The organism is Actinoplanes sp. NPDC051859, assembly GCF_044452725.1.
GTDB lineage: Bacteria > Actinomycetota > Actinomycetes > Mycobacteriales > Micromonosporaceae > Actinoplanes.
In genome coordinates this window covers 226800-282125 of the sequence record NZ_JBITBX010000008.1, presented here as the reverse complement: position 1 = coordinate 282125, position 55326 = coordinate 226800, and the positions used below count along the sequence as shown (strand labels likewise).

Annotated in this window: 54 protein-coding genes (2 of these 54 running past the window's edge); 24 read left to right on the top strand and 30 right to left on the bottom strand. The window is 69.2% G+C overall.

Annotated elements, in window-relative coordinates; all coding sequences use genetic code 11:
* On the bottom strand, positions 1-1092 hold the 5' portion of the coding sequence (locus ACIA1L_RS22070; protein WP_396074740.1) for a FadD3 family acyl-CoA ligase. The gene continues 465 nt to the left of window position 1, outside the view; the window shows 1092 of its 1557 coding nt (coding positions 1-1092); the start codon lies at positions 1090-1092; the stop codon falls past the left edge of the window.
* Between the two features lie 112 nt (positions 1093-1204).
* On the opposite strand from ACIA1L_RS22070, the gene ACIA1L_RS22065 reads away from it, so the two are divergent.
* Both ACIA1L_RS22065 and ACIA1L_RS22060 read left to right on the top strand, forming a co-directional pair.
* The gene (locus tag ACIA1L_RS22065; protein ID WP_396074797.1) at positions 1205-2362 is read left to right on the top strand and encodes an acyl-CoA dehydrogenase family protein; all 1158 of its coding nucleotides are present in this window, start codon (positions 1205-1207) and stop codon (positions 2360-2362) included.
* A complete protein-coding gene (locus ACIA1L_RS22060; RefSeq protein WP_396074739.1) occupies positions 2359-3165 on the top strand; it encodes an SDR family oxidoreductase in 807 nt (268 codons plus the stop codon). Before ACIA1L_RS22065 ends, ACIA1L_RS22060 begins: the two co-directional genes overlap by 4 nt.
* 113 nt (positions 3166-3278) lie before the next feature.
* Here the strand turns inward: ACIA1L_RS22060 and ACIA1L_RS22055 are convergent, their stop codons facing one another.
* The 4 genes from ACIA1L_RS22055 to ACIA1L_RS22040 all read right to left on the bottom strand — a co-directional run bounded on the left by ACIA1L_RS22055 (position 3279) and on the right by ACIA1L_RS22040 (position 5989).
* Positions 3279-3536 carry a hypothetical protein gene (locus ACIA1L_RS22055; protein ID WP_396074738.1) on the bottom strand — a complete coding sequence of 86 codons (258 nt, stop codon included), beginning with the start codon at positions 3534-3536 and terminating at the stop codon, positions 3279-3281.
* On the bottom strand, positions 3533-3943 hold the full coding sequence (locus ACIA1L_RS22050; RefSeq protein ID WP_396074737.1) for a hypothetical protein: 411 nt from the start codon (positions 3941-3943) through the stop codon (positions 3533-3535). The genes ACIA1L_RS22055 and ACIA1L_RS22050 overlap by 4 nt, the downstream gene beginning before the upstream one ends.
* A 359-nt stretch (positions 3944-4302) precedes the next feature.
* On the bottom strand, positions 4303-4677 hold the full coding sequence (locus ACIA1L_RS22045; RefSeq protein ID WP_396074736.1) for a hypothetical protein: 375 nt from the start codon (positions 4675-4677) through the stop codon (positions 4303-4305).
* Between the two features lie 178 nt (positions 4678-4855).
* Entirely contained in the window at positions 4856-5989 is a 1134-nt protein-coding gene (locus ACIA1L_RS22040) for a steroid 3-ketoacyl-CoA thiolase (protein WP_396074735.1), read from the bottom strand.
* Positions 5990-6109: 120 nt separating this feature from the next.
* Here ACIA1L_RS22040 and ACIA1L_RS22035 point away from each other — a divergent pair, with 120 nt between their 5' ends.
* Positions 6110-7342, top strand: coding sequence for a cytochrome P450 (locus ACIA1L_RS22035; protein ID WP_396074734.1), 1233 nt, complete (start codon positions 6110-6112; stop codon positions 7340-7342).
* On the opposite strand, the gene ACIA1L_RS22030 is transcribed toward ACIA1L_RS22035, so the two are convergent.
* Genes ACIA1L_RS22030 through ACIA1L_RS22020 form a run of 3 tightly spaced genes read right to left on the bottom strand, consistent with a single transcriptional unit; the run spans position 7333 to position 10504 of the window.
* Entirely contained in the window at positions 7333-8496 is a 1164-nt protein-coding gene (locus ACIA1L_RS22030; RefSeq protein ID WP_396074733.1) for a thiolase domain-containing protein, read from the bottom strand. The genes ACIA1L_RS22035 and ACIA1L_RS22030 overlap by 10 nt on opposite strands.
* Complete coding sequence (locus ACIA1L_RS22025; RefSeq protein ID WP_396074732.1) at positions 8493-9548, bottom strand: thiolase domain-containing protein; 1056 nt, start codon at positions 9546-9548, stop codon at positions 8493-8495. Before ACIA1L_RS22025 ends, ACIA1L_RS22030 begins: the two co-directional genes overlap by 4 nt.
* Positions 9545-10504, bottom strand: a complete 960-nt coding sequence (locus ACIA1L_RS22020; protein ID WP_396074731.1) for a Zn-ribbon domain-containing OB-fold protein — start codon at positions 10502-10504, stop codon at positions 9545-9547. Before ACIA1L_RS22020 ends, ACIA1L_RS22025 begins: the two co-directional genes overlap by 4 nt.
* Before the next feature lie 89 nt (positions 10505-10593).
* Between ACIA1L_RS22020 and ACIA1L_RS22015 the strand changes: the two genes are divergently transcribed.
* Genes ACIA1L_RS22015 through ACIA1L_RS22005 form a run of 3 tightly spaced genes read left to right on the top strand, consistent with a single transcriptional unit; the run spans position 10594 to position 14502 of the window.
* Positions 10594-12141 carry an acyl-CoA synthetase gene (locus tag ACIA1L_RS22015; protein WP_396074730.1) on the top strand — a complete coding sequence of 516 codons (1548 nt, stop codon included), beginning with the start codon at positions 10594-10596 and terminating at the stop codon, positions 12139-12141.
* A 58-nt stretch (positions 12142-12199) separates the two neighbouring features.
* A complete protein-coding gene (locus ACIA1L_RS22010; RefSeq protein ID WP_396074729.1) occupies positions 12200-12535 on the top strand; it encodes a PadR family transcriptional regulator in 336 nt (111 codons plus the stop codon).
* On the top strand, positions 12523-14502 hold the full coding sequence (locus ACIA1L_RS22005; protein ID WP_396074728.1) for a hypothetical protein: 1980 nt from the start codon (positions 12523-12525) through the stop codon (positions 14500-14502). The genes ACIA1L_RS22010 and ACIA1L_RS22005 overlap by 13 nt, the downstream gene beginning before the upstream one ends.
* A 16-nt stretch (positions 14503-14518) precedes the next feature.
* Here ACIA1L_RS22005 and ACIA1L_RS22000 read toward each other — a convergent pair whose 3' ends face one another.
* Entirely contained in the window at positions 14519-15310 is a 792-nt protein-coding gene (locus ACIA1L_RS22000) for a crotonase/enoyl-CoA hydratase family protein (protein ID WP_396074727.1), read from the bottom strand.
* A 70-nt stretch (positions 15311-15380) separates the two neighbouring features.
* Between ACIA1L_RS22000 and ACIA1L_RS21995 the strand changes: the two genes are divergently transcribed.
* From ACIA1L_RS21995 to ACIA1L_RS21985, 3 genes are read left to right on the top strand one after another with little or no spacing between them, the layout of a single operon-like run.
* Positions 15381-17000 carry an acyl-CoA synthetase gene (locus ACIA1L_RS21995; RefSeq protein ID WP_396074726.1) on the top strand — a complete coding sequence of 540 codons (1620 nt, stop codon included), beginning with the start codon at positions 15381-15383 and terminating at the stop codon, positions 16998-17000.
* The gene (locus ACIA1L_RS21990; RefSeq protein ID WP_396074725.1) at positions 16990-18081 is read left to right on the top strand and encodes an NAD(P)H-dependent flavin oxidoreductase; all 1092 of its coding nucleotides are present in this window, start codon (positions 16990-16992) and stop codon (positions 18079-18081) included. The genes ACIA1L_RS21995 and ACIA1L_RS21990 overlap by 11 nt, the downstream gene beginning before the upstream one ends.
* 17 nt (positions 18082-18098) lie before the next feature.
* The gene (locus ACIA1L_RS21985) at positions 18099-18512 is read left to right on the top strand and encodes a nuclear transport factor 2 family protein (RefSeq protein ID WP_396074724.1); all 414 of its coding nucleotides are present in this window, start codon (positions 18099-18101) and stop codon (positions 18510-18512) included.
* Positions 18513-18558: 46 nt separating this feature from the next.
* On the opposite strand, the gene ACIA1L_RS21980 is transcribed toward ACIA1L_RS21985, so the two are convergent.
* From ACIA1L_RS21980 to ACIA1L_RS21970, 3 genes are all read right to left on the bottom strand, one after another.
* Positions 18559-19191 (bottom strand): dihydrofolate reductase family protein, encoded by a 633-nt coding sequence (locus ACIA1L_RS21980; protein WP_396074723.1) that lies wholly within the window; start codon positions 19189-19191, stop codon positions 18559-18561.
* Positions 19192-19320: 129 nt separating this feature from the next.
* Positions 19321-21141: a hypothetical protein gene (locus ACIA1L_RS21975; RefSeq protein ID WP_396074722.1), complete on the bottom strand. Its 1821-nt coding sequence runs from the start codon at positions 21139-21141 to the stop codon at positions 19321-19323.
* Between the two features lie 56 nt (positions 21142-21197).
* Positions 21198-22295 (bottom strand): alcohol dehydrogenase catalytic domain-containing protein, encoded by a 1098-nt coding sequence (locus ACIA1L_RS21970; RefSeq protein WP_396074721.1) that lies wholly within the window; start codon positions 22293-22295, stop codon positions 21198-21200.
* 88 nt (positions 22296-22383) lie between these two features.
* Here ACIA1L_RS21970 and ACIA1L_RS21965 point away from each other — a divergent pair, with 88 nt between their 5' ends.
* The 3 genes from ACIA1L_RS21965 to ACIA1L_RS21955 are packed head-to-tail and all read left to right on the top strand — an operon-like array spanning position 22384 to position 25479.
* Positions 22384-23541 carry a hypothetical protein gene (locus ACIA1L_RS21965; protein ID WP_396074720.1) on the top strand — a complete coding sequence of 386 codons (1158 nt, stop codon included), beginning with the start codon at positions 22384-22386 and terminating at the stop codon, positions 23539-23541.
* A gap of 7 nt (positions 23542-23548) precedes the next feature.
* Positions 23549-24322 (top strand): SDR family oxidoreductase, encoded by a 774-nt coding sequence (locus ACIA1L_RS21960; protein WP_396074719.1) that lies wholly within the window; start codon positions 23549-23551, stop codon positions 24320-24322.
* 17 nt (positions 24323-24339) lie between these two features.
* Positions 24340-25479 carry a sulfotransferase family protein gene (locus ACIA1L_RS21955; RefSeq protein WP_396074718.1) on the top strand — a complete coding sequence of 380 codons (1140 nt, stop codon included), beginning with the start codon at positions 24340-24342 and terminating at the stop codon, positions 25477-25479.
* Between the two features lie 250 nt (positions 25480-25729).
* Here the strand turns inward: ACIA1L_RS21955 and ACIA1L_RS21950 are convergent, their stop codons facing one another.
* The 3 genes from ACIA1L_RS21950 to ACIA1L_RS21940 are packed head-to-tail and all read right to left on the bottom strand — an operon-like array spanning position 25730 to position 28811.
* Positions 25730-26602: a TIGR03619 family F420-dependent LLM class oxidoreductase gene (locus ACIA1L_RS21950; RefSeq protein ID WP_396074717.1), complete on the bottom strand. Its 873-nt coding sequence runs from the start codon at positions 26600-26602 to the stop codon at positions 25730-25732.
* Positions 26599-27624, bottom strand: a complete 1026-nt coding sequence (locus ACIA1L_RS21945) for an acyl-CoA dehydrogenase family protein (RefSeq protein WP_396074716.1) — start codon at positions 27622-27624, stop codon at positions 26599-26601. The genes ACIA1L_RS21950 and ACIA1L_RS21945 overlap by 4 nt, the downstream gene beginning before the upstream one ends.
* 11 nt (positions 27625-27635) lie before the next feature.
* Positions 27636-28811 (bottom strand): acyl-CoA dehydrogenase family protein, encoded by a 1176-nt coding sequence (locus tag ACIA1L_RS21940; protein ID WP_396074715.1) that lies wholly within the window; start codon positions 28809-28811, stop codon positions 27636-27638.
* Positions 28812-28877: 66 nt separating this feature from the next.
* Here ACIA1L_RS21940 and ACIA1L_RS21935 point away from each other — a divergent pair, with 66 nt between their 5' ends.
* On the top strand, positions 28878-30008 hold the full coding sequence (locus ACIA1L_RS21935) for an acetyl-CoA C-acetyltransferase (RefSeq protein ID WP_396074714.1): 1131 nt from the start codon (positions 28878-28880) through the stop codon (positions 30006-30008).
* Here ACIA1L_RS21935 and ACIA1L_RS21930 read toward each other — a convergent pair.
* The 4 genes from ACIA1L_RS21930 to ACIA1L_RS21915 are packed head-to-tail and all read right to left on the bottom strand — an operon-like array spanning position 29992 to position 33354.
* Positions 29992-31041, bottom strand: coding sequence for an NAD(P)H-dependent flavin oxidoreductase (locus ACIA1L_RS21930; protein WP_396074713.1), 1050 nt, complete (start codon positions 31039-31041; stop codon positions 29992-29994). The two genes, ACIA1L_RS21935 and ACIA1L_RS21930, sit on opposite strands and share 17 nt — an antisense overlap.
* Entirely contained in the window at positions 31038-31772 is a 735-nt protein-coding gene (locus ACIA1L_RS21925; protein WP_396074712.1) for a CoA-transferase subunit beta, read from the bottom strand. The genes ACIA1L_RS21930 and ACIA1L_RS21925 overlap by 4 nt, the downstream gene beginning before the upstream one ends.
* Positions 31765-32613 carry a CoA transferase subunit A gene (locus tag ACIA1L_RS21920; RefSeq protein ID WP_396074711.1) on the bottom strand — a complete coding sequence of 283 codons (849 nt, stop codon included), beginning with the start codon at positions 32611-32613 and terminating at the stop codon, positions 31765-31767. Before ACIA1L_RS21920 ends, ACIA1L_RS21925 begins: the two co-directional genes overlap by 8 nt.
* Positions 32614-32616: 3 nt before the next feature.
* Positions 32617-33354, bottom strand: coding sequence for an enoyl-CoA hydratase family protein (locus ACIA1L_RS21915; protein WP_396074710.1), 738 nt, complete (start codon positions 33352-33354; stop codon positions 32617-32619).
* Positions 33355-33400: 46 nt separating this feature from the next.
* Between ACIA1L_RS21915 and ACIA1L_RS21910 the strand changes: the two genes are divergently transcribed.
* The gene (locus ACIA1L_RS21910) at positions 33401-34159 is read left to right on the top strand and encodes an SDR family oxidoreductase (RefSeq protein WP_396074709.1); all 759 of its coding nucleotides are present in this window, start codon (positions 33401-33403) and stop codon (positions 34157-34159) included.
* A gap of 34 nt (positions 34160-34193) precedes the next feature.
* Positions 34194-35702 (top strand): aldehyde dehydrogenase family protein, encoded by a 1509-nt coding sequence (locus tag ACIA1L_RS21905; RefSeq protein WP_396074708.1) that lies wholly within the window; start codon positions 34194-34196, stop codon positions 35700-35702.
* Here the strand turns inward: ACIA1L_RS21905 and ACIA1L_RS21900 are convergent.
* The 4 genes from ACIA1L_RS21900 to ACIA1L_RS21885 all read right to left on the bottom strand — a co-directional run bounded on the left by ACIA1L_RS21900 (position 35695) and on the right by ACIA1L_RS21885 (position 38735).
* Complete coding sequence (locus tag ACIA1L_RS21900; RefSeq protein WP_396074707.1) at positions 35695-36150, bottom strand: pyridoxamine 5'-phosphate oxidase family protein; 456 nt, start codon at positions 36148-36150, stop codon at positions 35695-35697. The two genes, ACIA1L_RS21905 and ACIA1L_RS21900, sit on opposite strands and share 8 nt — an antisense overlap.
* Positions 36147-37061 carry an SDR family NAD(P)-dependent oxidoreductase gene (locus ACIA1L_RS21895; RefSeq protein ID WP_396074706.1) on the bottom strand — a complete coding sequence of 305 codons (915 nt, stop codon included), beginning with the start codon at positions 37059-37061 and terminating at the stop codon, positions 36147-36149. Before ACIA1L_RS21895 ends, ACIA1L_RS21900 begins: the two co-directional genes overlap by 4 nt.
* 33 nt (positions 37062-37094) lie before the next feature.
* Positions 37095-37856 carry a glucose 1-dehydrogenase gene (locus ACIA1L_RS21890; RefSeq protein WP_396074705.1) on the bottom strand — a complete coding sequence of 254 codons (762 nt, stop codon included), beginning with the start codon at positions 37854-37856 and terminating at the stop codon, positions 37095-37097.
* A gap of 270 nt (positions 37857-38126) precedes the next feature.
* A complete protein-coding gene (locus ACIA1L_RS21885; RefSeq protein ID WP_396074704.1) occupies positions 38127-38735 on the bottom strand; it encodes a TetR/AcrR family transcriptional regulator in 609 nt (202 codons plus the stop codon).
* A 103-nt stretch (positions 38736-38838) separates the two neighbouring features.
* Here ACIA1L_RS21885 and ACIA1L_RS21880 point away from each other — a divergent pair, with 103 nt between their 5' ends.
* The 3 genes from ACIA1L_RS21880 to ACIA1L_RS21870 are packed head-to-tail and all read left to right on the top strand — an operon-like array spanning position 38839 to position 41463.
* The gene (locus ACIA1L_RS21880) at positions 38839-39930 is read left to right on the top strand and encodes a zinc-binding dehydrogenase (RefSeq protein ID WP_396074703.1); all 1092 of its coding nucleotides are present in this window, start codon (positions 38839-38841) and stop codon (positions 39928-39930) included.
* A 2-nt stretch (positions 39931-39932) separates the two neighbouring features.
* The gene (locus ACIA1L_RS21875) at positions 39933-41009 is read left to right on the top strand and encodes an LLM class F420-dependent oxidoreductase (protein WP_396074702.1); all 1077 of its coding nucleotides are present in this window, start codon (positions 39933-39935) and stop codon (positions 41007-41009) included.
* A gap of 49 nt (positions 41010-41058) precedes the next feature.
* Entirely contained in the window at positions 41059-41463 is a 405-nt protein-coding gene (locus tag ACIA1L_RS21870; protein ID WP_396074701.1) for a DUF6855 family protein, read from the top strand.
* A 4-nt stretch (positions 41464-41467) separates the two neighbouring features.
* Here ACIA1L_RS21870 and ACIA1L_RS21865 read toward each other — a convergent pair whose 3' ends face one another.
* The gene (locus tag ACIA1L_RS21865) at positions 41468-42274 is read right to left on the bottom strand and encodes an NADAR family protein (RefSeq protein WP_396074700.1); all 807 of its coding nucleotides are present in this window, start codon (positions 42272-42274) and stop codon (positions 41468-41470) included.
* A 487-nt stretch (positions 42275-42761) separates the two neighbouring features.
* Between ACIA1L_RS21865 and ACIA1L_RS21860 the strand changes: the two genes are divergently transcribed.
* Positions 42762-44000: a hypothetical protein gene (locus tag ACIA1L_RS21860; protein ID WP_396074699.1), complete on the top strand. Its 1239-nt coding sequence runs from the start codon at positions 42762-42764 to the stop codon at positions 43998-44000.
* Here the strand turns inward: ACIA1L_RS21860 and ACIA1L_RS21855 are convergent.
* On the bottom strand, positions 43997-44893 hold the full coding sequence (locus tag ACIA1L_RS21855) for a phosphotransferase family protein (protein WP_396074698.1): 897 nt from the start codon (positions 44891-44893) through the stop codon (positions 43997-43999). The two genes, ACIA1L_RS21860 and ACIA1L_RS21855, sit on opposite strands and share 4 nt — an antisense overlap.
* A gap of 213 nt (positions 44894-45106) precedes the next feature.
* Between ACIA1L_RS21855 and ACIA1L_RS21850 the strand changes: the two genes are divergently transcribed.
* Complete coding sequence (locus ACIA1L_RS21850; protein WP_396074697.1) at positions 45107-46621, top strand: hypothetical protein; 1515 nt, start codon at positions 45107-45109, stop codon at positions 46619-46621.
* A 21-nt stretch (positions 46622-46642) separates the two neighbouring features.
* On the opposite strand, the gene fliQ is transcribed toward ACIA1L_RS21850, so the two are convergent.
* The gene (gene fliQ / locus ACIA1L_RS21845) at positions 46643-46915 is read right to left on the bottom strand and encodes a flagellar biosynthesis protein FliQ (protein WP_396074696.1); all 273 of its coding nucleotides are present in this window, start codon (positions 46913-46915) and stop codon (positions 46643-46645) included.
* Between the two features lie 222 nt (positions 46916-47137).
* On the opposite strand from fliQ, the gene ACIA1L_RS21840 reads away from it, so the two are divergent.
* Positions 47138-47644 (top strand): hypothetical protein, encoded by a 507-nt coding sequence (locus ACIA1L_RS21840; protein WP_396074695.1) that lies wholly within the window; start codon positions 47138-47140, stop codon positions 47642-47644.
* 21 nt (positions 47645-47665) lie between these two features.
* On the opposite strand, the gene ACIA1L_RS21835 is transcribed toward ACIA1L_RS21840, so the two are convergent.
* The 4 genes from ACIA1L_RS21835 to ACIA1L_RS21820 are packed head-to-tail and all read right to left on the bottom strand — an operon-like array spanning position 47666 to position 53519.
* On the bottom strand, positions 47666-48262 hold the full coding sequence (locus ACIA1L_RS21835; RefSeq protein ID WP_396074694.1) for a TetR/AcrR family transcriptional regulator: 597 nt from the start codon (positions 48260-48262) through the stop codon (positions 47666-47668).
* On the bottom strand, positions 48255-50216 hold the full coding sequence (locus tag ACIA1L_RS21830; RefSeq protein ID WP_396074693.1) for an acetyl/propionyl/methylcrotonyl-CoA carboxylase subunit alpha: 1962 nt from the start codon (positions 50214-50216) through the stop codon (positions 48255-48257). The genes ACIA1L_RS21835 and ACIA1L_RS21830 overlap by 8 nt, the downstream gene beginning before the upstream one ends.
* A 7-nt stretch (positions 50217-50223) precedes the next feature.
* A complete protein-coding gene (locus tag ACIA1L_RS21825) occupies positions 50224-51822 on the bottom strand; it encodes an acyl-CoA carboxylase subunit beta (RefSeq protein ID WP_396074692.1) in 1599 nt (532 codons plus the stop codon).
* The gene (locus ACIA1L_RS21820) at positions 51819-53519 is read right to left on the bottom strand and encodes an acyclic terpene utilization AtuA family protein (RefSeq protein ID WP_396074691.1); all 1701 of its coding nucleotides are present in this window, start codon (positions 53517-53519) and stop codon (positions 51819-51821) included. The genes ACIA1L_RS21825 and ACIA1L_RS21820 overlap by 4 nt, the downstream gene beginning before the upstream one ends.
* Positions 53520-53597: 78 nt before the next feature.
* On the opposite strand from ACIA1L_RS21820, the gene ACIA1L_RS21815 reads away from it, so the two are divergent.
* The 3 genes from ACIA1L_RS21815 to ACIA1L_RS21805 all read left to right on the top strand — a co-directional run.
* Complete coding sequence (locus ACIA1L_RS21815) at positions 53598-54743, top strand: acyl-CoA dehydrogenase family protein (protein WP_396074690.1); 1146 nt, start codon at positions 53598-53600, stop codon at positions 54741-54743.
* Positions 54744-54768: 25 nt separating this feature from the next.
* On the top strand, positions 54769-55170 hold the full coding sequence (locus ACIA1L_RS21810; protein WP_396074689.1) for a hypothetical protein: 402 nt from the start codon (positions 54769-54771) through the stop codon (positions 55168-55170).
* 127 nt (positions 55171-55297) lie between these two features.
* Positions 55298-55326: the 5' portion of a hypothetical protein gene (locus ACIA1L_RS21805; RefSeq protein WP_396074688.1), read on the top strand. It continues 3238 nt past the right edge of the window; the window shows 29 of its 3267 coding nt (coding positions 1-29); it begins with the start codon at positions 55298-55300; the stop codon falls past the right edge of the window.

Genomic DNA, 55326 nt, shown 5'->3' with positions numbered 1-55326 from the left:
GGGCTCACTGATCGCCACCTCGATGCCGGGCACGGCTCGTCCGCACGTCAACGCCACCGTCTGCACGTCATCGCCGGGCCGGCACATCGTGGCAACGACCGCCTCGGTCAGCCCGTACGCGGTCAGCACCGTGGTGATCCCCAGCTCCGTGCGCATGCGCTCGATGAGCACGGGTGGCACGGTGGCCGCCCCGGTCACGGCGAGCCGGAGCGTGGCCAGGTCGCGCCGGGACCGGTCCGGGTCGTCGAGCAGGCTGATGTAGAGGGTCGGCGGTCCCGGCAGCACGGTGATGCGTTCGGCGGCGATCAGTGCTGCTGCCCGGCTGGGGTCGAAGACCGCCATCGGGACCACCGTGGCCCCGCTGAGCAGACAGGCGAGGAGTCCCGCTTTGAGGCCGAAGCTGTGGAAGAACGGGTTGACGACCAGGTAGCGGTCGTCGGCGCCGAGCCCACCGGTCTGCGCCCAGGTGGCTGCGACGCCCAGCGACTGCCGGTGTGCGCTCATCGCGCCCTTGCTGCGTCCGGTGGTGCCCGAGGTGAACAGGATGTCGCTGACTTCGTCCGGGCTGACGGCTGCGGCCCGGGCATCGGCCCGCTCCGCGGGCACCTCGCGGGCGGCGTGCAGGAAGTCTGTCCACTCCAGCACGTTCGGTTCGGGCGGCGCCGAAACGCCGGTGGGGATGCGGACGACAAGGCGGGGGAGCGCCAGTCCGGCGCGGCCCGCGGCTTCCTGCAGGGCGGCCAGCCGGTCCACGCCGAGGAACGGGCCGGTGACGACCAGGCCGGCGGCGCCGCTGCGGTCCAGCACGTCCAACGCCTCGACGCCGGTGTAGCGGGTGTTCACCGGTACGAGGGTGGCCCCGGCATAGCTTGCGCCCAATGCTGCCAGCACCCAGTGCTGGGTGTTGGGTGCCCACACGGCTAGCCGGTCGCCGGGCCGCAGGCCCTCGGCGATGAACGCGCGGGCGACGAGGCGGACCTGGTCGAGCAGCTCGACGAAGCTCAGTCGGGTCATCCCCGGCTCCACGAGGGCCGGCGCTGCCCCGAACGTCCGGGCCACCTGCACCAGGGCCGCCGGAATGGTCGACTCCACGGTGCCCTCCCCGATCTCCTGGCGGGACTCACTGGATAGCAACCAAGCTGGATAGCAAACCAAGCAAGTGCTTGGTAGGGTGACCCTACCCGTGACCCCGGAGGTGGCGCCAGTGGACGGTGACGAGGAGTTCCGGCGCGAGGTTCGGGCCTGGCTCACGGCCAATGTGACGGACGAGCTCCGCGGCGTCGGCGGCGCCGGCCGGGAGAACGAGGCCTATCCGCAGCGCCTCGAGTTCACGCGGCGGCTCGCCGCCGCCGGTTGGACCACGCTGGCCTGGCCGGAGGAGCACGGCGGCCGCGGCGCGTCGCTGGAGCGCCAAATCATCTTCCACGAGGAGTACGCCCGCTCCGGCGCTCCGTCGCGCGTGGACCACATCGGCACCACGATGGTCGGCCCCACCCTGATGGCACTCGGCACGAGTGCGCAGCGGGACCGGTTCCTGCCCGGCATCGCCGCCGTCGACGAGCTGTGGTGTCAGGGCTACTCCGAGCCTGGCGCGGGTTCCGACCTGGCCGGCGTCACCACTCGCGCGTCTCTCGACGGCGACCAGTGGCGGATCACCGGCCAGAAGGTGTGGACGTCACTCGCGCAGGTCGCCGACTGGTGCTTCGTCCTGGCCCGCACCGTGCCGGTCGCCGAGAACGGCGCCCGGCACGCCGGGCTCTCCTACCTGCTGGTGCCGATGCGCGGGCCGGGCGTCACGGTACGCCCGATCCAGCAGATCACCGGCGACAGCGAATTCAACGAGGTCTTCTTCGACGACGCCCGCACCGACCGCGACCTGGTGGTCGGCGAGCCCGGCCAGGGCTGGAAGGTGGCGATGGCTACGCTGGGCTTCGAGCGGGGCGCGGCCACGGTCGGCCAACAGATCGGCTTCCAGCAGGACCTTGACGACCTCATCCAGCTCTCCCGGCGCACCGGCGCGGCCGACGACCCGGTGCTGCGCGAGAAACTCACCCGCTCCTGGATCGACTTGAACGTGCTGCGCGCACACACCCTGCGTGCCCTCAGCGAACCAGCCACTATCGGCACTGCTTCGGTCATCAAGCTGCTCTGGTCCCGGTGGCGGCAAGGACTCGGCGAGCTCGCCATGGCAACGCTCGGCCCCGCCGGAACAGCCGCCGAACCCGGTGACCCGGAAGTCGAGCGCTGGTGGCGGCTCTTCCTCTTCAGCCGCGCCGACACCATCTACGGCGGCTCCAACGAGATCCAGCGCGGCATCGTGGCAGAACGGGTGCTCGGACTGCCCCGGCAGAATCGCCGATGAACCCGGCGGACGCCGCCGCGACGAAGCCTGCGGCAACCCCGCCCGCCGGGCATAAGCTGCTGGCCGGCAAGGTCGCCGTCATCACCGCTGCCGCCGGCACGGGGATCGGCGCGGCGGTGGCCCACCGATGCTTGGCCGAGGGCGCCACGGTGGTGCTGAGCGACAGCCACGAACGCCGGCTCGGCGAGGCCCGCGAGGAGCTGGACACTACCTACCCGAACCGGGTGTGGGCGGTGCCCTGCGACGTCACTGACGAGTCCGCCGTGCAATCGTTGATCACCGCAGCGGTGGAGCACTGCGGACGTATCGACGTCATGGTGAACAACGCGGGGCTCGGTGGCGCCCGGCCAGTGCCCGACATGACCGACGAGGAATGGCAGCGCATCGTCGACGTCACACTCACCGGCACGTTTCGCTGCACTCGCGCGGCTCTGCGCCAAATGATCGCCCAGGGTGGCGGCGGGACAGTGGTGAACAACGCCTCGGTGCTGGGCTGGCGGGCACAGGCCGGGCAGGCGCACTACGCCGCCGCGAAAGCCGGGGTGATGGCGTTCACCCGGTGCGCGGCGCTGGACGTGGCCTCGTACGGAATCCGGGTCAATGCCGTGGCACCCAGCCTCGCCGCCCACCCCTTCCTGACCAAGGTGATGCCGGAAGCGGAACTGGCCGGCCTCGCCCAGCGCGAGGCGTTCGGCCGGGCCGCGCAGCCCTGGGAGGTCGCCACCGTGGTGGCGTTCCTCGCCAGCGATTACGCCTCCTACCTCACCGGCGAGGTCATCTCCGTCAGCAGCCAACACCCCTGAGCGCCTTGTCGCTCCACCTCGAGATCGGCGGTGCCTCGATGCCAGCCAGGGTCGGTTGAGCGCGACTGGCGTGCCCACGTGGCAGCTGTCGATTGCAGGTAAACGCGCAATCGTCAGCTGGTCGCCCATGTCTCGAGGAGGAGTTTCCCGGCCGCAGCAGGAAGACTCGGATTACTCGCTAGTTCCCATCGGGTCTGCGGATCCGGATGGGATGCGAGCTCGATCAGGAGGTCCGCTGGCGTAGCCGGATTGCCCGCGACAGCAGCCGCCGTGTGCGGATGCCTGAGGCAGATGGTCAGCGCCGCGGGCGGTGCCGCTTCGTGCACCGCGACGTCGAGGAGGGCGTCCGCCGAGCAGATCGGATCCGTCATGCAGCGACGGAGCAGCACTCATCGTCGGCCAGGATCTGTGCGACATCGCGGCGTTCTGACGCGTGCTCACCCAGCGCCAGGCGCACTTCGGTGTCAGGCCAGGAAGCGAGCCGCGCCAGCAGGTCCACCGGTGCGTCGATGCGATCGATGGCGGCGAGGAGCGCCCATGGATCATCGTTCGGAATCCGTTCCACGGCGAGGTTGCCCGATTCGATCAGGGCGACCAGGATGTCCCGGTTCCCGCTTCCGGCAATCCTGTCGAACTGTGCGGGGCTGAGGCGCTGTTCCCGCGCCACTACCCGAGACAACTCGGGATCGGACGTCGCCACAAGAGCATCGATGTGCTCGGGAAGGAGCGCAGGGTTGCCAGCTAAGGCGAGCAGGATCGGCGAGGCGGACAGCGGCACTCCTGATTACTCGTGTGAACGTCGAATTTGCAGCATGGCGTATTCGCGGCGTAGGCCATGCACGCATGAGGAGGGTGAACCAGGCTATCACCGGGGCCGCCGAACGCACTTCCTCGCCATCCGGATGGACATCGCCTGGCGTACTGGTGCTGCGGTCGGGCGTCCCCACGCTCAACGACTTTCCGACGACGGTGGGTCCAGCTGGAGGCGGCACGCTGAGTAGGCCTATGCGCTGTTGGAGGGCAACCCCCGAAAAATGTCGTGAGCGATCATGCGGAGTAAAGCGAGCTGGTAAAGATTGGCCCGGGGTGACGTCGACCGGTTCCGTCGTCGTGCGAGTCAGAGCATGTCATCGTGGTCTACACCCACTGGGAACCCGGAGGCCAGGTGATGGTTTCGAGGTCGGGATGGTCGCGCAGCGCTGCCATGAGGGTTGGAGAGCCACTGACCTTGGAGGCCCACAGGTCCCAGTCGGTCCATACGAACCATGACCGGTCGGCGGGCCAAATATTGCTCGGGCTGGCCTGGAATGCCTTCGAGCCGACGAGTTCCTGAATGGCGGCGAGCGGACCTCGGAACAAAGTCGGACGGTCGTATTCGTTCGCTGGCACTGAACCGTAGAAGGCAAAGCATGACGTGTCCGGTCCGACGCCGGACGCACGCGCCAACGCGTCGACCAACGCCGACAGGCTTGCCTCGTCAAGAGACCCCTCCGTCGGCGGGGTGATGTTCACCGGCCAGCTTGCTGTCGGGAACCAGCGGTTACACGGAGGCACCTCCGGACCAACATTTCTCATCTTCCGCGTCGTCCACGGCCTGCATCCGTACCATCAGAGGATTATGACGCCGTCTCCGTTCGTCAGCCGGCCACGGCCTCGAGGTTGGTCAGGGCGGTGCGCTCATTGAGCGCGGTCACAGCCGCTCGATGATGCTTGCTGTCGCCATCGCGCCGCCTGCGCACATCGTGATCAGGGCGGTGCCGGTTCCGGAGCGTTCCAGTTCGTGCAGGGCGGTGACGAGCAGTCGGGAGCCGGTGCTGCCGACCGGGTGGCCGAGGGCGATCGCTCCGCCGTTGACGTTCACCCGGTCCTCGTCGACGCGGTGGACGCCCATCCAGGACAGTGCGACGCTGGCGAAGGCTTCGTTCACCTCGAAGCGGTCGACGTCGTCGATCTTCATGCCGCTGCGGGCCAGCACGCGTTCGGTGGCCGCGATCGGCCCGTCTAGGTGGTAGTACGGTTCGGCGCCGACCAGTGCCTGGGCGACGAACCGGGCGCGCGGAGTGAGCCCCAGGCTGCGGGCCCGGTCGACATCCATCAGCAGGAGGGCGGCGGCGCCGTCGGAGATCTGCGAGGAGGTGCCCGCGGTGTGCCGCCCGTGGTCAAGGACCGGCTTGAGTCCGGAGAGCCCGTCGAAAGTGGTGTCGCGTAACCCTTGGTCGCGCTCGACGGTTCCCCCGCCGGGGACGGCAACGGGCACTACCTCGCGGTCGTAACGACCCTCCCGCCAGGCGCGAGCTGCGTTGGCCTGCGACCGTACGCCGAAGTGGTCCAGGTCTGCGCGGGTGAGCCCGCGTCGCGTCGCGATGCGTTCCGCGGCCTCGTATTGGTTGGGCAGGTCGATGGACCACGAGTCGGGGCGTGGCATGCCCGCGTCGGTGCCGAGGTTGGACCGCAGCGGCACGCGGCTCATCGACTCGACCCCGCAGGCCACGCCGACCTCGATGGCGTCCGCGGCGATCAGGCCGGCGATGAGGTGCGCGGCCTGTTGCGCCGAGCCGCATTGCGCGTCGACGGTGAGGCAACCCGCGCCGTACGGCAGCCCGGCGTGCAGCCAGGCGGTGCGGGTGATGTTGTTGGACTGCTCACCGCCCTGGGTGACGCAACCTCCGGCGACCTGTTCGACCAGGCCGGGATCCACGCCGGTCCGGTCCAGCACGGCTCGCTGGGCTGCACCGAGCAGTTCGGCGGCGTGCAGGCCGGACAGCCAGCCTCCGCGGCGTCCGATTGGCGTTCGGACGGCACCGACGATCACCGGAACACCCACGGCGTTCTCCCCACTGCTCCGCAAAGTTAGAACGTGTTCTAACATAGCAGTCGCGGAGGTATACCACGGGAGACCTCGACGTGTTTCAATCTGGTGAAACCTGTTGCTGGAGGAGGAGCCGTGGCCGAGCCTCGCATCCCCGAGGGTTTCGACTTCACCGATCCACAGATCTACGTCGGCGGCATACCGCATGCGGAGTTCGCGGAGATGCGGCGGACCGCGCCGGTCTGGTGGATTCCGCAGGAGCGGGGGAGTGCCGGCTTCGACGACGACGGCTACTGGGCCGTCACCCGGCACGCGGACGTCATGGCCGTCTCCCGCGACAGCGACACCTATTCAAGCTGGGAGAACACCGCCATCGTCCGGTTCCAGCCGGACCTGCCCCGCGAACGCATCGACATGCAGCGCCTCGTTTTGCTCAACATGGATCCACCTCAACACACCAAGCAGCGAGCCGTCGTCGCCCGCGGATTCACCCCCCGCGCGATCAACAACCTGCGGACCGCGCTAGCCACCCGCGCCGAGCGGATCGTCCGGGAGGCCGGCGGTGCCGACTCCGGTGACTTCGTCGACCAGGTCGCCTGCGAGCTGCCGTTGCAGGCCATCGCCGAGTTGCTGGGCGTGCCCCAGGAAGACCGGCGTAACGTTTTCGACTGGTCGAACGCGATGATCGGCTACGACGACCCGGAATACAGCGGCGGCGCCGACGCGATGGAGCCGGCGATGGAACTCCTCGCGTACTCGATGAAGATGGCCGAGGAACGGCAGACCTGCCCCCGCGACGACATCGTCACCACCCTGGTGAAGGCGCAGATCGACGGCGAGCATCTGTCGACAGACGAGTTCGGCTTCTTCGTGCTGCTGTTGGCAGTGGCGGGCAACGAGACGACCCGCAACGCGATCTCGCACGGCATCCTGGCCATGCTCGAGCACCCCGACCAGTGGGAGCTGTTCAAGGCCGAGCGTCCGCGCACCGCAGTGGACGAGATCGTCCGGTGGGGCACGCCGGTCAACGTCTTCCAGCGCACCGCGCTGCGCGACGTCGAGCTCGGCGGCCAGCAGATCAAAGCCGGCCAGCGGCTGGCCCTGTTCTACGGCTCGGCAAACTTCGATGAGGAGATCTTCACCGATCCGCAGCGGTTCGACATCATGCGCAGCCCGAACCCGCACCTTGGATTCGGCGGCAGCGGCGCGCACTTCTGCCTGGGCGCCAACCTGGCCCGGCTGGAGATCGACCTCATCTTCAACGCGATCGCCGACCACATGCCGGACATCAGCCTCGCCGGCCCGCCGCAACGGCTGCGCTCCGGCTGGCTCAACAGCATCAAGCACCTGCCGGTCCGCTACCGCTGACCGTCCGGTTCGGTCGCCACCAGCCACATCGAGAAGAACTGCGAGCCCCCACCGTACGCGTGTCCGAGGGCGGTGCGCGCCCCAGCAACCTGGTGCGCGCCCGCCCGGCCCATCACCTGCATGGCTGCCTCGGCGAAACGCAGCAGCCCGGACGCGCCGATCGGGTTGGAGCACAGCACGCCCCCGGACGGGTTGACCGGCAGCCGGCCACCGATCCGCGTCTCACCCGCCTCGGTCAGCTTCCAGCCCTGCCCGCTCTCGGCGAAGCCCAGGTTCTCCAACCACATCGGCTCGAACCAGCTGAAGGGCACATACAGTTCGGCGACATCCACCTCGTTCAGCGGATCGGTGATGCCTGCCGCCGCCCACAATGCCTGCGCTGCCTCGGCTCCTGCCCGCGGATTGACGTGGTCCTTGCCCGCAAAGAACGTGGGCTCGGTGCGCATCGAGGTGGCCCGGATCCACGCCACCGGACGCTGGCTCGCCTCCGCCGCCGCCTGATCGCCGAGCACGATCGCACAGGCACCATCCGAGGAGGGGCAGGTCTCGTCGTACCGCACCGGGTCCCAGAGCATCGTGGAGGACCGCACCGATTCCAGGGTGATGTCCGGTTGCCGCAGATGCGCGTACGGATTCAACGCCCCGTTGCGCCGATCCTTGACCGCGACCAGCGCCCCGACGTGCTCCGGAGCCGAAGCCCGCCGGATGTACGCCCGGATGTGCGGCGCGAAGTAGCCACCCGCCCCGGCCCCGATCGGCGCGCTGAACGGCGGCTGGATCGACAGCGCCCACATGGCGTTCGATTCGGACTGCTTTTCGAACGCCACGGCGAGCACCCGGCGGTGCACGCCCGCTCGGATCAGGCTGGTCGCCACGTTAGCGGTCGCACCGCCCACCGACCCGGCCGTGTGCACCCGCAGCAGCGGCCGCCCGGCTGCCCCGAGCGCATCGGCGAGGAACAGCTCCGGCATCATCACGCCTTCGAACAGGTCCGGGGCCTTGCCCAGCACCACCGCGTCGATCTGCGACCAGTCGGTGCTCGCATCCGCCAGCGCGCGGTCGATCGCCTCCCGACACAAACCCGCCATCGACACGTCAGTGCGCCGGGTGCGGTGGTGGGTCTGCCCGGTACCCAGTACGGCCGCCCGTCTCATCGTTCCGCCTCCAGCACGCAGACCAAGTTTTGTTGCAGCGCCGGGCCGCTCGTGGCGTGCGCGACCGCCCGTCCCGCCGCACCGGACATCACCTGAGTGGCCGCCGACCCGATCCGGGTCAGCCCTGCTGAGAACATCGCGTTGCCGCACAGCGCGCCGCCGGACGGGTTGACCCGCACCTGATCGCTGAGCCGTAACGCGTGCCGCAGCAGCAGTTCCTGATGGGTGAACGGCGCATGGAGCTCGGCCACGTCCACGTCGCCGTCCAGGCCGGCGGCCTCGGCCGCTGCCGACGCTGACGGCACCGAGGTCAGGTCCCGTTCGCCGAGCCCTTGCGTGTCGATCCGGTGCGCGACGCCGGTGATCCAGGCGGGTCGCTCCCGCAGCTGCCGCGCGTGATCACCCGCCGCGAGGACCAGAGCGGCTGCGCCGTCGGACACCGGCGGGCAATCGTGCAACCGCAACGGATCCGCCACGTACGGCTCGGCCAGCAGCCGATCGACGGTGGTGTGTCCGCGCACCTGAGCGAAGGGGTTGGTGTCCGCGTCGGCCCGGCTGCGCACCGCGACCTCGGCCATCTCCCGCTCACCGAACATTCCGGCATCGAGGGCCAGGCGGGCCTGCAGCGCGGCCACGCTCACCGCGTCGGGCCACAGCGGCGCCACCGCGTACGGGTCGAGTTGCAGCGCAAGCACGCGGCGCAGCAGGCCGGCCGAGGACTTGCCGAAGCCGTACACCAGCGCGGTTTCCGCCTCGCCGGCCAGGATCTTCACGTACGCCTCGTAGAAGGCCCAGGCGGCATCCATCTCCACGTGCGACTCGCAGATCGGCGGGAATGCGCCGATAGCGTCGACCGCGTTGACGAAGGAGAACGCCCGCCCAGCAAGATAGTCGGAGGAGCCCGAACACCAGAAGTCCACCGCTCGACGGTCCAGGCCGGCGCCGGCCAAGGCCGCCCGCAGGACCGGCACCAGCGTCTCGACACCGCTGGTCGTGCCCGCCTCGGCCCGGCAGGGTGCCTGGGCGAAGCCGACGACGGCGACGGCGCTCACAAGTGGTCCGCAAAGGTGTCGTAGGTGGCGTCCGCTTCGCCGGTCGGCGCGAAATGCGCGATGTTCTCCGGCGTGGTGGACCATTTCTCGCGTTCCCGCCACACCGCCGCCACCCGCATCCCCATCCGAACCTCCTCAGGCGCACATCCGACGATCAGGTGCGGCAGCGGGATGTCGGCGCCGTCCAGCAGCACCTGCGCCACGACGTACGGCGGGTCGAGGCGCTGGCCGGGGAATGGCACGTTGACCACGCAGAAGGTGGTGACCGTGCCGCGGTCGGCCACCGCCACCTCCTCGTCCGGCGACACTCCGTCCGCGGGGCAGACCCGGGGCGGGACGTACACCTTGTGGCAGACCGGGCACCGCTGGCCGAGCAGCCGGCCGTCGGCCAGAGCTCGCAGATACCGGCTCTCCTCGACCGAGGTGGTGTGCCGATAGCCGAGCCGGATCGGTGTGGTCACCATGGTCACGGGTTCGGCGTCCGGCTCAGCTGGCTCGCTGGGCCCGCTCTCGCCCGGCTCGAAGCACTCGATGTCCTGGATCCGGCCCGTGGTGGTGGCGGCCCAGCGGATGCGGACCCGCATGCCGGTGCGCATCCGGTCCGGTGTGCCCGCGTCCACCGCGTGCAGCAGGCTGGTGTCAGCGCCGTCGAGGCGGATCAGCGCCCAGCCGAAGGGGTGGGCCAGCGGCTGCCCCGCCAGCGGCCGGTGCATCCAGGTCCAGCTGACGACGGTGCCGGTGGGTTGCACCTCGACGAGCTGGGTCACCGGGGCATGGGTCGCCGGATCGTATTCCAGCGGCGGGACGTGGACTCGGCCGTCGCAGGTGCGGCTGCCAACCACGCGGCGATCGCGCAGCCCGGTCAGGAACTGGCCCAGAACCGGGCCGAGTGAGCGGGTGTAGTCGAAGGCGATGTTCATCGCGGCGGACAGCGGCGGGGCTTCGGCGATATCCACGAGATCCAGTGAAACACGTTGCAGTAGAGCCGGGCAAGGTCGCTCAATCACGGCCTTTCTATTGCTAGAACGAGTTATAGAATTCCCCCATGACGACTATCGGACTGTGGGGAATCGCGGCAGAGTCGGCGCAGCGGGCGGCCGTCGTCGACACCGACGGCCGCACCGTGACCTACGGCGAGCTGGCTGCCGACGCCAACCGGATCGCGCGCGGACTTCGTGACCTGGGACTGGAGCCCGGCGACACGGTGGCGCTGCTGCTGCCCAACAGCGCGGACATGCTCACCGTCTACTTCGCGGCGATGCAGACCGGCCTGTATGTCGTGCCGTTGAACTGGCACCTGACCGCGGCGGAGATCGCGTACATCCTGCGCGACAGCGGTGCCCGGGTTTTCGTCGCCCACGAACGCTTCGCCGAGGCGGCAACCGCTGCGGCCCGCGAAGCGAGTGTGCCTGCCGAGGGGCGCCTCGCGGTGGGCAGGGTCGCTGGCTTTCGGCCGCTCGCCCAGGTGGGCTCGGGTGGCTCCGGTCGCCCCGGTGCTCGCACGGCGGGCACGCTCATGGTCTACACCTCGGGGACCTCGGGTCGCCCGAAGGGCGTGCGCCGGCCGCTCACCGGCGCCGACCCGGACGCCGTACCCGCGACCTCGACCTGGTTCTTCGGTCTGTTCGGCCTCGAGCCGTTCGACGGTCACGTGCATCTGTGCTGCTCGCCGCTCTATCACACGGCGGTGATGAACTTTGCCGTCATCTCGATCCAGCTGGGCCACACCGTGGTGGTGATGGACCGTTGGGGAGCCGAGGAAGCGCTGCGGCTCATCGAACGGCATCGGGTCACCCACAGCCACATGGTGCCGACTCAGTTCGGGCGGTTCCTGGCCCTGCCGGAGAAGGTTCGCACCGGCTACGACCTGTCCTCGATGCGCGTGATGATTCACGGTGCTGCGCCCTGTTCGCCGCAGGTCAAGCGGCAGATGCTGGATTGGTGGGGCCCCGTCGTGGTCGAGTATTACGCCGCGTCCGAGGGCGGGGGAGCCCTGATCACCGCCGCCGAATGGCGCGAGCGACCCGGCTCGGTCGGCCGCGCCTGGCCCGGCTCCCGCATCCGGGTGCTGGACACCACGGGCAACGACATGCCGGTCGGCGAGCCCGGCCAGGTCTACCTGCAGATGGGAGACGCCAGGTTCGAGTACCTCGGTGACGAAAAGAAGACCCGCGAATCCTGGCACGGCAGCATGTTCACGGTCGGCGACATCGGCTTCCTCGACGCCGAGGGTTACCTCTTCCTCTGTGACCGCAAGAGCGACGTCGTGATCTCGGGCGGCGTGAACATCTATCCCGCCGAGATCGAGGGGGAGCTGGCCGCTCACCCGGCCGTTGCCGACGTCGCCGTCTTCGGCGTGCCGCACGACGAGTGGGGTGAGGAGCTCAAGGCCGTCGTACAGCCGGAGCTGGGCGTGGCCGCCGGGCCGGAGTTGACCGCCGAGCTGCTTGCCTACCTGTCCGGGCGGCTCGCCAGCTTCAAGATCCCGCGCAGTGTCGATTACACCGACGAGCTCCCGCGCGATCCGAACGGCAAGCTGTACAAACGGCTGCTGCGCGAGCCTTACTGGGCGGGACGCGACCGCGCCATCTAGGTGAGCAGCTCAAACCCTATGTAGCGAAAATTGCAGACCCTATGTAGCGTACGCGGGCATGACGGCTTCCCTCCGGATGACCACAGCCCTGGCCGAGGTGCTGCAGGCCTTCCTCGTCGACCCTGATGACGAGCGGTACGGCCTCGACATCATGCAGGCGACCGGCCTGCCCAGCGGCACCATCTACCCGATCCTGACCCGGCTGCAGCGGGCCGGCTGGCTGGCGGCGCACTGGGAGGAGATCGACCCGGTGGCGGCGGGCCGGCCCGCTCGGCGCTGGTACCGGCTCACCCCCGAGGGCCTCACTGCGGCCCGCCTCTCGCTCGCCGAGTATCGGCAGCGGCACTCGCCCGCCGGTGCGCTCACCAAGCGGAGGCCGACATGGGCGTCCTGAACTGGTTTGTCGAGGTTCTGCTGCGCGTGGCCGCCCGGCGGTGGCCCGCCGACGTCCGCGATGACATGTCCCGGGAATGGGCGGCTGAGCTCCTGATGCTGCGGCAGCGCCGCGGCACCGCAGGACGTCGCCTGTCGTACGCCTTCAGCCTGGCGGCCACGCCGTTGACCTTCGACGAGAACGGTGAGCCGCGGAGCCGCTGGGAGCGGCTGCGTCCCGGGCCGGTGTGGCGCTCGATCGGCCGGCTCATGGCTGTCTGCGTGTTCGGCGTCGGCGCGTCGATGGTCCTGTCCGAGGTGATCAGCGACGCTGTCGATCCTGATTACTACTCGCCAGCCAGTCGGCTGCTGTCGGCCGTTCTGGTGGCGATGATCATGACGGTTTACACCGTCGCAGGGGGCCGGTGGGCCGGATCGGGCGGCGGCCACGCACCCGGACCGGCCGGCAGCCTGGGGGTCGCGGCCACGGCGGTCGGGGCGCTGAGCTTGGTGCTCTGGCCCCTCCTCCTCTTCAGAAGCGGCTATCTCGACATGGGCGGGATGACGATGATGGCCGCGAGCTGGATCGTGGCGACGTTCGTGCTGGTGGTGGCGGTCGTGCGGGCGGTGAGTGCCGGCCGGACCGTCCGGGCTTGGGTCGTCGCTGCGTTCGCCGCGCCGGTGATATCGATGCTGCCCATGCTGGTGCAGGTCCTCCGCGATCCACCGAGTGCGGACAACGATTACGTCATCACCGAGGCACTCGGGGACGCCACGCTCCTGCTGCTGCCGTGGACGGTATGCGCGGTCGCCTTCGGCTGGGCGGTCGCGAGGCGCTGGCGAGAACCGGCGGTGGAGGTCGCCACCCCGACGCCAGCCACGCCCACGCCAGCCACGCCCACGCCAGCCACGGCGACGTCACCTGCCAGTCCGGTTCGCTGGTCGCGGGTGACGGCGGAACGCCTCCTGCTCGGCTCGCTCGCCGCCGTCTCGGCGGTCGCGTGGACGCTGAGCATGACGGTGCTGCAACCGCTGAGCGAGCCCGAGCACCTGCCGGACGCTACGGCGGAGAACAACACCTACTGGGCTCGGGAGTTGCGCTGGGACTCACTGATCGCGTTGATCCTCGTGCTGCTGGTGTACGTGCGCGGCGACCGGCGTGGCACCCGGGCCGTGCTGCTCGGCGGCGGCGTCTGGTTCGTGGCCGACCTCGGCGTGGACCGGCTGAACCTGTCCTCCGGCTCCGTGCCACTGGCGATCGGCGCAGTGGTCGCTGCCCTCGCCTGGTGCGCGTTCGCGGGAACCATCCCGTTGGTGCCCCGGCCCGGCACGCTCTTCACCGGGGCGCTCATCGCGGCCGTCCTCGCCGGTGTGGCAACGATGACCGAGTCGCCGTACGACACGGAGCCGGAGCTGAATCCGTCGAGTGCCGGGGTCGGCGCTCTGCTGGCGGTGGTCGCCGTCGTCGCGGCGGTGCGCGCAGCCGGGACGGTCACCCGACTCCGTGTCGCAGTAGCTGTGCCGGTCGCGGTGGTCGCGGGTGCCGTGCCGGTTCTCATCCGCTTCACCTGGCAACAGCCCAGCGGCGACCGCTTCTTGGCGATTCTGACCTTCACTGTCGCGCTGGCTTTCGCGGTCGTCGTGCTCTCCGGGCCGCGCCCACGCGGATTGCGAGGCTGGTTGTACTACCCGGCCGCGCTCACCGTCACCGCTATCGCCATCCCGGTGGTCTGGGCGCCGCTTGCCTGGGTCTCGATCGTCCTGCCGGTCAGTTCGCTCTTCACCGCCTTGGCGGGCAATCCGCCGGTGCACGGTGCTGACACGGATGTCGTGTACGCCCTCCTGGCTGTCCCGGTCGCCGTCGTCCTCGGCCGGCTGCTGCGCAGGTTGCCGCCGGACCGGCCGCTGCGCGACGCACGACAGGCGGGTTCGACGAGGCCCGAACCGAGGCGATCCCGTCCGATCCTGAACCCGCCCGACCCGGCCTGATCGCGATCGTGGCTGTCTAGTGCCCCTGGAAGTGCGGGGTACGTTTCTCCGCGAAGGCGCGCGGGCCCTCCTTGGCGTCGGCACTCATGAAGACCGCCGTACCGATGTCGGACTCGACGGTGAAGGCCTCGTTTTCGGGCATGCCCTCGGTTTCGCGCATCGTCCGCAGAATGGCCCGGATCGCCACCGGGCCATTCGCGGCGATGGTCGTCGCCAACTCCAGGGCCTTGTCGAGGGCCTGCCCGTCGGGCACGACGTGCCCGATCAAACCGATGCGGTGGGCCTCCTCGGCGGTCAGGTGTCGGCCGGTCAGCAGCAGGTCCGCCGCGATGGTGTACGGGAGTTGCCGCGGCAACCGCACCGCCGATCCACCGAGCGGGAACAGCCCCCAGCGTGCCTCGGAGACGCCGAAGCGGGCGCTCGCGCCGGCCACCCGGACGTCGGTGGCTTGCAGGATCTCGGTGCCGCCGGCGACGGCGGGGCCCTCGACAGCGGCGATCAGTGGCTTGGTGAGCCGGCGTCCCTTCAACAGCGCATCGATGCGGGACAGGTCGGTGCCGTTCGTCCGGAAGCCGTCGCCGGGATGGTCGCGGGTCATTGCCTTGAGATCGGCGCCCGCGCAGAACGCGCCACCCGCACCGGTGAGGACGGCGACCCGCAGTTCGGGGTCCTCATCCACCCGGTCCCAGGCGTCGCGCATGATCGCCATCATCTCCGCGGACAACGCGTTGCGGGCGGATGGCCGGTTCATCGTCACGATGAGCACCGGGCCGCGCTGTTCCACAAGGGCATGGGGTTGCTCTGGCACGCCCGTCTCCTCACCGCCTGCGAATTCTCCGACCTTGCAAGCGGACAATAACACGTTCTAGTTTCGAGGGATGGCGGCCAATATAGCGGATCTGTTCGAACACGCGGTCGACGCCTTCGGCGACCGCATCGCCGTAGCCTGTGGCGACCGATCGGTGTCCTTCGCGGACCTCGAAGCCGATGCCAACCGACTGGCGCACTTCCTCGCCTCCCGTGGCGTCGGCGCGGGCGACCACGTCGGCCTCTACGCGGGCAACTCGATCGACGCCGTGGCGGCCATGCTCGCCGTCTACAAGCTCCGGGCCGCGGTCGTGAACATCAACTACCGGTACGTCGAGAACGAGTTGCAGTTTCTCTTCGCCGACGCTGACCTCACCGCGCTGATTCACGACCGCAAGTACGCCCCCCGCGTCGCCAACGTGCGGCCCGCCACCAGCGGCCTGCACACCGTCGTTGCGCTCCCCGACGGCTCGGATGCGGACCTGGCCGCCGCCGGAAGCATGCCGTACGCCGACGCCCTGGCCGCCGGTGAACCGATTCGCGACTTCCCGGAACGCTCCGGCGACGATCTCTACCTGCTCTATACCGGCGGCACCACCGGCTATCCGAAGGGCGTGATCTGGCGCCACGCCGACGTGTGGCGGGTGCTCGGCGGCGGCGTCGACTTCATGTCCGGCATCCCGCTCGAGGACGAATGGGCGCAGTCTCGCCGTGGCGTGGAAACCGGGGGGATGGTCCGCCTCTGCCTCGCCCCGCTCATCCACGGCAACGCGCAATGGGCTGCGCTCGCTGCCCTCTTCGGCGGCGACACGGTGGTGGTGCTGCACCACTTCGACGCTGCTGCCGCCTGGCAGGCGATCGCCCGGCACAAGGTCAACGTCGTGGTGCTCATCGGCGACGCGATGGCGCGCCCGATGATCGAGGCCTATTCCGCCGGCGGCTACGACGGCTCCTCGCTCTTCGCAATCTCCTCCAGCGCGGCGCTGTTCTCCCCGGTGGTCAAACGTCAGTTCCTCGAACTGCTCCCGGACGTGCTCATCACCGACGCGATCGGCTCCTCCGAAACCGGCTTCGCCGGCATGGGCGTGGTCGCCGAGATCGAAGGCGGTGCCGTCGACGGCCCCCGCTTCACCCCCGGTCCCAACACCATCGTCATCGACGAATACGGCAAACCCGCCGACGTGGGCGTCATCGGCCGACTGGCCCGCGGCGGCTACCTGCCGCTGGGCTACCACAAGGACCCGGAGAAGACCGCCACGCTGCTGACCGAGGTGGACGGCAAGCGCTACGCCGTACCCGGAGACCTCGCTCGTCTCGAGCCCGACGGCACCATCACCCTGTTGGGCCGCGGCAACACCTGCGTCAACACCGGCGGCGAAAAGGTGTTCCCCGAGGAAGTCGAGGGCGCGCTCAAAGCCCACCCCGGCGTCTTCGACGCCCTGGTCATCGGCATCCCCGACGACCGGCTCGGCCAACGCGTCGCTGCGCTGGTGCAGACCCGGCCCGGCCAGCGACCCGACCTCGCCGACCTCGACCAGCATCTCCGTCAGCGGATCGCCGGCTACAAGGTGCCGCGCGAGCTGTGGTGGGTCGACGAGATCACCCGTACGCTCAGCGGCAAAGCCGACTACCGCTGGGCGCAACGGTACGCACAAAGTCACACCGGCGAGGCCGTGACCCATGCGGACTGAGCTGTGCGACCGCCTCGGCATCGACTACCCGATCCTCGCCTTCAGCCCCTCCGAGCACGTGGTAGCCGCGGTCAGCCGCGCGGGTGGTCTCGGTGTCCTGGGTTGCGTCCGCTTCAACGACGCAGCCGACCTCGACGCCACCCTGTCCTGGCTGGACGCGGCAACTGCCGGCCGCCCGTACGGCGTGGACGTGGTCATGCCCGGCACCGAACCGGCTGAAGGTGCCCCCGCCGACCTCGACCGACTCATCCCGCCCGGCCACCGCGACTTCGTGGAACGGACACTGCTGCGGCTCGGCGTACCCCCGCTCGCCGCCGCGTCGTCGCACCCCGGCGTTCTCGGGTGGTTGCATTCGGTGGCGCGTACCCATGTCGACGTGGCCCTGTCCCACCCGGTCCGGCTGATCGCCAACGCGCTCGGCCCGCCGCCGCCCGACGTGATCGCCCGAGCTCATGACCACGGCCTCGTCGTGGCTGCCTTGGCGGGCCGGGCCACGCACGCCCGCAGTCACGTTGCTGCCGGGGTCGACCTCGTCATCGCGCAGGGCGCCGAAGCGGGCGGCCACACCGGCGAAATCGGCAGCATGGTGCTGATTCCCGAGATCGTCGACGCGGTCGGGGACCAGGCCCCGGTCTGCGCGGCCGGCGGCATCGGCAGCGGTCGGCAGATCGCGGCCGCCCTCGCCCTCGGTGCCTCCGGGGTGTGGACGGGCTCCATCTGGCTCGGCACCGAGGAGTACCGCAGCGCGCCCGCTCTGCGCGAAGCATTGCTGCGCGCCGGATCGGGCGACACGGTCCGCAGCCGGATCTACTCCGGCAAACCGGCCCGCCTGCTCCGTAACCGCTGGACTGACGCCTGGGCGACGGACGAAGCGCCGGCGCCATTGCCGATGCCGCTGCAGAACCTTCTCGTGGCAGACGCGCACTCCCGCCTGATGGACGCCGGCGATCCGAGCGTCGTACCGATGCCCGTGGGGCAGATCGTGGGCCGGATGAACGAGGTCCGTCCGGTCGCCGACGTGCTGGCCGAACTGGTCACCGAGACCGACGAAGCCCTGGCCCGCCTGCGCAAGATCGCCTGAACCGTTACCGTTCCTGCGTGACCCCCACCGATGTCGAGGCTGTCGAAGACCTCGTGCGTGCCTTCTTCGCCGCATTCGTGTCCGGGCCGGACTCCACGGCCCGCGTCGACACCCTCCGCGAGATCCTGCACCCGCGGGCCGTCATCTTCGCGAGCGGTAGCCCGGACCCGACCGTCTACGACGTGGACAGTTTCATCGAACCCCGCCGCGCTCTGCTCGCCGGCGATCGCCTGTCCGACTTCCGGGAGTGGGCGCTACCCGGCCGTACCGAGGTCTTCGACGGCATCGCCCAGCACTGCTGCCCCTACGAGAAGTCCGGCGTCCTGGACGGCGAGTCGTTCACCGGCCGGGGGACGAAGACGTTCCAGTTCGTCCGGACCGGCGCGGGCTGGCGGATCAGTGCCGTGGCCTGGGTCGATCTGCCGTCCTGAACTGCGCGGGGCACGGCTGCTGCCATGCCCCGCCGGATGGTCGGCCTCAGATGCCGCGGTCGGGGGCGCTCATGTCGCCCGTTGCGGGTGTGCCCTCGGCGAGCCCGTACTGCAGATACACGGAGCCCTTCGGACTGGCTGCCGGCGGCTGCAGGAGGGTGAGATTGGCCGGGACGACGCCGCCGTCGAACACCTTCTTGCCGACGCCGAGCACGATCGGGTGCAGCCAGAGGTCGATGCGGTCGAAGAGCCGCTCGCGCAGCAGTGTCTGCACGAGATCCAGGCTGCCGACGACCTTGATGTTCTCGTGCCGGTCGCGAATCTCCCGCACCGCGGCGGCCAGGTCCGGACCCAGGTGGGTCGACCCGGCCCAGGAGAGCTCAGGCTTGCCCCGCGACGCGACATACTTGGGGATTCGGTTGAAGAGCGTCGCGATCTCGTTGTCCTCGCCGCCCTCCTGATGCGGCCAGTAGCCGGCGAAGATGTCGTAGGTGCGCCGGCCGAGCAGGAGGGCATCCGTGCCCTCGTAGGCGGCAGTGATCTGCGCACCGGCGACCTCGTCGATCAGCGGCGCCTGCCACCCGCCGAACGGGAATCCCGCAGGATCCTCGTCGGGACCGCCGGGCGCCTGCCCGACCAGGTCGAGGGTCGCGAACAGCTCGAGGTGGATCAGTCCCATGGCGTACTCCCGATGCGTCGGTTGTCTCGGTCAAAAGGTTAGACCGGCGACCGCCCGCGAACTCATCGCTCGACCGGAAACCGTGTGCGGGGCGGGTGGCCGGCCACCTGCCCCGCACAGTTGAGGGGGTCAGGGAGCGGTGGTGAAGATCGCTACCGAGTTGGCGCCGACCGTCAGGTCGTGGCCGGTGTCGAAGGAGGTGGTCAGCTTGCCGGCCGGGACCGGGAAGCCGGTCGTGGGGTCGGTCGGGGCGTTGCCTTCGGTGTAGGCGTACTTGTTCAGGGTGATCGTGCCGGTCTGCGCGGTGACGGTGACCTTGGCGTTGGTGCTGTTGCGGTTGACCAGCACGAAGGTCCAGCCGCCGCCCGGCAGCTTGGCCTTCAGCACGCGCACGCCAGTCGGCTGCGGTGGGGCGAACATCTCGGTGCCGGCCGGCAGGTAGCGGCAGAGCAGGCTCCAAGTGTAGAACCACGGCCGCAGGGTCTTCGGCTCCAGGGGCTTGGTGTGGTCCCACATGCCGCACTGGGTTTCCGGGGCGTATCCGTCGAGGCACCAGGCCATGGCGCCGTCGACGCCGGCGCGGGCTTCCTGGACGGCGAGGTCGGCCATGCGGACGCCGTGGGGGTAGTCGCGGGTGAAGGAGTAGTCCTTGTCGGGGTCGTTGCCCGGGGCCTTCATGCCGGTCTCGCCGAGGATGACGGTGCCACCACCGTTGGCCTTCTTCAGCTGTTTGACGGCCTCGGTCAGGGTGGCCTCGGGGTATTCGGGCGGGGTGCCGGGGATGTCGACCTCGTGCACGTAGAAGTGGGCTTCGCTCTGCGCGACCTCACGGTCCAGGGCGGACTGCAGCCACCAGTCGTTGACCTTCGAGCCGCCCGGGTAGGTCCAGCCGGCGGAGTGGGACTCGGTCTTGGTCAGGTCGTTCATCGGATCCGTGGTGCTGCCGGAATCGGTGAACAGGGTGACCGCTGAGACGGCGCGTTCGATGCCGCGGGCGGGCGGCATCGTGAGGCGCAGGAACTTGGTGCCGTCCGGGAAGGCCCGCGGGGAGACGTCCACGCGGTACCAGGGGTTGGTGGCGTGGGTCTTGACCGGTGCGGTCTGCTGCACGTCGACGTTCGTCCAGGAAGTGCCGTTCTTCGACGCCTGGAACGTCCAGTGGGTGCCGGTCGCGTCGGGGGTGCGGTAGAAGCGGGCCGAGAAGCCCGTCATTCCCGCCTTCTTCCACACGAGGTTCTGTTCGGTGTTCGCGGCTTCGACCGGCACCGACTGGAGGCCGAGGTCGCCGTCCTGGGCGGCGATGCCGGCCTGGGCGGTGTCCGGTCCGCCGATCAGGTCCGGGGAGAGCCCGGCGCGGACGAACGCCGTGCGCAGGTTTGCGGTGGCGGTGCGCCAGTCCGCGTACTTGAGGCCCTTGTCGTTGTTCGGCTCGTTGATGCCGTTGTAGCGGACGACGTTGCCGAGGCCCTTGTCCTTGAACTTGCGCATCAGGTCGGCCTGCAGCGTGGCGGCCTCGGGGGAGACGTAGAAGTCCCGGCTGTTCACACCCCACATGCCGGTCACCACGTTGGTGCCCTGCTCCTGGTAGTGCGCGATGATGCGGAACACGTTCTGCATCTGCGGGGTCTTCCAGTTGTAGGTTCCGACGGTGCCGGAGGGGTTGAACCACGGCCGGTTGATCATGATCCGAACCAGGCCGGGGCTGATGAAGTCCGTGCGCTGCGTCAGCTTGGCGAAGTCGTCGTCGGGCCACTGGACCGGCTCGTCGTCGTCGGCGCCGCGGTAGAGCGGGTCCTGGTTGTAGCCGAGGCCGAGCCAGGTGCTGCCGACGGCATCCTCGACCGGAGCGGCGTGGGTCGGCGCGGTCGGCGCTGCCGCCAGGGTGCCGGCGAGGGCTACCACGGCCGCCGGCACGCCGAGGGCACGCCGGGCGGTGAATCTCTTACGCATGCGGGAGTCTCCTGCGGAGTAAGGAAAAGGGGCAAGGGCAGGAAACCGGTTTCGGATCAGGACTGTACGCGGGAACTGTCAGCATTCGGTAAGGGGTGATCCAATTCGGACGTAAGCAGGACCACCGCGCGACCGCTGAGGCGTCCATTGGTGAGCTTCTTGTAGGCCTTTTCGGTCTGGTCGAATGTGAACTCCTCGACGATGTTCTCGATCAGACCCGCCTGTGCCAGCGCAATGACCTCCTGCGCATCGGCGATAGAGCCACCTTGGAATGTGAATACCTCGCCATCGCGGGGGAGTGTGGAGAACCATGGTGTCGCCAGCCGCCCGCCCGCCGACCCGATCAGGCCGTACGCGCCGCCCGCCCGTACCGCCGCGAGGCCTGTCGCGATGGTCTCGTCAGTGCCGACGAAGTCGAGCACCGCATCCGCGCCGAAGCCGCCAACCAACTGCCGCAAGCTCCGGCGAGTCTGGTCGTCCACGCCGGGCAGCGGCACGGTTCCGTACGACTCGGCAAGCGCAAGACGATCCGGAGCTGGATCGACGGCGACGATGCGTGCCGCGGTCAGCTGCCGCAGGAATTGCAGCGCGAAGGCGCCCAGCCCGCCGGCGCCGAGCACGACGACAGTCCCACCCGACATGATTCGGGGCAGGGCGCGTCGGACCGCGTGATAGGCCGTAGCGCCCGCGTCGGTGAGGGGCCCGGCATGTCGCGGGTGGAGGCTGCCCAGCGGCAGCAGGGCACGCCGGTCGGCCAGGACGTAATCGGCGAGGCCGCCGTCGCGTCCGTATCCCCGGCCGGCAAGTCCCAGGACGCAGCTGTTGTCGAGTCCTCGGACGCAGTGCCAGCAGGTGCCGCAGGAAGTGGCGGCGGCCAGCGCGACCGGATCGCCTTCGCTGACGTCGCGGACGCCGGGACCGCGTGCGGCGACCCAGCCGGCTGTCTCGTGGCCCAGCGTGAACGGCATTGCCCAGCCCAGTTTCTCGCCCGGGCCCTGCGGCATCCGGGCCATGGTCAGATCAGACCGGCACAGTCCGCAGCCAGCGACTCGCACTAGCACCTGACCTGCGCCCGGCGCCGGCACCGGCACGGTTTCTGCCTGCGGTGGCTTGCTCCAGTCGATCATTCTGAACGCCCGCATCGTCTGCGTCATCCGCTCAGACTGAAACACGTTCCATTCATGGTCAAGCCGTGCAACAACGCTCGTTGACCGAATATTAGAACGCGTTCTAGCATGGGCTGTGCTTACTCAGCCGTTCGCCGACGCGATCCTCGAGGCGGAGCAGATCATCGCCACGGCCCCCCATGTGCAGGGCGAACAGGACCTGGCCGAGGGGTATGACTACCTCGCCGGCAGCATCCGTGCCGCAGTGCAGATGGCCTGGGCCTACGACCGCGACTTTCCCTACTTCGTCCGATCCACCGGCCCCTACACCAAGCTGGGTCTGGACAACCCCGACACGTTGTACTTCCACGCCTGGCTCCGCGACGACGCCGAATACCTGGTGACCGGCCGCCGGGGGAGCACCGCGGACCTCAGCTTCCAGATCCTCGACGGCGACTACACCCCGCTCGACGTGCCGGACAGCCTCGCCGCCTTCGACGACCGGGAGCTCGAATGCGACGCCGATGGCTCGTTCCGCATCCGCTTCGGCCCCGACTGCACCGGCCGCAACGCGTTTGCCCTCGCGCCGGGCTCCGCCATGCTCGTGGTGCGGGAGGTTTTCAGCGACTGGGCCACCGAGCAGCCGGGCATGCTGCGCATCGAACGCGTCGACCGGATCGGCCAGGCGCCACCGCAGCTCAGCCAGCGAGCCCTCGCCAAACGGTACGGCGTCGCCGGCAAGATCCTCATCAGCCGGCTGAAGACCTTCCACGCCTTCGCCGAGCGCTTCTACCTCGGGCTGCCGGTGAACACCCTCACCCCACCCCGCCTCACGCCCGGCGGTCTGGCTACGCAGTATTCCTCGGTCGGCCACTATCAGCTCGCCGACGACCAGGCGATGGTGGTCACCGTCCCGGCGTCGGGCGCGCCCTACCAGGGCATCCAGCTCGGCAGCATGTGGTACGTCTCGCTGGACTACATCCACCACCAGACCAGCCTCACCGTCCCGCAGGCGCGGATCGACCCGGACCGCCTGATTCGGTACGTCATCAGCGAACGCGACCCCGGCGTGCCCAACTGGCTCGAATGCACTGGACACCGCCGCGGGTACGTGCAACTGCGCTGGCAACGGGTGTCTCGCGCGCTCACTGCCGCGGACGGGCCGCAGGTGGACATCGTCGACGTTGCCGATCTGCCGAAAGTCCTGCCGCACCACGAGCCGATCGAGCTGGCGGCCTACCGGAAACGGATTGCCGCCCGCCAGGCCGCCGTCGCCGCCCGGATGCTGGGGTGAACTGCTGATGCTGACCGACAAGGTTGTCCTGGTCTCCGGCGTAGGACCCGGCCTCGGCCAGGCCGTCGCCGTCCGCGCCGCCCAATCCGGCGCCGACGTGGTGCTGGCCGCCCGCACCGAATCCCTGCTCGACGAGGTCGCCGGCAAGGTGACAGCCGCGGGCCGCCGGGCGCTGGTCGTGCCCACCGATCTGCTCGACGAAGCCGCCACCCGGCGACTCTGCGACGCGGCACTGGCCGAGTTCGGCCGGGTCGACGCGCTCGTGCACAACGCCTTCGCGATGCCGCCGATGCGCAGCCTGGGCAAGGTGGACCTGGTCGATCTGCGGGACAGTTTCGAGATCAACGTGCTCGCCGCGCTGCGGCTCACCCGGCTCCTCACCGATGCCCTGGTGGCGGTGGGCGGCTGCGTGGTGATGGTGAACTCGGCGGTGCTGCGGCATTCGCGGCGGCCGTTCGGGCCGTACAAGTTGGCCAAGGCCGGGCTGCTCGCCGTCGCGCAGAACCTGGCGAGCGAGCTCGGCCCGCGTGGCGTCCGCGTCAACTCGGTCGCACCAGGCTGGATCTGGGCCGACAGCCTGCGCGCCTGGTTCGACTTCCAGGCCGCCGAGCGTGGTGTGCCACCCCAGCAGATCTACGACGAGATCGCGGCCACCACGGACCTGCGGCGCCTGCCGACGCCGGAGGAGGTCGCCGATGCCGTGCTCTACCTCGCCTCCGACCTCGCCCGCGGCATCACCGGCCAATGCCTCGACGTCAACTGCGGCGAATTCCACCACTGAACGTCAGGGGACACCGCATGCAGACCACGCGCACCGACGTGGGCACGGTCGAGGACCTGCACGCCTCAGCCACCCGCCTCACCGGCCTGGACGACTTCGGCGCCGACGACTACCTCGACGGGCTGCGGGTGCTGCTGTCCGCGTACGCAAAGGAAAGCGACCTGACCCCGGACGGCAGCAAGGTGACCCGGACGCTGGTGCGCGGAGGCCTGATCTCCCGGCTCCTGGCGCAGGTGGCGTGGCAGCAGTATCCAGCGCACGCCGACATCGCCGTGCCGCAGCCGATCTTCGTCACCGGTCTGCCCCGCACCGGCACCACCGCCCTGCACCGGCTGCTCACCGCCGACCCGGCCCACCAGGGACTCGAGCTGTGGCTCGCCGATGCGCCGCAGCCCCGGCCGCCGCGTGCCACGTGGAACGACCATCCGGTCTACGCCGCCCTCCACGCCGGATACGGCCGCCAGCACGAGGCCGACCCCGAGTTTCTGGGCATGCACTACTCCGCCGCCGACCAGGTCGACGAATGCTGGCGGTTGCTGTGCCAGTCGATGATGTCGGTGTCCTACGAATGCCTGGCCCGCATCCCCTCCTACTCGGCCTGGCTGGCCGAGCAGGACTGGACGGCCGCCTACCGCAGGCACCGCCGCAACCTGCAACTCATCGGCCTGAACGACCCGGGCCGGCGTTGGGTCCTGAAGAACCCGAGCCACCTGTTCGCCCTCGACGCCCTGCTCGCCGTCTATCCGGATGCGGTGGTGATCCAGACCCATCGAGCCCCGCGTACGGCGATCGCGTCAGTATGCAGTCTCAACGCCCGCGTTGCGCGGGGCTGGTCCACGCGCTTCGCCGGACCGGCGATCGGCCGGGCCCAGCTCGCCCTGTGGTCGCGCGGGGTGCGCCAGTTCCGCGCCGATCGGGCGCGGCATGCCGCTGCGCAGTTCGTCGATGTCGACTACGAGGACTTCGTGGCCGATCCGCTCGGCACGGTGGCGGGCATCTACACCACGCTGGGCCTGCCGCTGACCGCCGAAACACGGGCTGCCATGGCTGGCTTGCACGCCGAGAGCCGCTCGGGCCTGCGGCGGCCGGCCCACCGCTACGAACTGGCCGACTTCGGCCTCACCGGCACTCAGGTGGACGCCGCCTTCGAGGGCTAGCGAGCGCCTATCCGGTCAGCCAGCAACCACGTCAAGCAACGTGCGGCGGCAAGACAGACGTCGCCGCCGGAGCATGGCTTACCGTATCGGGCGATGGACACGTGGGAGAGTGCAGAAGCAGCCGGGCCCTTTGATCGGTGGATGACTCCTCTACGGGAAATGCGGTGGCGGCCCCGTGCGGGACCGATCGACGGGCCGGTCGCGAAGCTCGGCGGGCAGCCGTTCTGGCTGGACGAGCCGTTCTGACCGGTCAGCTGAGCGGGCCGATGATGTGGTCGGCGAAGCGGCGGATCGCGTCCTGTTTGACGGTTAGCGGGGCCTCCGGGCCGGAGCCTTTGACCATCCAGGGCATGACGATGGCGTCGGTGACGCCGGCGTCGGCTTGGCGGCGGAAGCCGTCGAGGCCGGGGGCGTCGATGCAGACGGCTTGGATTTCGAACGGCTCGTCGGCGCGGCCGTAGTCGGCGCGTAGCTCGGCCAGGCGGGTGACGATGCTGCGCAGGTCTTCGAGGCGAATCATCGCTGACGTCCAGCCGTCGCTGACGCGGGCGGCGCGGCGCAGGGCCGGCTCGGTGTGGCCGCCGACGTAGATCGGGACGGGTGCGGTGGGGGCGGGGCTCATCTGGAGGCGGCCGAAGTCGAAGTGTTTGCCGTGGTATTCGACCATGCCGCCGCCGAGGATCAGCCGGAGCACCTCGATGGCTTCGTCGGAGCGGCCGGCCCGTTCGGCGAAGGGTGTGCCGCACCATTGGGCTTCTTCCGGGTTCCAGCCGAGGCCGACGCCGAGGCCGAAGCGGTTGCCGGTCAGGGCGGCGACGGAGCCGATCTGGCGGGCGAGGAGCACCGGGTGGCGTGGGCCGAGCTTGAGAACCTGGGTGTAGAAGCGGATTCGCTCGGTGACGGCGCCGAGGGCTGCCGCGAGGACCATCGGGTCGGCCCACGGTGTTTCGCCGGTCCAGAAGCGGCTGCCGTCCGGGGTGTACGGGTATTTCGCACCCACCTGTTCGGCGAAGAAGATGGAGTCGGGCAGGGCGATGGCGGAGAAGCCGCATTCCTCGGCGGTGCGGGCGAGTGCGGCCAGCTGATCGAGGGGGTTCAGTGCGATGCCGAGGGTGAATTTCATTCGAAAACTGTAACGCGTTCTACCGGCGATCGTAAGGCTTCGCCGAGCTGCCGCAGCTGGGCGGTGGCGCCGCCGACACTGAACTCGTGCATTTTGGCGGCCTCGAAATAGCGGTGCAGCGCATAGTCCAGGTCGATGCCGACGCCGCCGTGGACGTGGACGGCGGTATGCAGCACGCGATGTCCGGCCTCGGCCGCCCAGAACCCGGCCGTGGCGACTTCGGCATCGGCCGGCAGGTTCTCGGAGAGCCGCCAAGCTGCCTGCCACAGCGTGACCCGCAGGGCTTCGACATCGATGTGGGCGTCGGCGAGCCGTTGCGCGACCGCCTGGAACGCCCCGATCGGCCGCTCGAACTGCACCCGGCTTCGGGCGTACTCGGCGGTCAGTTCCAGGGCGCGTTCCACGACACCCAACTGCATTCCACCCACCCCGACCGTGGCGTACGCGGCCAGCCACGGCACCGCCGCCGGGTCCGCGATCAGCCGCTCAGCGGGCACAGTGACGTCGCTGAGCAGCACCTGGCCGGCGCCGGTGTCGCCGCCCACCCGTTGGCCTTCGACGAGCACGCCGGGATCGTCGGGCCGGACCAGGAAAACGCCGGCGTCCGGCACGGGCACGAGCAGCAGCGCCGCAACGGTGGCGGCCGGCACGGCGGGAATCGTGCCGGACACCCGCCCCGCGTCGACAGACAGGGAACCGTTCGCCACGGTGAGGACGAGCTCGCCGCGGCTCGCCGGCACAGCCCACTCGGCTACCTGGTCCTCGGTGCCGAAGCGGGCGAGTGCGCTGGCTGCCAGCACGATCGACGGCAGGTACGGCACGCCGGATGCGGCTCGGCCCAACTCGGTGAGGATCGCGCACTGTTCGATGAGGCCGTACCCTTCGCCGCCCGCCGCTTTGGGCAGTGCGGCGGCGAGCACGCCAGCCTCGGCGAGGGCCGGCCACAGCGGGCGCCCGGAGGTGGCGAGGTCTCTGGTCAGGGCGGCCAGGTCCCGTGCCTCTTCGGTGAGGGAGAAGTCCATGCTCAGCACCTCTATCGGCGGACGGGCAGGCCGAGCGGGCCCGCGGCGATGATGTCGCGCTGCACCTCGTTGGTGCCGCCGCCGAAGGTGAGGATCAGCGAGGAGCGGTGCAGGCGCTCCACCTGACCCTGCAGCAGCGCGCCGGGTGATCCGGTCCGGACCGTGGCGGCCGGACCGAACACTTCCATGAGCAGGCGGTACGCCTCGACGGCCAGTTCGGTGCCGTACACCTTGCCGGCGGAGGCTCCTGCCGCGGCGAGCGCGCCGTCGGACCCGGCCGCCGTGCGCCAGTTGAAGAGCTTCAACACCTCGGTTTTCGCGTGCACTCGGGCGAGGTGCAGCCGTACCCACTCCTGGTCGATCACCCGGCGGCCGTCGGGCAGGCGGGTCTGGGCGGCCCAGTCGGCGACGTCGCGCAAGGTCCGGCGCAGCGGAGCCGCCGACGTGAGCGCGACCCGCTCGTGGTTGAGCTGGTCGGTGATCAGCCGCCAGCCTTCGTTCTCGACGCCGACCAGGGCGGATGTCGGCACGCGGACGTCGGCGTAATAGGTCGCGCTGGTGGTGGGGCCAGCCAGGGTGCGGACCGGCGTCCAGGAGAAGCCGGGTGCGTCGGTCGGCACGATGAGGATGGACAGACCCTTGTGGCGGGGCGCGTCACCGGTGCGGCAGGCCAGCCATACGTAGTCCGCGTACTGAATGAGGCTGGTCCACATCTTCTGGCCGGTGATGACGTACTCGTCGCCGGTGCGGACCGCTCGGGTGCGCAGCGCCGCGAGGTCCGTGCCGGCGTCGGGTTCCGAATAGCCGATGGAGAAATGAGCCTCGCCCGCGGCGATCCGCGGCAGCAGGGCCGCTCGCTGTTCCGGGGTGCCGTGCCGCATGATTGCGGGACCGACCGTGTAGATGGTCAGGAACGGCACCGGCACCCCCGCCATCGCGGCCTCGTCGGCAAAGACGAGTTGATCCATCCGGGAGCGCCCGCCGCCGCCGTGCTCCTTGGGCCAGCCGAGTGCCAGCCAGCCGTCGCGGCCGAGCCGACGGACCACCGCCCGGTACGCCTCCCCGCTGCCGTATTCGCCCTGCCCGTCGCCCAGCCCGGCACGCAGTTCCGGAGTCATGAGGTCGGCGAAGTAGGCCCGCAGCTCCCGGCGCAGCTGCACGTGCTCGTGCGTATATCCCACGTGCATGGGTGACCCCGATCCGCTAGATTAGAACAGGTTCTAGTAGAGACGACGGAGCGGAGGGCGTCAACCGTGGAGGCGTTTCTGGTCGGAGCGGTCCGCAGTCCGGTCGGTCGGCGCGGTGGCGGCTTGGCCACGGTGCACCCGGCGGACCTCGGTGCCCACGTCATCACCGCGCTGCTCGAGCGGACCGGAGTCGACCCGGCGACCGTCGACGACGTGATTCTTGGCTGTGTGGACACCCTCGGCCCGCAGTCCGGCGACATCGCCCGCACGAGCTGGTTGGCCGCCGGGCTCCCCGAGCACGTGCCCGGTGTCACCGTGGACCGGCAGTGCGGATCGGCGCAGCAGGCCGTGCACTTCGCCGCCCAGGCGGTCATGAGCGGCACCGCCGACCTCATCGTCGCCGGCGGCGTGCAGAACATGAGCCAGGTGTCTATCGGCAGCGCCATGGCGCCGCACGGCCCGTACGCGGGTTCGGTCGGGTGGGCCGCCCGCTACGGCGATCAGGAGATCTCACAGTTCCGCAGCGCGGACGCCATCGCGCACCGGTGGGACCTGACCCGGGCCGATCTCGAGGAATACGCGCTGACCAGTCACCGCCGAGCTGTCCGCGCCAGCGATGAGGGCCGGTTCAAGATCGAGCTGGCGCCGCTGGGCGAGTGCGAGGCGGACGAATGCCCGCGTCGGGACACCTCGGCCGAACGGATGGCCGCCCTCGCACCCCTGCTGCCGGACGGCCTGACCACTGCCGCCACGTCGAGCCAGATCGCCGACGGTGCTGCCGCGCTGCTGGTCGCATCTGCCGAGGCTGTCCGCCGGCATGCTCTGCATCCCCGGGCCCGCATCCACCACCTGTCCGCCCGGGGCGACGATCCGATCCTGATGTTGACCGCCCCGATCGCGGCCACCGCGCACGCCCTGCGCAGGGCCGGGCTGACCGTTGCCGACATCGACCTGTTCGAGATCAATGAGGCGTTCGCCGCGGTGGTTCTCGCCTGGCTGCACGAGACCGGGGCGGATCCGGCCCGGGTCAACGTGAACGGTGGCGCGATAGCACTCGGTCACCCGCTCGGCGGCACGGGCGCGCGGCTGCTGACCTCCCTGCTGCACGAGCTGGAACGCATCGGCGGCCGGTACGGCCTGCTGACCATGTGTGAGGGTGGCGGTCAGGCGAACGTCACGATCATCGAGCGCTGCTGAGTGCCGCGAGCCGGTCGTCCGCCTCCTTGACGATCCGGTCGATCAGCTCGGCGCAGGACGGCAGGTCGGTGATCAGCCCAGCCACCTGCCCCGCGGGCATCACTCCGGCTTCGGGCCGCCCCTGCGCCATCGACGTGCGCAACAGTGCTGGGGTGTTGGCCGCCATCACCGTCTGCGCCCACGACAGCCCGCGTCCGCGTCGGGTGGCCCGCGCCGCGCCCAGCAGCGCCGCCCAGGACAACCCGGTCTGCCGTCGGAACGCCTGGGCATGCCGGACCGACCGGACCAACCCGCTGACCGGACCGGCGTCCTCGAGGGCACGGACGAACGGTGTGCGCAGGACGCGGTGGGGGACACCGTCGACCCGCGTCGTCACCACGGTGTCGGTGACCGAAGCGGCCAGATAGTGCGCCTTCACCTCCGCACTCACCGGGCTGTCCGAGGTGAGCAGGAACCGGGTTCCCATTGCGATGCCCGAAGCGCCGTAGGCCAGCGCGGCGACGAGGCCCCGACCGTCGAAAAAGCCCCCGGCCGCCACCACGGGCACGTCGACAGCGTCGACCACCTGCGGCAGCAGCAACGTCGTGGGCACCGGCCCGGTGTGCCCGCCACCTTCGCCGCCTTGCACCAGCACCGCGTCCACGCCCCAGGCCGTCACCTTTTCGGCGTGCCGGCGCGCTCCCACCGACGGCATGGTGAGCACACCCCCGTCCTGGCACCGGCGGATCAGGTCCCGGCTCGGTGCGAGCGCGAAGGACGCCAACCGGACCTGCTCGGTGATGAGCAAGTCGATCCGTTCGGCGGAGTCCGGCAGGTCGGCACGAACGTTCACCCCGAACGGCGCGTCAGTGCGCTGCCGCACCTGCCGGATCGTCGCGCGCAGCTCGTCGAGACTCATGGCAGCCGACGCGATGATGCCGAAGCCGCCCGCCGCCGACGTCGCCGCCACGAGCGCGGCATCGGACACGAAGCCCATGCCGGTCTGCACGACCGGATGCGGACAGCCGAGCAGGTCGGTCAGCCGAGTCCTCATCGCAGCTCCTTCTCCCGCAAGCCGTCCGGGTCCAGCCTCTGCCGGATCAGCACCAACTCCGCCGCGGTGGGCAGCCGGGTGTCCGGCGCGGCGTCGGGCACCACCAGAGCAAAACCGGTTTTTTGTACGACGTCTGCGGTGGACACTCCCGGGTGCACCGAGCGCAGCCGCATCGACCGGTCCGGCGTCGCGAAGTCAAGGACAGCGAGATCGGTGACCACCGTACGGATCTCGTGGAAACGGTTGCTGGGACTGCCGAGCGCGGTGGCCCGGTCGTATCCGATGCCCGACACCACGTCGACGTGCTCCACGAAGACCCGGGGCGAATGCCGCGGTACCCAGTAGCTGACCGCGTGGTTGATCGTGTTGCCGGGTGCACCCCGGACGCCGAGGAGTTGCGCGGACGGCCGCTCCCAGGCGCCGATGCAGGAGATGTTCTGGTTGCCGTACCGGTCGAGTTGGCTCGCCCCCATCATGGCGTGCCGGGTGCCCGCCGCCACCACCTGGAACACCGCCCGATACGGCAGCCATCCCTCCGGACGGTCGTCGCAGACCAGGGTCGCCTCGCCGTCGCTGAGGACGAGGTCCGGGGCGAAGGTGAGCTGCGCCAGCCGGGCGCCCAGCCGGGGGATCAGTGCCATCGGCCCGGCCAGGATCGCCCCGTCGCCCCGCCACACCTCAGCGCACGCTGTCACGCAGATCTCCGCGCGAGTTGCCGTCAGCTCAGCCATGGTGGTGCACCGCCGCCTGGTAGCCGGCCTCATCGACGTCAAGATACGTGGCCTGGAACCGTTTCCAGTCACTCGGATCGGCCGCGGCCCGCGCATACTCGCGCTGAAACGCCTCGTCCCGGCCGTAATCGGGAACGCAGCTCGTGAAGTGGGCGCCGTGCGGGGTCTCCACCACGCCGTCGACCATCATCCGGTTCAGCAGCAGCCCCTGCGGTGGCCCATTCTCCGCCAGCGCGGTGGTGCCGACAATCTGCTCGCACGACAGGAACCGACGCTGCGCCGCCAGGCAGAACAGATCGTCGAAGTACGGATCCGGCCCGAGATAGCGCCCGTTGCCGCGTTCGTCGGCGCGGTTCAGGTGCACCAGTGCCGCATCCAGCCGCAGCGCCGGCACAGCAAGCAATTCCTCATCATCCGGGTACGGCGAGCGCACGGTCCGCAGCTCACGGTCGAACCGGGTCACATCGGAGCCCAGCCCGGCCCGGATCGGCAGGAACGGCAACCGGTTCGCCGCGGCCAGGAGTCCCCAGTACAGCATTCCTTCGTCCCACTCGGTCAGCGCCACCGTGCCGTCTTGCCGGGCGCGCCGGAAGTGCGGTTCGAGGGCGATGCTGTCCAGTGACACGAAACCGGTGATGACCCGGCGTACGCAGCCCGCCGCGATGAGCAGGCCGATGTCCGGGCCGCCGTAGCTGACCACGGTCAGATCGGTGAGGCCGGCGCGGGCTATGGCGCGTACCAAAGCCATCGGTTTGCGTCTCGACCCCCAGCCGCCGATCCCGATCGTCATTCCGGAACGCAGTTCCCCCACCACGTCCGGGATCGTCAGCACCTCACCCACCGCTCACCGTCCTTCGACGAACTTCTGCCGTGCCCGGTCACCCGCGCCGTTCAGGTTGAGCTCGAACGTGAAACCCTGCTCGAACCGGTACGACCGTTTGACGTCGACCGGATCGATGCCGTTCAGCGACTCCTTGGCCCGTCGGATCACCACCGGATCCTTGCCGGCGATCTCCGCGGCCACCTCGCGCGCGGCTGCCCGCAATTCCGCGGCGGGCACCACGCTGAGCACCGAGCCGAACCGTTGGAGGTCATGCGCGGAGACCGGCCGACAGGTGTAGACCATCGTGCGCATGAGCTGCGGGGGCACCAGCCGGGCCAGGTGGGTCGCTGCGCCGAGTGCGCCCCGGTCCACCTCGGGCAGGCCGAACTCGGCGTTGTCGGCGGCGACGATCAGATCCGCGTTGCCGACCAAGCCGATGCCACCACCGAGGCAGAAGCCCTGCACCGCAGCGATCACCGGGACGGGGCATTCGTAGACCGCGGCAAACGCGGCAGCGCAGCCGCGGTTCGCGGCCAGGAGCGCCTCGTGGCCGGGCGAGCGTTGCATCTCCTTGATGTCCACGCCGGCGCAGAATCCGCGGCCTTCGGCGGCCAGCACCACCACCCGGGCCGCCGGATCGGCGCCCGCCCTCGTGAGTGCATCGGCCAGCTCCAGCCAGCCGGCCGCCGGCAACGCATTGACCGGCGGAAAATTCATCGTCACTTCGGTGATGGCGCCGGGTTGCACTTCTACGGCCATGGCGGCAGCCTAACCTAGCGCTTGCTTGGTGGTCTACGCTCGACGGATGCACCCCCTCGACGCTTCCGGCCGCCGGGTGGTGGTCACCGGCGGCACCCGCGGTATCGGCGCCGCCATCGCCCGCGCCTTCCTGAACGCCGGCGCCCGCGTGCTGGTCTGCGGCCGCACCGAACCTGGGTCGGCGGTGGCTGACTTCTTCCGCGCCGATGTGCGTGACCCTGAGCAGGCTGCTGCGCTCATCGCCGCCGCTGTGAAGCAACTCGGTGGGATCGACGTGCTGATCAACAATGCCGGGGGAGCGCCGCCGGTGTCGGCCAACACCGCATCGCCCCGGCTGCACGCGAAAGTCATCGAGCTCAATCTGCTCGCCCCGCTGCACGTTTCCCAAGCGGCATACCCGGTGCTGCGGGACCAGCCGGGAGGCGGCCACATCATCATGATCGGCAGCATGAGTGGCGCCCGGCCCTCGCCCGGCACGGCCGCATATGGTGCTGCCAAAGCTGGCCTGCATCACCTGGCCGGCAGTCTCGCCATGGAATGGGCGCCGAAGATCCGGGTGAACACCCTCGTTGTCGGGCCGGTGGACACGGAGACGCACGGGCCGCAGGTGGACCCGCAAGCCGTTGCCCGGACCGTGCCGATGGGCCGAGCCGCGATGCCCGCCGAGATTGCCGACGCCTGCCTGCTGCTCGCCTCGCCGCTGGCCGGCTATGTCAGTGGTGCCGAGCTGGCCGTGCACGGTGGCGGCGAATGGCCCGGGTATCTGGCAGACCCGCGGACCGAAGCGTACCCTCCGCAGAAGTAGAACGTGTTTCATTCCTGCGTGCCGGAGGTGTCTCATGGTTCTGTCGATCAAATCGAGGCGGGACGCGGTCGGGCTGTCCACCGGTGAACTGCTGATCGGCGACTCCTGGCGATCCGCCAGTGACGGTCGCACGTGGACCCATGTGCACCCGGCCACCGGCGAACACGTCGGCGAGTTCGCCGTCGCCACCACCGCCGACGTCGACGCTGCCGTGCGCAGCGCCCGCCGGGCCTTCGACGAGGGGCCGTGGCCGCGCGCCCGCGCCAAGGAACGGATCCGCGTGCTCCACCGGATCGCCGAACTGATCCGCTCCCACTCGGATGAGCTGGACACGCTTCTGGCGCTCGACAACGGGATGCCGTTGAGCTTCGGCCAGGCGTACGCGATGAGCATGGAATTTGTGGCCGACGTCTTCGAGCACCACGCGGGCTGGGTGGACAAGCTCGGCGGCGAGACCCTGCCCGCCTATCAGGGCGGCGAACACGCCGTGCTGACCCTGCGCGAACCGGTCGGCGTGGTTGCCGCGGTGATCCCGTGGAACGGCCCGCTGCTGCTCGCCGCGCAGAAGCTCGCCCCGGCCCTCGCGGCCGGCTGCACGGTCGTCCTCAAACCCTCCGAGTACGCCAGCTTCGCCACGCTGCGACTGTGTCGGCTGATCGAGGAAGCGGGCCTGCCACCGGGCGTCCTGAACGTGGTGACCGGCCCCGGCGACCCGACCGGCGACGCGCTCATCCACCACCCGCTCATCGACAAAATCACCTTCACCGGCAGCCGTACGGTCGGCAGCCGGGTCATGGTCGCCGCCGCTGAAGGCGCCAAACGGGTCAGCCTCGAGCTCGGCGGCAAAAGCCCGGCCATCGTGTTCCCCGACGCCGAGGTGTACGCCGCCGCCACCCTGACCATGGGCACGGTGACGCTGGGACTGTCCGGCCAAGCCTGCGTGGCACAGAGCCGGGCGTTGGTCCACCGCGACGTCTACGACGAGTTCCTCGCCATCGCCGAGGGGATGACCGGCATGGTCACCTACGGCGACCCGTTCGACCCGGAGACCACCGCCTCGCCGCTGATCAGCGAACGGCACCTGCAGCGCGTCCTCGGCTACATCGAACGCGGCCAGCAGGAAGGAGCGCGGCTCGTGTGCGGCGGCGACCGGCCGAACGGCGAGCTCGCCGCCGGCAACTTCGTCAACCCGGTGATCTTCGCCGACGTCAGCAACGACGCCACCATCGCCCGGGAGGAGATCTTCGGGCCGGTGCTCGCCGTCATTCCCTTCAGCGACGAGGACGAAGCCGTCCGGCTCGCCAACGACACCAGTTACGGCCTGTCCGCCACCGTGTTCACCTCGGACCTCAAACGCGCCTGGCGGATGACTCGGGCAGTCCGGGCCGGGACCGTGGCGATCAATGGCTACCAGCTCGAACCGCACGTGGCCTTCGGCGGATTCGGCCGCTCCGGGTTGGGTCGCGAGGGCGGCCGCGGTGCCATCGAGGCCTACACCGAGGTGAAGACGGTCTTGTTCCCGACCACCGACGAACTCATGTGACCAGGCGGCGGTGGTCCCAGCTGACCGTCCGCCGCACCTCGACCAGATAGGCCACCCGCTTCACAGCAGCCCGCTCCACATAAGCCGTCAAGGCTTCGGGGGGCGGGCTGCCGGGTAGCCGGGCCGCGACCAGCCTGCCGATCTGCGTCACACCGGGCAGATCCTCGATGACCCGGACGACGCCAGTCACCTGCACACCGCGCAACTCGAAGTAGTCGTCGCCGTCCTCGACCAGGCAGGTCAGGCGGGGATCGCGGCGCAGATTGCGAGCTTTCTGCGAGTCCCGGGAGGTCCAGAACGCCAGCTCGCCGTCGTGTAGTCCGTAGAACATGGTGACCAGGTGCGGCGTACCGTCCGGGTTGATGGTGGCGATCTGCACCTTGCGGGCCGCTTCCAGCACGGCCGCCACTTCGGCCGCTGACATCCGTACGGTCGACCGCTGTTTCATTCGCCGAAGGTCTCCTCGGCCAAGGGCAACGTCTCCTCGCAGACGAAGCCGGGCACCGGCGGATCGGCGGTGAACAGCGGCGCCAGCGCCGCGTCCAGCCCGGCCGTCGACCACTGGCCGTCCGGGGCGTGCAGCGCTGCCCGGACCGTCGGCGGTCCGAGCACGGCCACGACGTCGCTGTGCACCACGAACACCTCGCCGGTGATGCGCTCGCCAGCCGGTCCGGCCAGCGACGTCACCAACGGCGCGACCCGCTCAGGAGCCATCGGGTCCGGACCGTCCGGGGCTGGACCCATCAGCTCGCCGGTCATCGCGGTGCGAGCTCGAGGGCAGATCGCATTGGCGCGTACGCCGTAGCGGGCGCAGCCGCGCGCGGTGGACACCGTCAACGCCGCGATGCCACCCTTGGCGGCCGCATAGTTGGGTTGGCCGCCCGAGCCGAGCAGGAAGGCCTCGGAGGAGGTGTTGATGATGCGGGCGTACACGGGATTTCCGGTCGCTTTGCTCTGCTCGCGCCAGTAGGCCGTGGCGAACCGGGTGGTGACGAAGTGCCCGCGCAGGTGCACCCGGATGACCAGGTCCCACTCCTGCTCGGACATCGAAAAAACCATTCGGTCCCGGAGTACACCCGCGTTGTTGACGAGGATGTCCAGGGTGCCGAAGGAGTCGACTGCCGTGCGTACCAGGGCTTCGCCGGTGGACCACTCGGCGACGTCGCCCGGGCAGACCACCGCCTCGCCGCCGTCCGCCCGGATCTTCTCGGCTACGGCGTCCAGTGCCGGGCCGGGCAGGTCGTTGAGGACCAGCCGGGCGCCTTCGACGGCCAACGCGGCGGCCTCGGCGGCACCCAGCCCGTTGGCCGCGCCGGTTACCGCCGCCACCCGGCCTTGGAGGGGAAGTTCAGGATTCATCTGGAGCACCCCGGTCCGTTCGTGTCGTCTGCGTCAGTAGCCTGGTCCACTGAGGAGGCCGCCGTCGGCTACGAACTCGGCGCCTGTGCAGTAGGAAGACTCGTCTGCGGCGAGAAACGCCACTAGACGGGAGATCTCGATCGGCTCGGCCAGCCGGCTGATCGGCAGCAGCTTGAGCAACCCGCCGGGGTCCACGCCGGTCATGCTCTGCCCCGCGGCCATCGCCATGGCGGTCAGCACTCCGCCCGGATGCACGGAGTTGACCCGGATTCCCCACGGCCCCAGCTCCTGCGCGGCCGACCTGGTGATCCCGCGGACGCCGAACTTGCTCGCGCTGTACGCCGACAGCCCCGCCGCGCCCGACAGGCCCTTGATCGACGACACGTTGACGATCGACCCGCCCCCGGCCGTGCGCATCGGCGCGACAACCTGGCGCACTCCCAGCCAGCTCCCGATCAGGTTGACCTCGATCACCCGGCGGAAGTCGTCCGGTGTCATCTCGGCGATCGTCGCGTGCTGGAAGATCCCGGCGTTGTTCACCAGCACGTCCAGCCGCCCGAACGCCTCCACGGCGGTGGCAACGGCAGCCGCCCAGTCGGATTCGCTGGTGACGTCGTGATGCACGTATCGGCAGCAATATGCGCCGAGTCCGTCGGCAACCGCCCGGCCCTTGTCGTCGAGGACATCGCCGATCACCACGCGGGCGCCCTCAGCGACGAAATGCCGGGCATGCGACTTGCCCATGCCCCGCGCGCCGCCGGTGATCAGAGCCACCTTGCCGTCCAGCCGACCCATCGGCCACCCTCCATCCACGACCAAGCGCTTGCTTGGGAGGGTAACAGCTCCGCCGCTCGTGTGGAGTTCTGCTTTCGCGGCGGCCGTGGCCGGCCTGCGGTTGGGCGGTATCGCTGTGCTGGCGGCGGCCCGGCTCGCTTACGGGCGGGTGGTAGCGCTGTGCTGGCGGCGGCCCGGCTCGCTTACGGGCGGGTGGTAGCGCTGTGCTGGCGGCGGCCCGGCATGCTTGCGGGCGGGCGGCTGCGCCGTGCTGGCGGCGGCGCGATTTGCTTACGGGCGGGCGGTGATGCCGTCGAAGAGGAGGCGGAGGAGGCCGTCCGCGATTTGGCCGCTGTTCCAGGCGGCGCCGCGGCCCTGGCGCCAGAAGGTGGGGATCCAGAGGATGTCACGCAGCAGGCGGTAGGTCAGCCGAGCGTCCAGATCGGCGCGGAAATGGCCGGTCTGGATGCCGCGTTCGAGCTGCTGCACCCAGGTCTTCTCGATTTCCTTCATCGCCTTGCGCAGGTACGCGAACCGTTCCTGCCCGCTGAAGTAGCTCCAGTCGTTCTCCAGCATGGCCAGCGCGGCCCGATGCCGGTCGAGGCTGGCGGCACTGGACCGGATGATCTGCTCGATCGCGGCCCGCGGATCGTCGTTCGCCGCCGCAGCCGTGCGGTAGCCGCTCAACACCTCGTCGAGGAACGCGCTCAGGATCTCGTCGCCGATCGACTCCTTGGAGTCGAAGTGGTGATAGAGGCTGCCCGAGAGGATGCCTGCCGCGTCGGCGATCTCCCGGACCGTGGTGGCCCGGAAACCCTTCTCGGCGAACAGCTCGCCGGCGAGCTGCACCAGATGTGCCCGGCGCTCCGAACCCGGCGCGGCCTTCTTCGTGGTCGTCACCTGGGAGATTATGGCGGCCCGGGCGCGTACTTGCCCAATCGCTTGCTCGGTGGAGGGTCGCCCGTTAGCGTAGAACGCGTTCTACTTTCCGACAGGAGGCGTGATGCGGGCGGCGGTTCTCCACGGCATCGGTGACGAGAAGTTCGACATCCGCGACGACGTGAGCGTCCTCGGTCCCGGCCCGGGCGAGGTCCGGATCCGCGTCCGCGCGGCCGGCGTCTGCCACTCCGACCTGTCAGCCCGCGGCGGACGCCTGCCCCAGCCGGTGCCCGCGGTGCTCGGCCACGAGGCGGCCGGCGACGTGATCGAGACCGGCGAGGGGGTCGACGACCTCGCGCCCGGCGATCGCGTCACCGTCAACTGGCTACCGTCCTGCGGCACCTGCACCTCCTGCCTGCGCAACGAGCCGTACCTGTGCGTGACCCACGTGATGGCCGGGTATGCCATGCCGCGCTTCCTGGCCGGCGACATCCCCGCCTTCGCGATGGCCGGCTGCGGGGCGTTCGCCAGCGAGATCGTGGTGCCCCGGGCCGGGGCCGTGCAGATCGGCCACGATGTTCCGTACGAGGTGGGTGCGCTGCTCGGCTGCGGCGTCATGACGGGCGTCGGCGCCGTCATCAACACCGCCGCGGTGCGGCCCGGCGACACCGTCGTCGTCATCGGCTGCGGGGGCGTCGGCATCGCCGCCATCCAGGGCGCCCGGATCGCCGGCGCGGCCCTCATCGTGGCAGTCGACACCGTCGCGGCCAAACACGACGTGGCCCGCCGTTTCGGCGCCACCCACGCGGTCACCCCGGACGGCCTCAGCGACCTGTCGGTCGAACTCACCGGTGCCGAAGGCTTCGACTACGCCTTCGACGTCGTGGCGATACCCCAGACCTTGCGTACGGCGTGGACGGCCGCCCGCCGCGGTGGCACCGTCGTCGTCGTGGGCGCCGGAAGTGCCGAGCACCGGGTCGAGTTCAGCCCCTTCGAGCTGCTCTTCGAAGGCAAACGCATCATCCCCTCCCTGTACGGGTCGGCGTACCCGCCCCGGGACTTCGAACGGCTGCTCGCTCTCTGGCGGGCCGGCCGACTCGACATCGAAGGCATGATCAGCCATCGGCTACCCCTCGACCAGCTCGACGACGCCCTCGACTCCCTCGGCCGCGGCGACGTCATCCGTCAGGTGATCGTCCACGACGCGGACGTGTGACCGTGCGCCTCGGGATTCAGCTCGGCTACAGCGGGCAGGGGTTCGCCGACGCGGTCGACGAGGTCGTGGAGTTCGAGGCGGCCGGTGCTGAGGTCGTGGTCGTGCCGGAGGCGTACAGTTTCGACGCGGTCAGCCAGCTCGGCTATCTCGCCGCCCGGACCCGGCGGATGACGCTCGCTTCCGGGGTCATGCAGCTCTACTCCCGGACACCCACGCTCACGGCGATGACGGCCGCCGGGATCGACTATGTGTCCGGTGGCCGCTTCTCGCTCGGGCTGGGCGCGAGCGGACCCCAGGTCGTGGAGGGCTTTCACGGGGTCGCCTACGATGCGCCGCTTGCCCGTACCCGGGAAGTGGTGGAGATCTGCCGGCGCGTCTGGCGACGGGAAACGCTGGTTTTCGAGGGGGAGAAGTATCAGATTCCGCTGCCGGCCGAGCGGGGAACCGGCCTCGGCAAGCCGCTCAAGCTCATCAACCGACCCGTCCGCGACCGCATCCCGATCCTGCTGGCCGCCATGGGTCCGCGCAATGTCGCCCTGGCGGCCGAAATCGCCGAAGGTTGGCAGGCCTTGTTCCTGGCGCCCCGCGCGGCAGAGCGAGTGTTCGCCGAACCCCTCGCTGCGGGCCTGGCCCGCCGCGACCCGGCCCTCGGCCCCCTCGACGTGATGGTGCCGCTGCCGTTCGCGATCGCCCCACCCACCCCCGAGCTGCTGGCCCGGCACCGTGCCCAACTCGCCCTCTACATCGGCGGCATGGGCGCGCGCGGTCGCAACTTCTCCAACGACCTCGTTCGCCGTTACGGCTACCCCCTCGAAGCCGAACGCATCCAGGAACTCTTCCTGACCGGCCGCAAGTCCGAAGCCGCAGTTGTCGTCCCCGACGAACTGGTCCACGACACCTGCCTGGTCGGCACGTCGGACGAGATTCGACAGCGCCTGACCGAGTTCGCTGCGGCGGGGGTCACGACGCTGCTGATGTCTCCGCTGGCGGCCACCCGCGCCGAACGCGTCAAAGACATCGCCGAACTTCGCCACCATCTCGACTCCACCCTCCGGGCGACAACGGGCCGCATCCCCTGACGGCTTGCTCCCAGCCCGGGATGATGACCGGGACGCGAGGAGACGGTCGATGACAGGCACGGGCACTGCCGATGATCCGTGGCAGCTGACCACACCACCCGGCAAAGGCGAGTTCCAGATGTGGCGGGACGAGTCAGCCGATCCGCCGGCTCTGGTCTGTCAGGTCGGCGCCACCCAGCTCCGCTACCACCTGAGCGCCGTCGACGACCTGCACGCCATGCTCACCGCCCACGGCGACTGGATGCCATTGGGTGGCGCCGACGAGCAGAAGCCCGCCGCCGACGGCACCGTCGAAGCCTGGGCCCGATCCGCTGACAACCCGGTCGGCGGCTGGTACGGCCTCCGCAAGGGGTATCGCGGCCGCTTCGGCCACTACCTGCCGCCGCTGCTGGAACGGCTCGGCCTGGCGGAGGTCACCCACGACGCCCGCAACAACCGCATGCGCGCGCTCTGATCCGCTAGCTTCGCAGCGCCGCCCGGATCGACTCCAGCTCGGCGATGCGGGTCGGCGGCTGGCCGCGCCCTGTGCCGTGCCACAGCTCGGCATCCCGGGTCGCCAGCAGCACAGCGCGCAACGCCTCATGGCAGCTGAACTTGGCGCGCATGGCGTCCCGCATCACGTCGTGTTTCATTCCGTCCCACCGGCGGACCTGCGCTTCATCCAGCAGAACAAGCTTGCGGTGCTTGCGAGCCGCCGCGCCGTCACCACGAGCCAGGTCGGTGCCGCTCTCCACGGCGAACTGCTCGGCCAGCACCGGATCCACCAGCGCGATCTTCGCCGCCTGGAAGGCATGCTCCACCGTGCGATACGTCTTCGCGGCGAGGGTGAACTCGGCAACCCAGAAGTTCGACAGCATCCGCCGCCAATGCTCGACCGCGGCGAGTGCGGCATATCGGGTCGGGTCGATCATCCGCTCGTGCACGCCCTGGCCGGGTGGTCGGTCAGCCGAACCGGAATAGAAATACAGGCGGTCCTCGCTCGTCGTCACGCGGGGCACCCTACGGGCCGGGTACGACAGAAACGACGTTCTGGCCCAGAAGAGAAGCCGTTCGATCAGGGCAGCGGTAGCCCGGACGTCAGGTGAGCTCAGCTCGGCAAGTGCCTCGTACAGGCAGGAACTGAGGTAAAGGGTGAGTCCGGTGGGAAAGCCGCGGTACTGGGCGAGAAGTTCCTCCTTCGCGGGACCACACGGCCAAGGATCGCCGCAGACGCCGCAGTCCCAGGTCGGCCGGGCGGCGATGTGTTCCGTTCTGGGCAGGAGCATCAGGGCCGACCTGTACCGGAGCGGAACGCCTGGCCCCGGGTGAGCAATGGTCGTACCTGCGGATAGGCCTTTGTCGCAGCCTCCCAAGCTGTGCTGGATGCTTGGTCGCGGAGCGCTTGCAGTCGTTTCTCGAGACAAGGCCAGGGCAGGCCGCAGACGCATCGGGCGCGGCGGAACCAAGTATGGCGTCGCCGCCGGTGGCTGACTGTCGATTGATCCGCGTTGTCGTGGAACATCTGACCTCACCTCGTTCGGGGAGCTGACAGATTGGAGATTGCCGCCGATCGACTCCTTGAGGGAGGGTGCATCCAGGGGCGCACTTGTGCACACGGGCGTGCCGACAAGGGGAGGTGTCGCATTGCCACCACGCAACGAACGACTGGCGCAAGTGCTCCGTGAGGCAGCACTGTCCAACAAAGCGCTGGCGAGGGCTGTCCGTGCGGTAGCCGCACGCCAAGGGCAATCGATCAGCTGTGATCACACCTCGGTGAGTCGCTGGCTGAGCGGCACCAGCCCGCGTGGGCTCGTGCCGACTTACATTGCCGAGGCGTTGAGTGTCAGATTGGCGAGAATTGTTACGCCGGCTGAGCTTGGCTTCCCACCTGGAAACGTGTTGCCCAAGGACTTCGGTACGACATACCAAGACTCTCTCGACGTCACCGCTCAGACACTTGCGCAACTATGGAGCTCGGATCTGGCTGGCGATTCGCCGCAGTTTCTGCTGCCGCCACATGGCGCTGCGGGCATCGCCGCTGCACTGTCATGGCTGGTCCGGGGCCACTCCGCGGGCGCGCAAGCGGCAACCGTCGGCCGGCGGGTGGGAATGTCTGATATCGAAGCGTTTCGTGCTACAACCAGCGCCTTCGCGAGCCTCGACAACTCGTTCGGCGGTGGGCGAACGCGCCATGGGCTGATTCATTTCCTGGACACCGAAGGATCAGAGCTGCTCAAGGGCAGCTATTCGGAGTCAGTTGGCCGCATGCTCCACGCAGCAGTCGCTGAGGCTACCCTGTTGGCTGCGTGGACCGCCTATGACGCGGGAGATCATGGCATCGCCCAGAGGTATTTCATCCAGGCACTTCGGCTCGCGCAAGGAGCTGGTGACGTATTGCTGGCGGGTGGGGTGCTTGACGCGATGAGCCATCAAGCGACATTCCTGCGTCGACATCGAGAGGCGGTAGACCTGGCGCGCGCAGCTCGGGCGGGGACCAGTGGTCGGGCGACTGCCACCCTGAACGCCCACTTTCTTGTCATGGAAGCCAGGGCGCTCGCGTGCGGCGGCGATGCGAAGGGCAGTATGTCCGCGCTGTCGGAGGCATCGCGTCAGTTCGAGCGGCGCGGTGGAGAGAGCGGACCGGACTGGATCGCATTCTTCGACCCGGCCGAGTTGGACGCAGAGTTTAGCCACTGCTTGCAGGATCTCGGACGCTACGGTGAAGCCGCGAGGTACGCGAGTGCGTCGCTGGCAGGGGCGGGAGCGTCAGCACGCAGCGACTTCTTCGTATCAATGGTCCTCGCTGCTGGTCACGCGGGTCAAGGCAACGCGGAGCTGGCATTCCGTACGGCGAGCGGAGCGTTGACCGCTGGACTGTCGTTGAAGTCCGCTCGTTGTCTGGACTATCTCCGCAAATTCCGATCGCTTGTCGTTCCGTTTGCGGGCTGTTCAGCAGCCAAGGAATTCGCCGAGTCATTCGCCGACAACGAGATGTGGATCGCCTCGGCCTAGAGCGCCTTCCACTCTCGACGGCTGCCGTCCGTGCGCAGCGTCTCGATTCTTTTCGCAAACTCTCGGCTGGCGGCCTCACTCGCCGCCACATTCTGTGACAACCAGACGACCATCGAGAGTTCGCGAGTGTCGGCCAGCACCTGGTATCCGTCCCACTCCATGACGTCGACGCCGTACGTGTCAGTGAATGCGCGGTATTCGTCTTCGGTATGCCAGCCATAACGCTCGTAGAACATTGCAGTCAAGAGTAAGTCCCATTCGCGTGGCCCTTGGACGAGTCCATCGAGGTCCGACAGCACCGCATCGCCCGTTCTGGTCCGAAGCACGTTGCCGACGCTGGCATCTCCATGCAGTACCCCGACACCGAGCGGGAAGCAGAGGCCATCGTACTCACTGGCGAGTTTCGCGGCCCGATCAAGGAGGAATTTCCGGTCAGCCTCGTGAAGCGCTTCGACGGCATGAATCCGCGGTATGAGGCGGTCGAATGGCTTCAGCTCAGGAACGACGATGGTGTGGGGTGCGCGCAACTCGTGCAGATCTCGAAGAAGCCGGCCCAGCTCAGCGGTCGTTCCGTAGGCTTCGTGATCGGATACTGAATCCCAGAATGTGACGACATGCTCTCCCACCTCGACCGGCTGTGTCACCTCCAGAGCGACGACTGCCGGGATCCCTGTGCTGGCGAGCCACTTCGAGATCGCAATTTCATTCCTGGCCGTGGGTAGCAGAGAGCGCGACCGCGCAACGCGGGCGACAACCGTTCGATTTTCCAGCCAGTAGACGGCCGCTGACCCGATGCGGATCAACTCGGCGTGCTCGGCATTGAGACCCAGCCGGGTGGCGGCAGCGGTCAGGGAGACATCGGCAGTGTCTTTGGTGAATGACGCCGTTGCCAAGGTTCGGACACTCCTGCCGTCAGGGCCGGGTCGTGGCACACCATTCGATGGTAGACGGTGCTTCGGTCCAGACCCTGACGTCAGGCGCTGCCTGTGACGGAGGACGACTCGCCGGTCGATGGAGGTCGATCTGCAGGCGCTCCTGCGGACGATCAGCGTCTGACCTGCCGGCCGTGGAGCAGCCCGTTGCCAGTGCGGAGTAGCCTGCCGCGAGTGGTTGATGATCTTTCGCGAGAGCTGTCGTCGGTCAGCGCGGCGCTGCTGCGCGGGTTGATCAGGAATCCGGCGACCCCGGTCGAGGTGCTGTTGCGCCTGCTGGATGCGGACGTGCCGGACATGAGCGCCGCGCTGAAGCGGCGGCGGGATCTTCCGCTGCCAGTGCAGCGGGCGATGGTGCGGCATACGGCGGGCGATGTTCGCCGCGCGTTGGCTGGACATCCCCGGCTCCACACAGAGGTGCTGCAGCTGGTCATCGCGGACAATGACTGTCGGCTGCTTTTGCAGGTGATTGACCGTTTTATGGAGGCGCCGCTCACCGACGACGAGCTGGAGCTCGTGCTGAGCAGGGCGGCGGACGGCCGGTACGACTATCTGCTCGATGAGAAAGACGTCCTCGAAGAGCTGTCGTTCAGTACGCTCTGCCGACGATGGCTCAGTGTTGCTGCTCGGCATTCCCATCCGCGGGTGCGACTGTGGGCTGCTCAATGGGCGGCGTTCCTGGACGAGCCGTCGCGGTTGGTGCTGCGGGCCGACCCGGTGCTGAAGGTTCGGGCCACGCTCGTGGCCCGGATGGCAGCGCATATGCGCGTGATGCGACCAGCCGACCTACCGCCGATGATCTGCCACGCGACGTGGGCAATCTTGCAGCAACCGCTGTCGCGAGCCTTGGTGGGTCAGGTCGTCGCCGGCGGAAACCACGACATGATGTATTACGTAGCCGCCAACCCGAGCACTCCGGCGGACGTGGTGCGTACGCTGCTGCGGCACGATTCCCGCGAGATACGTCAGCAGGTTGCGGGCCGGGCTGACCTCGATCGCGAGCAACTGTTGCGGCTCTCCGCGGATCCCGCCGTCGAGGTTCGGACCGCGGTTTCGGTGCATCCGGGACTGAGCGAGGAACAACGGGCAGCTATCGACATCGACGTGACTGTCGGCCTCCACGAGACCTGTTCTCGTCCCTGGTGCCGAGCCTTCCTGCTCGGGCCGCTGGGCCGGGTCGCTTCGCGCGAGGATTCGTTGCGGTGGGCCCGGTCGGTCAACCCGCTGCTGCGGCGGCGGGCCGCACACTACGCAGAGCTGCCGGCGGACTTGGTCGCTTCGTTGGCGCAAGATTCCGACCTGGGGGTACGGACTCTGCTCGCCCAGCATCACCCGGATGCCCCACCCGACCTTCTGCTGCAGTGTTACCTGGAGCAGGACGGACGCGGCCGCGAACGACTGGTGGCGCGTCCGCAGTTCCCGACCGAGGGCCTGGCTAGGTTTGCCGAGCACAGAGACCCGGCCGTACGGCGGCTCGTCGCTCTCGACCCGGATGTCGCCGGCGAGATCATCGAGGCGTTGTGCGCCGATCCGGATGCCTCGGTCCGGGCGGCGATGGCCGAGTGCCCGCGGCTGCCGGTGACTCGGCTGATCGAACTGCTCGACGATCCGGAATCGGCGGAGCACGCCGCGGCGAACTCCGCTCTTCCCGCAGATGAGCGAGAGAGACTGCTGCGACTGGTGAGCTGATCAGCGTGGGACGGCCGTGGCTCAGGAAGCCAGGAGTTGCGGGATTTTCTCGAAGAGCTGGGTGGTGTACGTCATCATCTCGTGCAGCATCCAGTTGCCGGCGAAGAGCAGCGCCGCGCCGCAGGCGATGGCTTTGGGAACGAAGGACAGGGTGGCTTCCTGGATCTGGGTGACGGACTGGAACAGCGAGATGGCGAAGCCGATACCCAGCGCGGTGAGCAGAGTGGGTGCGCTCATCTTGGCGGAGATGGTCATGGCTTGCAGGCCGATCTCGACGATCTGAGTGTCCGTCATACCTTCCTGTTCGGCTCCGGAGGCTGCTGGAGGAGTGCAGGACGGTTGCATTCAGGTTCGCGGCGTCGAAATCCTCAAGTCGTCTGTGGCCTGCAGAGGTTGCAGTGCCACGGCATGCGAGGACGTGTTGCTGGGGCAGGGGTGACGGAGTGGGCAGCGGGCGCACCGTGGACCTTGGGTGATCGTTGAGTCTGTCGTGATCACCATGACGGAGGTCGGTTGATGCGTGGCCGAAAGCTAGCGTTCGGGTTGGTAGTGGTTGCCACCGCAGTGACTGCCGCTGGCAGTGGAGCGGTCGCCCAGACCGGCGCCCAGACCACATCGAAGGCCACCTCGTATTCGGCGCGCAAGACGCTGGGCATTGTCACGGGTGTGTCTTCGCGGACCACCGTGCTCAGAGTTCCCGGTGTGGGGCGGGTGGAAGCAGAGTGCTGGAAGCCGATCGACACGCCGACTGCGGTCAACTGGTGGGTGTTCTGGGTGAACACGTCCCGCCGGACGCAGGACGTGGGAACGGCGCTGCACGTGGGCGGTTCCGATCACCAACCGGAGACTCCGCCGGGAGGCGCACAGCTGATCGCGTCCGGGGGTGTCGATGGCCCGGCGCAGGACGTACTTCCCGGTCGAGTGCTGATCGGTGCGCAGACCGCTGTGCTCTCGGTGGCGGCGATGGGAGTCGTGGATCGCGCGCGGCAGGCGTGTCGGTTCTCCGTGCAGGTCCTCACCTGACGGGAACCAGCCTGACGAGGGCTAGGCGGACAGGGCCGCGGCGAGTTGGGTGGACCAGGCCCGGATGACGCCGGTGCGCCGGCGGGAGTCGTCGGTGAGGACGTCAGCGAGGGCGAGGCCGCGGGCCAGGTCCAGCGTGGCCTGGATGAGGGCGCGGACAGCCGGGTCTGAGTCGTCGACCCGCAGGAGGCGTACGGCGCGGCTGTGCACGCCGCGGGCGAAGCGGCGTTCGAGGGGTACGACGACGGCGCGGAGTTCCGGGTCGGCGGCCGCTACGGTCCACACCTGCAGTGCCGCGCGGAACAGCTCGCCGCCGATGGCGTCGACGAGGCCGGTGATGACCGTGTAGATGCGTTCGGGGCTGTGGTCGGCCGGGTCGGGGAGTGCGTCGAGCAGGGCCGCGCGTTCCTCGAACATGTGCTCCAGGGCGGCGAGGATGAGGGCTTCGCGCGTACGGAAATGGTGCTGGACGGCGCCGCGGCTGATGCCGGCTTCGGCGGCGATGAAGCCGACCGTGGAGATGTCCCAGCCGTGGGTCGCAAGGCATCTGATAGTGGTTTCCAGCAAGCGCTGGCGGGTGGCGCGCGAGCGGTCCTGTTTCGGTGCGGTGTCAGTCATCGGCGCCCGCCACCACGGCCAGGGTGGTGCCCTGGCCGACCTGTTGGCCGACGGTGACCGGCAGCTCGGTGACGGTGCCGTCCGCGGGGGCACGGACCACGTGTTCCATCTTCATGGCCTCCAGCCACAGCAGCGGTTGATCGGCCTTGACCGTATCGCCCGCCTTGACGTCGACCCGCACCACGGTGCCCGGCATGGGGGCGGTCAGTGCGCCGGCCGGGACGGCAGCCGCCGGATCGGTGAAGCGGGGGACTCGGCGGAACTCGCGGGCACCTAGTGCGCTTTCGACGACGATGCTGTCGTCGAAGCGGCCCACGGTGAAGGTACGGCGGATGCCGTCGACGTCCACCACCACGGCGGCAGCGGTCGCCTCGACAAGCTCCACTCCGGACAGTCCGGCGACCTCGAGGGTGCCGCGGGAGAAGCGGTAGCGGACGTCGAGCTCGTCGTCGCCGACGAGGTAGCTGCGTCTGCGGAAGCCGACCGGAATGTTGCGGAAGCCGCTGGTGACGCCGGGCAGCAGTGGGCCGCGTCGGGCTGCCGCGTCGGACAGGGCCGCGATCAGGGCGCCGAGGTTCGGGTCGAGCCCGGTTTCCGCGGTCAGAGCCGCGGGTGGATGGTTGGCGTAGAAGCTTGTGTCGGCCGTGCCGGCCAAGAACTCCGGGTGCAGCAGGCTAGCCACGAGTAGGTCGCGGTTGGTGGTCACTCCGTGGATGCGGGTACGGCGCAGTGCGGCGGCGAGCTGGCGTGCGGCGGCCTCCCGGGTGGGGGCGTATGCGACAAGCTTGGCGAGCATGGCGTCGTAGTGGGTGCTCACGACGCTGCCGTCCGCCACGCCGGAGTCGAGGCGCAGGCCGTCCGGCTCGGTGCGGCCGAACCGGGCCGTGACGTCGGGGACGTCGAAGGTGACCACGGTGCCGGTTTGTGGACGCCAGTCGTCGACAGGGCTTTCCGCGTACAGTCGGACTTCGATGGCGTGGCCGGTCATGGCCGGCTCCGGGCCGGTGAGCTTGCGGCCCGCGGCGATGTCGATCTGCAACGCGACCAGGTCGGTGCCGGTGACACATTCGGTGACCGGGTGTTCGACCTGGAGGCGGGTGTTCATCTCGAGGAACCAGAAGTCGCCGTGCTCGTCGGCGAGGAACTCGACGGTTCCCGCGCCGCGATAGCCGACAGCTGCGGCAGCGTCGCGGCCGGCAGCGAGCAAGCGCGCACGCAGGTCGCCGCCGATGCGGTCGACGAGCGGGGCCGGTGCTTCCTCGATGACCTTCTGGTGCCGGCGTTGCAGCGAGCATTCGCGTTCGCCGAGCGCCCAGACCGTGCCGTGCGCGTCCGCCATGATCTGCACTTCGACGTGATGCCCCGAGTCGAGGTAGCGCTCGCAGAACACGGTCGGATCGCCGAACGCGGCACCCGCCTCCCGCGATGCGGACTCGACCGCGTCGGGCAGATCGGCCAGCACGCGCACGATCCGCATGCCGCGGCCGCCTCCGCCGGCCGACGCTTTGACCAGCACGGGCAGGTCCGCATCGGTCACGGTTTCCGGATCCAACAAACCCAGCACGGGTACGCCCGCAGCCGCCAGCCGTTGCTTTGAGGCGACCTTCGAGCCCATGATCTCGATGGTGTCCGGATCGGGGCCGATCCAGGTCAGCCCGGCGGCGATGACCTGACGCGCGAATGCGGCGTTCTCGGCCAGGAAGCCGTAACCGGGGTGCACGGCGTCGGCGCCGGCGCGGCGGGCTGCGTCGACGATCAGGTCGCCGCGCAGATAGGTGTCGGCGGGGGCGTTGCCGGGCAGGCGGACCGCGCTGTCGGCCTCGCGGACGTGCGGGCTGCCCGCGTCAGCGTCCGAGAACACGGCCACAGTGGACAGACCTCGGCGGCGGCAGGTGGCGAAAACCCGGCGGGCAATTTCGCCGCGGTTAGCCACCAGCACACTGGTGATGGTCATCGTGGCCTCACATCCGGAAGACGCCGAAGGAGCCGGTGCCTTCGACCGGCGCGGTGTGGATCGCGGACAGGGCGACGCCGAGGACGTCGCGGGTGTCCCGGGGGTCGATGATGCCGTCGTCGTAGATGAGGCCGGACAGCACGGCGGGCATCGCCTCGGCGGAGATCTGCTGCTCGATCATGTGCCGGACCACCTGGGCGCCGTCCTCGTCGAACGGCTTGCCCTGAGCCAACGCGGACGCCTTCGACACCATGTAGGTGACGTCGGCGAGCTGCTGTGCGCCCATCACCGCGGACCGGGCGCTGGGCCAGGCGAACACGAACCGCGGATCGTACGCCCGGCCGCACATGCCGTAGTGGCCCGCGCCGTAGGAGTTGCCGATCAGCAGCGAGATGTGCGGGACGGTCGAGTTCGACACGGCGTTGATCATCATCGCGCCGTGCTTGATGATGCCGCCCTGCTCGTACTGTTTGCCGACCATGTAGCCGGTGGTGTTGTGCAGGAACAGCAGGGGAGTGTGCGACCGGTTGGCGAGCTGGATGAACTGGGCCGCCTTCTGCGCTTCCTCGCTGAACAGCACGCCGCGGGCGTTGGCGAGGATGCCGATCGGGAAGCCGTGCAGTTGCGCCCAGCCGGTGACCAGCGAGTCGCCGTAGCGGGGCTTGACCTCGTCGAAGTCGCTGTCGTCGACGATCCGGGCGATGACCTCGCGCGGGTCGAACGGCGACTTCGGGTCCGGCGGCACGATCGACAGCAGGTCCTCGGCGGCGTACCGGGGCGCGCGCGGGGTGGCCGTGACAGGTCCGGCGGCCTTGCGCCAATTCAGCCGGGCAACGATCCGGCGCCCGATCCGAATGGCGTCCTGCTCATCCACCGCATAGTGGTCGGCGAGGCCGGAAACCCGGGCGTGCATATCGGCGCCACCCAGCGACTCGTCATCCGACTCCTCGCCGGTGGCAGCCTTGACCAGCGGCGGTCCGGCGAGGAAAACCTTCGAACGCTTCTCGATCATCACCACGTGGTCGCTCATGCCCGGGAGGTACGCCCCGCCCGCGGTCGAGTTGCCGAACACCAGCGATATCGTCGGAATGCCCAGCGCGGACAACCGGGTCATGTTGCGAAACACCGCGCCGCCCGGGATGAAGACCTCCTTCTGCGTGGGCAGGTCCGCACCCCCGGACTCGACCAGAGCGACCACCGGCAGCCGGTTCTGTTCGGCGATTTCGTGCATGCGCAGCGTCTTGCGCAGCGACCACGGGTTGCTCGCGCCGCCCTTGACCGTGGGGTCGTTGGCGATCAGCAGACACTCGACGCCGCTGATCACGCCGATCCCGGCGACGACACTGCCGCCCACCGTGAATGCCGAGCCGTAACCCGCCAACGCGGCGAGCTCCAGGAACGGCGAGTCCTCGTCCAGCAACAACTCGATGCGCTCGCGGGCGGTCATCTTGTCCCTGGCGTGGTGTCGAGCGACCGCCTTCTCGCCGCCACCCGCCACCGCTTTGGCGGTCTCCGCCGCGATCTCGTCGAGTGCAGCGACCATCGCCTCCCGGGCGGCTCCGGCTTCTTCGCCCGTGGTGTCCAGAGTGGAGCGCAAAGCCGTCATCGCACGTCCTCCAGCAACGCCTCGGGAATGTCGACGTGGCGAGACCGCAGCCACTCGCCGAGCCCCTTCGCCTGCGGGTCGAACCGGGCGTTGAAGGCCACACCCAGCCCGAGCAGACCCTCGATCACCACGTTCACCGCCCGGATCCGGGGCAGCCGGGTGATCCGCACCGGCAGCTCGGCGGCCTCCGGCACCAATTCCCGCACCACGTCCTCGGTGATCAAGGTCGCGAGCCATGGGTACGCCGCGTCGTCGCGTACCCAAAGACCGATGTTGACGTCACCGCCCTTGTCGCCGGACCGCGCTCCGGCAAGGGTGCCCAACGGCAGCCGTCGCGTCGGGCCCTCGCCTGTCCACGGCTCGGGCTGGGGTCCAGCATGCGCTGCCAACGCTCGCGTCTGCGGCGGCGGTGCGATCTTTTCGATCCCTCCGTCGGCGAGGACGACCTCGTGGGCGGGCACACTCTGCGGCACGAAACCGGCCGTGAAGACGCCATACGGACTCGCCTTTCCGGGGGGCGCCGTGCTGAAGAAGCCCGGATAGGAGCCTAATGCCAGCTCGATGGCCGCGCCGGTGAATGCGCGGCCGGCGACCTTCTCGTCCGGGTCGCGAGCCACCACCGTCAGCAGAGCCGACGCCTGTTGTTGGGTGGCCGCGTCCGGGCTGTCGAGCCGCGCCAGATGCCAGGTCAGCTCGGCCGGTTTGCGACTGAGTGCGGCCTCGATCTGGCCGCGGAACAGTGCGGCTTTGGCCTCGATGTCGAGCCCCGTCAACACCACGGTCAGCTCGTTGCGGTAGCCGCCGATCGAGGTGCAGCAGACCTTGACATCGGGCGGGGGAGCCTCGCCGCGTACACCGGAGATCTCGACCCGGTCCGGGCCCTCCTGCCGCAGCTGGACGCTGTCGAGACGGGTGGTGACGTCGGGGCCGGCATAGCGGGCGTCCCCGATCTCGTACACGAGTTGAGCCGTGACCGTGCCGACCGTGACCGCGCCGCCGGTCCCGGCGTGCTTGGTGATCACGCTGGAGCCGTCGCGGCGGATCTCGGCGATCGGGAAGCCGGGATGGCCGAGGTCCGCGATCTCCGCGAAGAACGAGTAGTTGCCGCCGGTGGCCTGCGTGCCGCACTCGATGACGTGCCCCGCCACCGTCGCCCCGGCGAGCGCATCGAGGTCGGCACGCCCCCAGCCGAAAAGTGCGATCGCCGGGCCGACGGTCAGTGCGGCGTCGGTGACCCGGCCCGTCACCACCACGTCGGCGCCAGCCTCGAGCGCCCGGGCAATGCCGAACGCCCCCAGGTAGGCGTGCGCGCCGAGCGGCTTACCGAGGCCCAGGTCCCGAGCCTGCCCGGTGAGGTCGTCGCCGCGCACCAGCGCCACCTTGGCGTCCAGCCCCAGCTCGCGGATCGCCGCCACCAGGCCGGGCGGGTTGACCCCGCCCGCGTTGGCGACGATGCGAACCCCGCGGTCCAGCGCCAGCTTCAGGCTGCCCTTCAGCTGAGACAGGAACGTACGGGCGTAGCCGGCAGCCGGGTCGGCCAGCCGGTCCCGGCCCAGGATCAGCATCGTCAGCTCGGCGAGGTAGTCGCCGGTGAGCACGTCCAGCTCCCCGTCCTCGAGCATCTCGCGCATCGCCGCGAAGCGGTCGCCGTAGAACCCGGAACAGTTGCCGACGCGCAGCGTCTCGGCATCTTTCATGTCGCTGACAGTGGCACAGCGCAGAAAAACAATCAAGCGTGCTTGTTTTTCCCCTGCCGGTTTCGCTAGCGTCGGCCCATGCGCCTCACCGAGGACCACCGCGCCTTCGCCGCCAGCGTCCGCCGCTTCGTCGACACCGAGATCAACCCGTACGTCGACGACTGGGAAGCTGCCGGGCGCGCGCCCCTGCACGACCTCTTCCCCAAAGCCGCCGCTCTCGGCCTGCTCGGCCTCGAATACTCGCCCGACTACGGCGGCGAAGGAGCCGACCACAGCTTCCAGATGGTCGCCGCCGAGGAATACGGCCGCATCCACGCCGGCGGCGTCGGCATGGCCCTCGGTGTCCAGGCCATGATGGCGACACCCTCCCTGCACGAGTACGGCTCGGACGAGCTGAAGCGCCGTTTCCTCGCCCCCGCCATCGCCGGCACCTCGGTGGTCTCCATCGCCGTCACCGAACCCGACACCGGCTCCGACGTCGCCCAACTCCGCACCCGCGCCGTCCGCGACGGCGACAACTGGGTCATCACCGGCCGCAAGTTCTACATCACCAACGGCGCCCAGGCCGACTGGCTGTGTTTGCTGGCCCGCACCTCCGACGAGGGCGGCTATCGCGGCATGTCCCAGATCGTCGTGCCCACGGACACCCCGGGCTTCAGCGTCGCGCGGACCTTCGACAAGCTCGGCCACCGCTGCTCGGACACGGCAGAGCTGGTGCTGGACGAGGTACGCGTGCCGGTCGCCAACACCATCGGCGTGCTCGGACGAGGCTTCCAGCAGCAGATGCAGCAGTTCGTCACCGAGCGGATGTTCGCCGCGTACACCGCGGTCGGGACCTGTCAGTACGCACTCGACCGCACTCGACAGTTCGTGCAGGACCGGACGGTGTTCGGCCGGCCCCTTGCCGATCGGCAGTACGTGGCATTCCGGCTGACCGAGCTGCAGGCCGAGGTGGACCTGCTGCGCAGCCACAACCTGATCACCTGTGAAGCGCGGATGGCGGGGGAGGACATCACCCGGCTGGCTACGGTGGCCAAGCTCAAGGCGGGGCGGTTGCAGCGCGAGGTCGCCGACTGGTGCCTGCAGTTCCACGGCGGGATGGGCTATCTGGAGGAGACCTGGACGGCCCGGATGCTGCGGGATGCACGGCTGGTCTCGATCGGGGCTGGCGCCGATGAGGTGATGTTGCAGGTGCTGGCGCGGCTGGACGGCCTTCCCGCCTAGTTCAGTTCGCCCGCGTGGTGTGCTGATGGCCGACGGTTCCACGAAGGCATTCGCGGATGTGCGGGTCGGCGACAAGGTCCTGGCAACCGACCCGGAGACCAATCAGACTGCCGCGAAGGAGGTAACCGATCTCTGGATCCACGAGGCCTGCAGCTTCCTGGGAAACCGTTTGGTAGTCGTTCATGTGGTCAATTGCGATGACTTGATGGAGGCCTATTTCCTGTCGTTGCTGACAGATGTTGTCTGTCGGTCATGTGAGTGGGCGGCCGCAACGCACGACGAAGACGGGGATTTGCTGGACAGGCCAAGCTCGACGTTGCACTTCGTATTCACGCCAGCCTCGGAAAATGTTGCCATGATGTTGGCGGTAATGCGCAGGAGTGGCCGGGTCGTGCAGTTTGCAGACGGACGCGGATCTGTTTCATGATTCGGTGCTGGGCAACACGCCGAAGGCCGACCGGTGGCCTGTTCGCCGACGGGAAACCACTCGATGGGTGAGGGTGCGCTGAAGGCGCCGCGATATTGGCGCGTCTGCCGGCAGGAGCACGGGCAGAATGGGCGCCGTGCTGACCGCTACCCTTGA

Excerpts from the sequence above, each read along its gene's own strand:
- ACIA1L_RS22060 (WP_396074739.1), top strand. The coding sequence starts at position 2,359 with ATGAACCCGGCGGACGCCGCCGCGACGAAGCCTGCGGCAACCCCGCCC.
- ACIA1L_RS22055 (WP_396074738.1), bottom strand. The coding sequence starts at position 3,536 with ATGACGGATCCGATCTGCTCGGCGGACGCCCTCCTCGACGTCGCGGTG.
- ACIA1L_RS22030 (WP_396074733.1), bottom strand. The coding sequence starts at position 8,496 with ATGAGACGGGCGGCCGTACTGGGTACCGGGCAGACCCACCACCGCACC.
- ACIA1L_RS22015 (WP_396074730.1), top strand. The coding sequence starts at position 10,594 with ATGACGACTATCGGACTGTGGGGAATCGCGGCAGAGTCGGCGCAGCGG.
- ACIA1L_RS22010 (WP_396074729.1), top strand. The coding sequence starts at position 12,200 with ATGACGGCTTCCCTCCGGATGACCACAGCCCTGGCCGAGGTGCTGCAG.
- ACIA1L_RS22005 (WP_396074728.1), top strand. The coding sequence starts at position 12,523 with ATGGGCGTCCTGAACTGGTTTGTCGAGGTTCTGCTGCGCGTGGCCGCC.
- ACIA1L_RS21995 (WP_396074726.1), top strand. The coding sequence starts at position 15,381 with ATGGCGGCCAATATAGCGGATCTGTTCGAACACGCGGTCGACGCCTTC.
- ACIA1L_RS21990 (WP_396074725.1), top strand. The coding sequence starts at position 16,990 with ATGCGGACTGAGCTGTGCGACCGCCTCGGCATCGACTACCCGATCCTC.
- ACIA1L_RS21980 (WP_396074723.1), bottom strand. The coding sequence starts at position 19,191 with ATGGGACTGATCCACCTCGAGCTGTTCGCGACCCTCGACCTGGTCGGG.
- ACIA1L_RS21975 (WP_396074722.1), bottom strand. The coding sequence starts at position 21,141 with ATGCGTAAGAGATTCACCGCCCGGCGTGCCCTCGGCGTGCCGGCGGCC.
- ACIA1L_RS21970 (WP_396074721.1), bottom strand. The coding sequence starts at position 22,295 with ATGACGCAGACGATGCGGGCGTTCAGAATGATCGACTGGAGCAAGCCA.
- ACIA1L_RS21960 (WP_396074719.1), top strand. The coding sequence starts at position 23,549 with ATGCTGACCGACAAGGTTGTCCTGGTCTCCGGCGTAGGACCCGGCCTC.
- ACIA1L_RS21955 (WP_396074718.1), top strand. The coding sequence starts at position 24,340 with ATGCAGACCACGCGCACCGACGTGGGCACGGTCGAGGACCTGCACGCC.
- ACIA1L_RS21950 (WP_396074717.1), bottom strand. The coding sequence starts at position 26,602 with ATGAAATTCACCCTCGGCATCGCACTGAACCCCCTCGATCAGCTGGCC.
- ACIA1L_RS21945 (WP_396074716.1), bottom strand. The coding sequence starts at position 27,624 with ATGGACTTCTCCCTCACCGAAGAGGCACGGGACCTGGCCGCCCTGACC.
- ACIA1L_RS21940 (WP_396074715.1), bottom strand. The coding sequence starts at position 28,811 with ATGCACGTGGGATATACGCACGAGCACGTGCAGCTGCGCCGGGAGCTG.
- ACIA1L_RS21930 (WP_396074713.1), bottom strand. The coding sequence starts at position 31,041 with ATGAGGACTCGGCTGACCGACCTGCTCGGCTGTCCGCATCCGGTCGTG.
- ACIA1L_RS21925 (WP_396074712.1), bottom strand. The coding sequence starts at position 31,772 with ATGGCTGAGCTGACGGCAACTCGCGCGGAGATCTGCGTGACAGCGTGC.
- ACIA1L_RS21915 (WP_396074710.1), bottom strand. The coding sequence starts at position 33,354 with ATGGCCGTAGAAGTGCAACCCGGCGCCATCACCGAAGTGACGATGAAT.
- ACIA1L_RS21910 (WP_396074709.1), top strand. The coding sequence starts at position 33,401 with ATGCACCCCCTCGACGCTTCCGGCCGCCGGGTGGTGGTCACCGGCGGC.
- ACIA1L_RS21905 (WP_396074708.1), top strand. The coding sequence starts at position 34,194 with ATGGTTCTGTCGATCAAATCGAGGCGGGACGCGGTCGGGCTGTCCACC.
- ACIA1L_RS21900 (WP_396074707.1), bottom strand. The coding sequence starts at position 36,150 with ATGAAACAGCGGTCGACCGTACGGATGTCAGCGGCCGAAGTGGCGGCC.
- ACIA1L_RS21895 (WP_396074706.1), bottom strand. The coding sequence starts at position 37,061 with ATGAATCCTGAACTTCCCCTCCAAGGCCGGGTGGCGGCGGTAACCGGC.
- ACIA1L_RS21890 (WP_396074705.1), bottom strand. The coding sequence starts at position 37,856 with ATGGGTCGGCTGGACGGCAAGGTGGCTCTGATCACCGGCGGCGCGCGG.
- ACIA1L_RS21880 (WP_396074703.1), top strand. The coding sequence starts at position 38,839 with ATGCGGGCGGCGGTTCTCCACGGCATCGGTGACGAGAAGTTCGACATC.
- ACIA1L_RS21870 (WP_396074701.1), top strand. The coding sequence starts at position 41,059 with ATGACAGGCACGGGCACTGCCGATGATCCGTGGCAGCTGACCACACCA.
- ACIA1L_RS21865 (WP_396074700.1), bottom strand. The coding sequence starts at position 42,274 with ATGCTCCTGCCCAGAACGGAACACATCGCCGCCCGGCCGACCTGGGAC.
- fliQ (WP_396074696.1), bottom strand. The coding sequence starts at position 46,915 with ATGACGGACACTCAGATCGTCGAGATCGGCCTGCAAGCCATGACCATC.
- ACIA1L_RS21840 (WP_396074695.1), top strand. The coding sequence starts at position 47,138 with ATGCGTGGCCGAAAGCTAGCGTTCGGGTTGGTAGTGGTTGCCACCGCA.
- ACIA1L_RS21835 (WP_396074694.1), bottom strand. The coding sequence starts at position 48,262 with ATGACTGACACCGCACCGAAACAGGACCGCTCGCGCGCCACCCGCCAG.
- ACIA1L_RS21830 (WP_396074693.1), bottom strand. The coding sequence starts at position 50,216 with ATGACCATCACCAGTGTGCTGGTGGCTAACCGCGGCGAAATTGCCCGC.
- ACIA1L_RS21825 (WP_396074692.1), bottom strand. The coding sequence starts at position 51,822 with ATGACGGCTTTGCGCTCCACTCTGGACACCACGGGCGAAGAAGCCGGA.
- ACIA1L_RS21820 (WP_396074691.1), bottom strand. The coding sequence starts at position 53,519 with ATGAAAGATGCCGAGACGCTGCGCGTCGGCAACTGTTCCGGGTTCTAC.
- ACIA1L_RS21815 (WP_396074690.1), top strand. The coding sequence starts at position 53,598 with ATGCGCCTCACCGAGGACCACCGCGCCTTCGCCGCCAGCGTCCGCCGC.
- ACIA1L_RS21810 (WP_396074689.1), top strand. The coding sequence starts at position 54,769 with ATGGCCGACGGTTCCACGAAGGCATTCGCGGATGTGCGGGTCGGCGAC.